Source organism: Streptococcus caecimuris (genome assembly GCF_943193075.1).
Lineage (GTDB): Bacteria > Bacillota > Bacilli > Lactobacillales > Streptococcaceae > Streptococcus > Streptococcus caecimuris.
In genome coordinates, this window is the sequence record NZ_CALPCT010000006.1 from 1 (window position 1) to 57671 (window position 57671).

At 38.2% G+C, this 57671-nt stretch carries 48 protein-coding genes and 2 pseudogenes (1 of these 50 running past the window's edge); 47 read left to right on the plus strand and 3 right to left on the minus strand.

Going from position 1 to position 57671, the window contains the following annotated elements; translation table 11 throughout:
- Positions 1-270 precede the first annotated feature (270 nt).
- The 6 genes from pezA (at position 271) to NFR56_RS03485 (ending at position 5742) form a co-directional block, all read left to right on the plus strand.
- The gene (gene pezA, locus NFR56_RS03460) at positions 271-747 is read left to right on the plus strand and encodes a type II toxin-antitoxin system antitoxin PezA (RefSeq protein WP_251457673.1); all 477 of its coding nucleotides are present in this window, start codon (positions 271-273) and stop codon (positions 745-747) included.
- On the plus strand, positions 747-1508 hold the full coding sequence (pezT, locus tag NFR56_RS03465; RefSeq protein WP_251457675.1) for a type II toxin-antitoxin system toxin PezT: 762 nt from the start codon (positions 747-749) through the stop codon (positions 1506-1508). Before pezA ends, pezT begins: the two co-directional genes overlap by 1 nt.
- A 132-nt stretch (positions 1509-1640) precedes the next feature.
- On the plus strand, positions 1641-2663 hold the full coding sequence (locus NFR56_RS03470; RefSeq protein WP_049496948.1) for a cyclic GMP-AMP synthase DncV-like nucleotidyltransferase: 1023 nt from the start codon (positions 1641-1643) through the stop codon (positions 2661-2663).
- Positions 2664-2671: 8 nt separating this feature from the next.
- Entirely contained in the window at positions 2672-4438 is a 1767-nt protein-coding gene (locus tag NFR56_RS03475; RefSeq protein WP_251457677.1) for a ThiF family adenylyltransferase, read from the plus strand.
- Positions 4416-4904 (plus strand): Mov34/MPN/PAD-1 family protein, encoded by a 489-nt coding sequence (locus tag NFR56_RS03480; RefSeq protein WP_251457679.1) that lies wholly within the window; start codon positions 4416-4418, stop codon positions 4902-4904. Before NFR56_RS03475 ends, NFR56_RS03480 begins: the two co-directional genes overlap by 23 nt.
- Entirely contained in the window at positions 4888-5742 is an 855-nt protein-coding gene (locus tag NFR56_RS03485) for an acyltransferase (RefSeq protein ID WP_251457681.1), read from the plus strand. Before NFR56_RS03480 ends, NFR56_RS03485 begins: the two co-directional genes overlap by 17 nt.
- A 196-nt stretch (positions 5743-5938) precedes the next feature.
- Here the strand turns inward: NFR56_RS03485 and NFR56_RS03490 are convergent, their stop codons facing one another.
- Positions 5939-7456 (minus strand): ATP-binding cassette domain-containing protein, encoded by a 1518-nt coding sequence (locus tag NFR56_RS03490; protein ID WP_251457690.1) that lies wholly within the window; start codon positions 7454-7456, stop codon positions 5939-5941.
- Positions 7457-7698: 242 nt separating this feature from the next.
- On the minus strand, positions 7699-8553 hold the full coding sequence (locus NFR56_RS03495) for a helix-turn-helix domain-containing protein (RefSeq protein WP_049498315.1): 855 nt from the start codon (positions 8551-8553) through the stop codon (positions 7699-7701).
- A 196-nt stretch (positions 8554-8749) separates the two neighbouring features.
- Here NFR56_RS03495 and NFR56_RS03500 point away from each other — a divergent pair, with 196 nt between their 5' ends.
- The 41 genes and pseudogenes from NFR56_RS03500 to NFR56_RS03700 all read left to right on the plus strand — a co-directional run bounded on the left by NFR56_RS03500 (position 8750) and on the right by NFR56_RS03700 (position 56935).
- The gene (locus NFR56_RS03500) at positions 8750-10327 is read left to right on the plus strand and encodes an ATP-binding cassette domain-containing protein (RefSeq protein ID WP_049495664.1); all 1578 of its coding nucleotides are present in this window, start codon (positions 8750-8752) and stop codon (positions 10325-10327) included.
- A gap of 135 nt (positions 10328-10462) precedes the next feature.
- On the plus strand, positions 10463-10735 hold the full coding sequence (locus NFR56_RS03505) for a hypothetical protein (protein WP_201036814.1): 273 nt from the start codon (positions 10463-10465) through the stop codon (positions 10733-10735).
- A gap of 607 nt (positions 10736-11342) precedes the next feature.
- Positions 11343-12266 (plus strand): hypothetical protein, encoded by a 924-nt coding sequence (locus NFR56_RS03510; protein ID WP_049492934.1) that lies wholly within the window; start codon positions 11343-11345, stop codon positions 12264-12266.
- Positions 12267-12556: 290 nt separating this feature from the next.
- Positions 12557-14488 (plus strand): DnaB-like helicase C-terminal domain-containing protein, encoded by a 1932-nt coding sequence (locus NFR56_RS03515; RefSeq protein WP_251457692.1) that lies wholly within the window; start codon positions 12557-12559, stop codon positions 14486-14488.
- A 96-nt stretch (positions 14489-14584) separates the two neighbouring features.
- Positions 14585-14833, plus strand: coding sequence for a DUF3173 family protein (locus tag NFR56_RS03520; RefSeq protein ID WP_049495670.1), 249 nt, complete (start codon positions 14585-14587; stop codon positions 14831-14833).
- The gene (locus tag NFR56_RS03525) at positions 14826-16037 is read left to right on the plus strand and encodes a tyrosine-type recombinase/integrase (RefSeq protein WP_049495673.1); all 1212 of its coding nucleotides are present in this window, start codon (positions 14826-14828) and stop codon (positions 16035-16037) included. The genes NFR56_RS03520 and NFR56_RS03525 overlap by 8 nt, the downstream gene beginning before the upstream one ends.
- Before the next feature lie 355 nt (positions 16038-16392).
- Positions 16393-18861 carry a dynamin family protein gene (locus NFR56_RS03530; RefSeq protein WP_251457694.1) on the plus strand — a complete coding sequence of 823 codons (2469 nt, stop codon included), beginning with the start codon at positions 16393-16395 and terminating at the stop codon, positions 18859-18861.
- A gap of 27 nt (positions 18862-18888) precedes the next feature.
- Positions 18889-22305, plus strand: a complete 3417-nt coding sequence (locus tag NFR56_RS03535; RefSeq protein WP_251457695.1) for an ATP-binding protein — start codon at positions 18889-18891, stop codon at positions 22303-22305.
- Complete coding sequence (locus tag NFR56_RS03540) at positions 22302-22877, plus strand: HNH/ENDO VII family nuclease (protein WP_251457697.1); 576 nt, start codon at positions 22302-22304, stop codon at positions 22875-22877. The genes NFR56_RS03535 and NFR56_RS03540 overlap by 4 nt, the downstream gene beginning before the upstream one ends.
- Positions 22877-23281, plus strand: a complete 405-nt coding sequence (locus NFR56_RS03545) for an SMI1/KNR4 family protein (RefSeq protein ID WP_251457698.1) — start codon at positions 22877-22879, stop codon at positions 23279-23281. The genes NFR56_RS03540 and NFR56_RS03545 overlap by 1 nt, the downstream gene beginning before the upstream one ends.
- 157 nt (positions 23282-23438) lie before the next feature.
- On the plus strand, positions 23439-24335 hold the full coding sequence (locus tag NFR56_RS03550) for a hypothetical protein (RefSeq protein ID WP_251457699.1): 897 nt from the start codon (positions 23439-23441) through the stop codon (positions 24333-24335).
- Between the two features lie 241 nt (positions 24336-24576).
- Positions 24577-25029, plus strand: a complete 453-nt coding sequence (locus NFR56_RS03555; RefSeq protein ID WP_003007432.1) for a hypothetical protein — start codon at positions 24577-24579, stop codon at positions 25027-25029.
- A 108-nt stretch (positions 25030-25137) separates the two neighbouring features.
- Entirely contained in the window at positions 25138-25587 is a 450-nt protein-coding gene (locus NFR56_RS03560; RefSeq protein ID WP_129824913.1) for a hypothetical protein, read from the plus strand.
- Positions 25588-25694: 107 nt separating this feature from the next.
- Entirely contained in the window at positions 25695-26117 is a 423-nt protein-coding gene (locus tag NFR56_RS03565; RefSeq protein WP_070594838.1) for a hypothetical protein, read from the plus strand.
- A 333-nt stretch (positions 26118-26450) separates the two neighbouring features.
- Entirely contained in the window at positions 26451-28187 is a 1737-nt protein-coding gene (locus tag NFR56_RS03570) for an ABC transporter ATP-binding protein (protein ID WP_251457701.1), read from the plus strand.
- A 13-nt stretch (positions 28188-28200) separates the two neighbouring features.
- Positions 28201-29979: an ABC transporter ATP-binding protein gene (locus NFR56_RS03575; protein WP_195327394.1), complete on the plus strand. Its 1779-nt coding sequence runs from the start codon at positions 28201-28203 to the stop codon at positions 29977-29979.
- A 388-nt stretch (positions 29980-30367) separates the two neighbouring features.
- Positions 30368-31816, plus strand: a pseudogene (locus tag NFR56_RS03580) (glycosyl hydrolase family 28-related protein); the annotation flags it as partial.
- A gap of 493 nt (positions 31817-32309) precedes the next feature.
- Complete coding sequence (locus NFR56_RS03585; protein WP_049483554.1) at positions 32310-32840, plus strand: GNAT family N-acetyltransferase; 531 nt, start codon at positions 32310-32312, stop codon at positions 32838-32840.
- Entirely contained in the window at positions 32830-33489 is a 660-nt protein-coding gene (locus tag NFR56_RS03590; protein ID WP_251457703.1) for a DNA alkylation repair protein, read from the plus strand. Before NFR56_RS03585 ends, NFR56_RS03590 begins: the two co-directional genes overlap by 11 nt.
- Positions 33490-33773: 284 nt before the next feature.
- Positions 33774-34775, plus strand: a complete 1002-nt coding sequence (locus NFR56_RS03595) for a DUF3137 domain-containing protein (RefSeq protein ID WP_070846332.1) — start codon at positions 33774-33776, stop codon at positions 34773-34775.
- Positions 34772-35323, plus strand: coding sequence for a LemA family protein (locus NFR56_RS03600; protein ID WP_003007420.1), 552 nt, complete (start codon positions 34772-34774; stop codon positions 35321-35323). The genes NFR56_RS03595 and NFR56_RS03600 overlap by 4 nt, the downstream gene beginning before the upstream one ends.
- 145 nt (positions 35324-35468) lie before the next feature.
- Positions 35469-36545 (plus strand): aspartate-semialdehyde dehydrogenase, encoded by a 1077-nt coding sequence (locus NFR56_RS03605; RefSeq protein ID WP_037607909.1) that lies wholly within the window; start codon positions 35469-35471, stop codon positions 36543-36545.
- A 252-nt stretch (positions 36546-36797) separates the two neighbouring features.
- Positions 36798-37733, plus strand: a complete 936-nt coding sequence (dapA, locus tag NFR56_RS03610; protein WP_037607907.1) for a 4-hydroxy-tetrahydrodipicolinate synthase — start codon at positions 36798-36800, stop codon at positions 37731-37733.
- Between the two features lie 71 nt (positions 37734-37804).
- Positions 37805-38143, plus strand: a complete 339-nt coding sequence (locus tag NFR56_RS03615; protein WP_006597242.1) for an ATP cone domain-containing protein — start codon at positions 37805-37807, stop codon at positions 38141-38143.
- A gap of 113 nt (positions 38144-38256) precedes the next feature.
- On the plus strand, positions 38257-39108 hold the full coding sequence (gene ylqF / locus NFR56_RS03620; protein ID WP_023918177.1) for a ribosome biogenesis GTPase YlqF: 852 nt from the start codon (positions 38257-38259) through the stop codon (positions 39106-39108).
- Complete coding sequence (locus tag NFR56_RS03625) at positions 39095-39862, plus strand: ribonuclease HII (RefSeq protein WP_251457705.1); 768 nt, start codon at positions 39095-39097, stop codon at positions 39860-39862. Before ylqF ends, NFR56_RS03625 begins: the two co-directional genes overlap by 14 nt.
- Positions 39863-39865: 3 nt before the next feature.
- Entirely contained in the window at positions 39866-40762 is an 897-nt protein-coding gene (locus NFR56_RS03630; protein WP_251457717.1) for an ROK family protein, read from the plus strand.
- 93 nt (positions 40763-40855) lie between these two features.
- Positions 40856-41704, plus strand: coding sequence for a DNA-processing protein DprA (dprA, locus tag NFR56_RS03635; protein WP_049473183.1), 849 nt, complete (start codon positions 40856-40858; stop codon positions 41702-41704).
- An 86-nt stretch (positions 41705-41790) separates the two neighbouring features.
- Positions 41791-43872 (plus strand): type I DNA topoisomerase, encoded by a 2082-nt coding sequence (gene topA, locus NFR56_RS03640; RefSeq protein WP_049473182.1) that lies wholly within the window; start codon positions 41791-41793, stop codon positions 43870-43872.
- Positions 43873-43978: 106 nt separating this feature from the next.
- On the plus strand, positions 43979-44656 hold the full coding sequence (locus NFR56_RS03645; RefSeq protein WP_251457720.1) for a SatD family protein: 678 nt from the start codon (positions 43979-43981) through the stop codon (positions 44654-44656).
- Complete coding sequence (locus NFR56_RS03650) at positions 44640-45344, plus strand: DUF3307 domain-containing protein (protein WP_251457723.1); 705 nt, start codon at positions 44640-44642, stop codon at positions 45342-45344. The genes NFR56_RS03645 and NFR56_RS03650 overlap by 17 nt, the downstream gene beginning before the upstream one ends.
- A gap of 154 nt (positions 45345-45498) precedes the next feature.
- Entirely contained in the window at positions 45499-46833 is a 1335-nt protein-coding gene (trmFO, locus tag NFR56_RS03655; protein WP_223345124.1) for a methylenetetrahydrofolate--tRNA-(uracil(54)-C(5))-methyltransferase (FADH(2)-oxidizing) TrmFO, read from the plus strand.
- 93 nt (positions 46834-46926) lie between these two features.
- Positions 46927-47754 (plus strand): alpha/beta hydrolase, encoded by an 828-nt coding sequence (locus NFR56_RS03660; RefSeq protein ID WP_251457726.1) that lies wholly within the window; start codon positions 46927-46929, stop codon positions 47752-47754.
- A gap of 39 nt (positions 47755-47793) precedes the next feature.
- Positions 47794-48534, plus strand: a complete 741-nt coding sequence (locus NFR56_RS03665; protein WP_251457744.1) for an esterase family protein — start codon at positions 47794-47796, stop codon at positions 48532-48534.
- A gap of 21 nt (positions 48535-48555) precedes the next feature.
- On the plus strand, positions 48556-49722 hold the full coding sequence (locus NFR56_RS03670; protein WP_251457748.1) for an ATP-grasp domain-containing protein: 1167 nt from the start codon (positions 48556-48558) through the stop codon (positions 49720-49722).
- Positions 49723-49942: 220 nt separating this feature from the next.
- Positions 49943-50911 (plus strand): thiamine pyrophosphate-dependent dehydrogenase E1 component subunit alpha, encoded by a 969-nt coding sequence (locus NFR56_RS03675; protein WP_049507842.1) that lies wholly within the window; start codon positions 49943-49945, stop codon positions 50909-50911.
- Between the two features lie 16 nt (positions 50912-50927).
- Entirely contained in the window at positions 50928-51920 is a 993-nt protein-coding gene (locus tag NFR56_RS03680) for an alpha-ketoacid dehydrogenase subunit beta (RefSeq protein ID WP_251457750.1), read from the plus strand.
- 254 nt (positions 51921-52174) lie between these two features.
- Positions 52175-53218, plus strand: a complete 1044-nt coding sequence (locus NFR56_RS03685) for a dihydrolipoamide acetyltransferase (RefSeq protein WP_201036803.1) — start codon at positions 52175-52177, stop codon at positions 53216-53218.
- 41 nt (positions 53219-53259) lie between these two features.
- Positions 53260-54966 carry a dihydrolipoyl dehydrogenase gene (lpdA, locus tag NFR56_RS03690; RefSeq protein ID WP_227197404.1) on the plus strand — a complete coding sequence of 569 codons (1707 nt, stop codon included), beginning with the start codon at positions 53260-53262 and terminating at the stop codon, positions 54964-54966.
- A 229-nt stretch (positions 54967-55195) separates the two neighbouring features.
- On the plus strand, positions 55196-56185 hold the full coding sequence (locus NFR56_RS03695) for a lipoate--protein ligase (RefSeq protein WP_251457767.1): 990 nt from the start codon (positions 55196-55198) through the stop codon (positions 56183-56185).
- A 109-nt stretch (positions 56186-56294) separates the two neighbouring features.
- Positions 56295-56935, plus strand: a pseudogene (locus tag NFR56_RS03700) (hypothetical protein).
- Between the two features lie 85 nt (positions 56936-57020).
- Here the strand turns inward: NFR56_RS03700 and xerS are convergent.
- A protein-coding gene (xerS, locus tag NFR56_RS03705) for a tyrosine recombinase XerS (RefSeq protein WP_251457782.1) crosses the window boundary here: on the minus strand, positions 57021-57671 show its 3' portion. 420 nt of this gene lie beyond the right edge of the window; only the last 651 of its 1071 coding nucleotides appear in the window; its start codon lies off the right edge, out of view; the stop codon is at positions 57021-57023.

Consider the following 57671-nt stretch of genomic DNA (forward strand, 5'->3'; position numbering starts at 1 on the left):
GCTGCACTAAAATCAGAAATAAATTGTTGTTTTAGTTTTTTCATCCTTCTCCTACCGATAACTATTTATTATCACTAGTATACCATAAATTCCTACCTCCAATATGTTTTCGATTGTAGTTTTCATTCTCAAAGACTTTTTGAACAGCCTCATAATACTCTTTCTTCAATAACTGAATATGTGGCATTCTATCTATCGGCATCAACGCACCAAAAATGGTGCGTTTCTCTATTTTGTGCTATAATAGAAATAAATAAAAGGAGGAGTTACATGATTGGAGAAAATATAAAAACGTTACGTAAAACACATAAATTAACGCAGCCTGAATTTGCAAAGATTGTTGGTATCTCTAGAAATACTCTGAGTCGTTATGAAAATGGGACAAGTCGAGTTTCGACAGAATTAATAGATCGTATCTGTAAGAAATTTAATATTTCTTATATCGATATCGTAGGAGAGGAAAAAATGCTCACACCAGTAGAAGATTATCAGTTAACTCTGAAAATTGAAGTGATTAAAGAACGAGGGGCGAATATCTTAGCGCAACTTTATCGTTTTCAAGATGAACAAGGAATTGCATTTGATGATACTTCGAATCCTTGGGTTCTAATGAGCGATGATTTGTCTGATTTGATTAATACGAGGATTTATCTTGTTTCAACTTTTGAGGATATAGAGCGATTTAATGGCTATTTGGATGGTATTGAACGTATGCTAGAACAAGCTACTCATCTGGTGGTGGCTTAATGAAACTAGAAGAATTTAGTCAAGATAATTTTGAACAAGCCTCCAAACGACTCGTTCGTTCTTTAACTCGTGGGAAAACAACCTCATCTCATCCTGAGGCTATTTTGCTCGGTGGACAGAGTGGTGCTGGGAAAACAACGATTCATCGTATTAAACAAAGGGAATTTCAAGGTAATATCATTATCATTGATGGAGATAGTTATCGCTCTCTTCATCCGAACTACCATGGCCTACAGGAAAAATATGGCAAAGATAGTGTGGATTATACCAAAGTATTCGCGGGACAAATGGTTGAATATCTCGTAGATGAATTGAGTAAACTAGGCTATCATTTGTTAATCGAGGGCACATTGAGAACGACAGAAGTTCCTCGAAAAACGGCCCAATTATTGGCAACTAGAGGTTACCAAGTCTCACTTGCACTGATTGCGACTAAGCCAGAATTGTCCTATCTCAGCACCTTGATACGCTATGAAGAGCTCCATGCTATAGACCCTATTCAAGCTAGAGCGACTCCCAAAGAGCACCATGATGGAATTGTAGAACATTTAGTTGATAACTTACGAGAGTTGGAAAATGATAAGATTTTTAATCAAATTCAAATTTATCAAAGAGATCAATCGTGTGTTTATGATTCGCAAGTAGACGAAACCTCAGCGACAGAAGTTTTACAAGAATGCCTCTTCGGAAAATGGAGTAAAGTGGAGGAAGAGATGTTGAAGTTGGGACAGGAACGGTTGAGGGAGTTGGGTGAGGAATAGTCATAATAGTTTAATTTAAAATCATACTCAACTATATACTTAATTAGTTTATAAATGGATATTCAACAAATACTACTACATAGAATGATATAATTAAGAGTAGATTTAATAAAATACTTTAAGGAGGAGCTTATGGATACTTTGCAGTCACAGTTTATTAAATTTCACGATACCATTAAGCTAGATGCTGACGATAAAAAGGTATTAATTGATAAACGTAAAGAAGTTGAAGAAGCAATAAATAAAGGTGTTTCAGAATTTGAAAAGAGTTTTTTTAATCAAGGGAGTTACTCAACTTTCACGGGGATTTTACCATTAGAGGATGGGGATTACGATTTAGATAGAGGTTTGAGATTTGAAATTGATAGAAATTCAAATACTCCAAAAGAGATAAAGAAAATTATTTTTAATACATTAGTTTCTAAATTTGGAGAAAATAATGTTAAAGTAAAAAATCCATGTGTCACGGTATCATTTCCTAAAGATAATGTTCATATCGATATTGCGGTGTATTGTATTGAAAATGATAATTATTTTTTGGCTAGAGGTAAGCTTAATAGTAAAGAAGAAAATATTAAGTGGGAGGAAGCAGACCCTGTAGAATTAACGGAAAAAATAAATAATGCTATGGAAAACTCAGAAGACCGAAACCAATTTCGGAGAGTAATTCGCTATTTAAAAAGATGGAAAGATATAAAATTTAAGAATCAGGATAACAAACCAACTGGTATTGGTATTTCAGTATTTGCTGTCAATAATTTTTCTGTAAGCAAAAAAGTAGACTATTTATCTGGGAACGCTACTTATGATGATATTTCAGCTTTAAGAAATTTAGTAAATACTATGATTAATTCGTTTTCGGATACATATGATGTTGATAGAAACTTATTTTATCCGAGATTAGAGGTTTCCTTACCTGTTAAGCCGTATACTGATGTATATGAAAGGGTATCAAATATACAAATGGAAGCCTTTAAGAATAAATTAGAAAAATTAAGAGACTCACTAGATGAGGCAATAGATTCTACTGATTTAAGTGACTCTACAAAAATATTGAGTAAACAGTTTGGTGATGATTTTCCTATTATTGAACAAAAAGAGACAGCAGAAAACTTTGGAACTCGGGCTATAATCAGTGATTATCCAAGTGCTTAGAGGCGCGTATGTTAGAAAAAGAAGAAATATTCCAGATGTACTTTGACGAAATACCTTCAGAGAGCTTGGAGTCCGAAGATAAGGAATGCTATTTTTATCAATACAAAAAATTTACCTTAAAAATTATCGTTTCTAATGACTTTCCCCATTCACTTCCGGAAATATACCTTTCAAATTATATGGATTTTAATAAATGGTATAGTCATGTCGGTTCCGAAGGGAAATTGTGTTATATTTCAGATGATAATTTAATTTGGGACTTTAACAATCCAAGTGGATTATTGAAAGATTGCTGTGAAAAAGTAAAGGAATTACTGGATAGTTGGGATACACCCAAAATGACCGAAGACCTCAGGAAAGAGTTTTTGTCATATTGGCATATCAGTTGTTTGAAGTCAAAAACAAAATATATAGATATTCAAAGTTATTTATCTAGGGTCAGTACATTTGAGAAACATGAATTAGTCCTGTCGAATCAGAAATACCATCTTTTTAATTATGGTTCACAACTTAAAGAGAGTGTTGCGCCACAATCTAAAAAAAGCAGAGATGTTTATATACTTCCACTTAAAGATTCGAATTCTGTGATTCCTCCTAATCCCCTGAATGAACTAACAGAAGCAACATTTAAGAAATTGATTACAGGAAATCTATCTTCGGGGGTTAGACGCCGCTTCCAAAAGTGGTGTAAAACGAAACGAAAGTCATTCATATTAATTTTATCACTTCCTATATCTGATAATGATTATGTTTTGTTTGGTGCGAGTTTTGAGTCTGGGACTTCCAAATATCCATTTAAAATTGATAATAAAGTACCACAAAAAAATAAAGATAGAAAAAGAATTGGTTCTAAGGCTAAGAAATCAAAAAATGGGAGTTTCAAGATTACTCCAGTATATGTTACAAGATTCGACAAGGAGTATAGAGTGAGTAGGACATCCCAAGAATATGATTTTCTGAATAAAAAAGTAGTCATTATTGGACTTGGATCTGTAGGATCATTTGTTGCAAACAATTTATCTAAAATGGGTATAGAGAAACTTCTTTTAATAGATCCTGATTTTTTAACGGTCGATAACATTTCAAGACACTACTTAGGTATGGATAGTATAATAGATAATATTCAAAAAGTAGACGCTTTAGAAGATAGATTGAAAAAAGAAAATCTTGATTTAGAAATTGAATGTGAGGGTATCCGATTTCAAGAAATAGTTCGGAAGAATCCAAATTTATTTTGTGAATATGATTTTGTTTTTTCTTGTGTCGGAGATACTAAAACTAATTTTGAAATTAATCATTTTTTCAGAAAGATTGGAAAAACGGTATTGTATTGCTGGTTAGATCCATATGGAGTTGGGTATCATAACCTACTAGTTTCTCCACAAAATATCGGATGCTATATGTGTATGAATTATGAAGATGGGCATCTTGTTAATAATAGAGCCTCTTTTGCAGAGAAAAATCAAATATTTGAAAAGCGTCTAGCTAGCTGTTATTCTTCATTTATTCCTTATAATGTTATTGCGCCTAGTTCTTTGGCAAATAAAGCTATAGAAGTATATTTACAGTACTTGTCTGGGGAATTTTCTTCTGAAAACAGATTAGTATCAGAAATTGGTTCAGATAAACAGTTTGGAAAAGAAGGGTTTACGTATAGTGTTCGATACTACAATTGTTTAAAAAATAGTGATTTATTAAATGTTGCTTTAAGAACAAATACATCTTGTCCAGAGTGTAACGGAGAGTATAAAGTTGATATATGTAAATCTGAATAATAAATATCAAATTGTAATACCATCTGATATTTTAAATTCATTACTAGAGTTTAGGCAACTGGGTTTTGAACCTGAAGCAGGTGGTATTTTTGTTGGTAAGAGACTTTTAAATAATTCGATAATTATTATAAATTTTTCAAGACCACAGGATAATGATGTAAGAAGTAGATATAAATTCTCAAAGACTTCTCCAAACCACCAGAAATTTGTAGATGATTATTTTGGTAAAAGTTCAGGTTTCATAAGTTTAATTGGAGAATGGCATACCCATCCTGAAGATATACCTACTGCATCTATTGTTGACATTCAATCATGGGAAAAAATTATCTCAGATAATGATGATAGATTATTCTTCTTGATAATTGGGCTTCAGGCTGGGAGATTCTACTTTAGGGAATCAAATGAGTGGCAATCCACTCTAATCTATTTTAAGGATGTATTGAATACGTATGAATTTAAAAAATAAATCATTTAAGAAATGCTTTTTTTGGTCTCAAAAATTTTATTTACCATTGGTATTAATTTTTCTATTTCCAATTCTTATTTGCTATTTGATTGGGAAGAGTTTGACACTAGTTGAAGTTGAAAAAATATCAAATACCAATTTTTTTACAAGAACTATTTTTGAAATAACTCCTGATAATTCTATCGCTACTTATATAGTTCTTTATTCATTAATATCTACTTCATTATTAATGATTTTTAGAAAAAACAATGCAGAGCGAACATTTAATGATGGTCATTCTGTATATCTTCATAACTGTTATAAAAGACTGTGGGTTGCTGCAAATATATTAGGCTATCGAAAGTTACAACTTATAGGTGTATCAATACCAATGCAGTTTGAACTTATTATTAATGGAGTTTTCTCAGAATTTATATCGGAATCATCTGTTATGCAATATGATGAATTTGAAGGAAAAATTACTGTTGAGTATCCAATTGAAAACAAAAAGAATAAAGTTGTCAATTTATTAGTATGTGATACATATGATATTCCTTTAGAAAAATTAGCAGCTAACTATTTGGAAAATACAACAGTAAAAATTTCATCGCAACAAAAGTATAGTGGTAACAGATATAACAATCCTCAATTAGTTAGTACAGTCCGAGAAGAAACGCAGAAAGTAATTAACGCCTATAAAGAGGTTAATCTTTTTATGACAACAAATCCTTTAAATACACAAAAAATAGTAGGGACTTCATTCTTAACATTAGATAGATCAAGTTTTGATAGAGTATCGGTTATACAGATGGATGAAAGAAAACTCTATAATGATTCGTTTATAATATACGAGAGATAGTTAGGTATTTTGTGCAATTTGTGACTTGTATTAGCATCATATCTTTAATAAGAACTGTTTGAAAAATAAAACGGCAAGCTAGAAATTACTAGCCTGCCGTTTTATTATAATATTAAGGTATTTAATTATGTAATGATAACAAATTGAAAATGCGGCTTAGATCAGTGTACATCCTATATTATGGTTAAATATAAATTTACTTACTTTTTTCAATGATTAGTTCTCCAGATCTAATTTCCCAGACCTGGTCAAAGTTCTTCAGTGCTTCATTCTGTCGGTGTAAAGTAATGATGACAGCACACGGTAAGTCTAGTACTTTTTTCAATTCTGCCTCGAACTGATGAGCATCCAAGGCTGAAAAAGGTTCATCCATAATAACTAATGGACTCTGGCGGTTTTTTTCTCGATTGAGGTACATGCGTTGTTGTTGACCACCTGACAGGGATTGAGGAGGTGTTGCTTCGAATTCCGCATCCTTAAACTCTGCGGGGAAAGTATTGAATAGCGTAACATTATTTTCATAACTAGAGATGAAGCTATGCTCTTGTTGCAAGATCAGGCCAAATCTCCCCCAAAGCTGATTTAGAGGAAGATCATTCAGCAAGATCTCGCCTTGGAAATCCTCATCCGTACCATTTAAAATATTGAGCAGGCTACTCTTACCTGATCCGTTCTCTCCTATGAGGGCAATCTTATCTCCTTTGTGAATGGTGGCAAAAGAAATCTTCAATGTTGATTCCCCAAGTTGTTTAGAAAGATTCTTCAATGTGATCGTTTCAAAGGAAGGCTGTGGTGACTGAATTGAAGATGGATGCTTAACAATAGTTTGAAAGCTTTTAATTACAGGTTTTACCGATTCCAACATTTGCAGATCGTAAAGGATTTCTTGAATTGGTTCTGAGAAGGCTGTAATATAACCAAAACTTGCAACCACCTCAGGGATACCAATTTGATGATGATATAGAGAGTAAGCTAGATAGGAAAAGAGAATAAGGCTAATGAATTCAAAAGAAATACCCGTCAAGAGAATACCTGTAATTTTAGTCAAACCATACCCAAGATACCTATCCTGCAAGTTTTTTAGAGAACTTCTTTGTTGCTCTATAAAATGAGGTAGAGTGAGTTTGTTAACTAGGTGATGTCCTCGGAATAGATCCTCCAAGGTCCGATAATAATCACCTTGCTTTTCAAGATAGGTTTGTCTACGCTTCGCAGTCAATTGTCCAACGATCTTTGGAATTTGAATACTGATGGCTGTTGAAATCAGTAGGATCAGTGCTACTATAGGATTGATCGTTCTGGTAATAATGATGGTATAAATGAAAATTCGTAGAATCTGCTTAAAAAAACTCATCAGTGGAGGTAGATAATCTTTTTCCAGTGAATCAAGATCATTAGATTGATAAGAAATGTATTCTGCGACTGTTTTCTGCTTGAAATCATGGTGGGCAAGTCCTAAAAGAGATTGAAACCAATCGTTCTTTAGATTTGTCGAAAAGAGAATGGCCTGTTTCCAGTCAAGTCGCATTTGGATGTAGTTGCAAGTCAAGTAACCTATAACTGCGATGCAATAACCTGACAAAGCTATTTGATAGTGGCCACGAATTAATTCTTGTGTAAAGTATGGAAGAAGAGCCGTACAAATATTGGACAGTCCACTAAAGAGAAAATTAAAGAAAAGATACCAGCGCAGAGGCTTAAGGTATTGAAGCATAGACGAAACTCCTTGCTAGTGCTGTTTTTTTTACATATTTCAGAGCAATTTCTGCTATTACCTGATTCAGATAAGGCAATTCCAGGACATTGGGTGCAATAATTGGCAATTGTACAAGTACTACAATTTTTGCTATCTTTTAAAGTATATGTTGGTAAAGTAGGTGAATAAATTTATTTCAAAGTCAAATACTTATCACGAAAAAAATCTAAGTGTTTTCTATTTGAAATAAAATTAGTTAGTTATGCTAGTTGAGATGTGTTTTTTCTAAAGTTATCATCCCATTCCTTCACTGCCTCAGGATTAAGAATAATATTAATTGTCTCTAGAATAGTTTGATGTATTTTTAAAGCATCCTCTTTGTCACCCCAAAGATAATCAAATATGGCTTTAAGTTCATGTAGATACAGTTTTTCAAAAGAAAAATAGGTTGGATAATTTTTGTTAAATAATAATGTCAGAAGTTTTCGGCTAGCGTTTCTTTCTTTTCGTTCTAAAAAAACAGATAGGCAGTTTAGGACGGTATCAATTTTAATACGATCTAGGTTATTTTTTAGCGACTGAGGAGTATCTTCGAGAATAGTATTAGTGAAGACTATAAGAGCATCCGATGTAAAATAAGGGACGAGATTACCAAGCAGACCGACATCAAGATTTGTCCAGTACTCTAATGAAATAAAGTAGTCAGTGAGTTGAAAAATGGTATCTTGAGGAACGGTTAATTGCTTTAGTTCGCAGATGATTACCTCTAAAACGCGAGCTATGATTTGGTAAAGGTATTGACCTTTCTGATCTGATAACTCATAGAGATATGATTTTAGTTCGGAAAGTATCTGAGTATCTTTGTTATTCAGTGCCTCTTCTAACTGCTCGGTTAGCTGGTAAAAATCTTTGTCTCGGAAATCTTTCCATTCAAAGAATTCATTAATTTCAACTAACATAAATCCTAGAAGTCGAAATAGAACATCATTAGAAAGGGTTGTATGACCATTTTCAAAATCTGAAATACTGGTGGCAGAACCAGCAATTTCTCCAAGTGCTTTTAAAGATAGTTTTCTTTGTTTGCGAATTGCCTTAAATTTTTCTCGATTAGTCATGTTCGGATTTCCGAAATTTCTCCTTTTCACATTTTTTATATTATACAATACTGATATTAAAAATGAAATTGTTGAACATGATTTTGATCAAGATTATGACGTCTTCAAAAATCTTGTCTGCGACAAAATATTTTACAAAATTTTGAACTTGAGATTTTATCAAATAAGGTCAACTATGAATTGAAGGTGGAATGAGATGGAAACTATTTTTAAGCATATTTCAAAAACTAAATTATTTTTTTATCTATTATTTTCGCTACTGTATTCCTTACAAGGCTTACTTACTTCATTTCTCATACAGGTAGCAGGAAAAATTGATGTAAATGACAATCGAATGATTCTAACATTTGGATTAAGTGGAGTGTTATTATTTGCATTTATCTACGCTTGTATGTATGTCAATAATCTCCTAGCACGAGCAATCATTGAAGAATTTAATGTGCTCATTTCTAAAAAAGCTATTGAGAAGTTCTATCAAAGAACATTGCAATACAGTCCATCAGAATTAAATTCCTTTTTAGCACAAGATATTCTAATGTTTTGGCAAGAGTATCTGGTCCCGCTCATTATTTATCCTATCTTTGGTCTATCTATTCTAGCATCTGTGTCCTATCTTTTGATACAACATATCCAACTAGGTCTGATGTTTACAGTTGGGGGATTCTTAATGATCATACCCCAGTTTGTCTTTCATAAGATGTTGAAGAAACGAGGGGAGGAATTAAGTAAAGCTAGAGAAAACAGTATGGCTTCTATCACGGATTTTACAAAAGGAATAGATACTATTCGTAGTAATCAAGCTAGCCAGCAGTTTTCGGCTCATGTGTTGGATGCTATCAAAAACACTGAAAGGAAGCAATACCATTATTTCACAAGTCATAATTTAGTCATGTTTTGGACAGGACCTCTCAAAGGTATAGGGCTAGTTATCCCTCTGATGGTAGGCTTATTTTTGATGAGAACAACCTCTTTAACTCTGACGACATTACTGGCCATGATGACGGCCTCGATGAATCTTATTTCTCCATTACAACAATTGCTAGAAGGCACTTCTAGTCTACAATCATCCACAGCTATTAGAGATAAGGTAGTTTCTATTTTACAGTTAAGTGATGGATTTACTGACGTAGAGGAAAAAAACGTTGAAGGAAGAAAATTATGTATTGATATTGATCATTTAAGTAAATCATTTGGAGAAAAAAAGCTATTTCAACAGTTATCTCTTAATATTCCTTTTGGAAAAAAGGTTTTACTGACGGGAGCAAGCGGTAGTGGAAAATCTACTCTGTTTAAACTTTTAAGCGACGAAGATACTGAATTTTCAGGAACTATTTCTTTTGAAAATGAGAATGGAATGTCTTTTGAGCCATCGTATGATTGTGTATCAGTCATTCATCAAAAGCCTTATATTTTTAACGGTAGTTTAAGAGATAATGTAACTCTCTTCCAAGATTTTTTAGACAGTAGTATAATAGATGTGTTACAGAAAGTTAATCTTCTTAAGGAAGTTGGCAATAATCTTGAACTACACCTTGATGGACAAAATCTATCAGGTGGTCAAATGATGAAATTGGAACTTGCCAGAGCTTTGCTTAGATTGAAGCCCATTCTACTTGTTGATGAGGTAACAGCTTCATTGGATGATACGAATGCCAAAGAGATTCGACAGCTTATTTACTCTCAAGATTGTACAATTATTGAAATTGCTCATAAATTCAATAAAGATAATTATGATGAGGTTATTAAGTTAGAAGATTATAGATTTCGTGATTAACACAGAGTTCAAATTGAAATACAATCCAATATATTGCATTTGATAATCAGTTGTATTGAAAATAAAATACAGATAGAATTCTGCAAGTGTCTGATACTATGCTATTTTAGACTAATTGAAAGCTACCTAATTTATATGAATTTAATAGCAAGTAACAGTGAATTTAAGATTCCATTTGCTATTGACTCTTTCGTAAAGAATGAAATTGATACAATATCACAAGAGAGAATGTTTAGAGCTATAGGTTCATATTTTTTGACATTAAAGACTCAGACTTTCTTTTCAGTAATCAGAGAAAATTTATATAGAATTGATGGAGATTATTGTAAGATTAGAGTTGAATCACCTCTTTTAAAAGAAGATAGATATGAAGAAATATCAAGAGAAATCATTGAATTTGGCGTTTAAGATGAAAGACTTTCTTAAATTTGTGGTATCTTATTGGTAGCTAAACAGTCAAATCGCACCATTTTGTTCAAAAATAACATAAAAAGAATGTTGATTTATCAGCATTCTTTTTCAGGTAAAATCAAATCTTGGAATTAGAAGAAAAATAGGCTTTGGATTGAAATAAATCATAAATAACTATACAAATTGTCTCTCCGTATAGGAATGATTTAGTGTTCTTCAGTTGAAACTATAATCCTAGGTATGAAATTAAAAAATTTTTTTAATTTGGTCATTAAAAATTTTTTCAAAAAAATTTTAATCCTATATGGAAGATCTTATAATGTGTATTAAAATCCTTAAAATATCACTATTTCCGCTATTTTAAAGGGCACTTTGTAAAGTGTCCTTTTTAAATTTTAGTAGAAAATTGAGCAATTTTTGGTAGAAAAAGCGACTTTTTTTGATTTTTCTTTTTTTTACTTTCATCAAAAAATGGCAGACTATTAGTATGGAAAGAAAAAAATTTATTGAGAGCAAGAGAGTTGTTAGCAAACAAGCCAAGCTAACAGCTCTTTTTTTGTGCCCTCAATAATCTTTTCAAATAAATAAAAAAAGAGGTTATATAATGCCTGTTGATAAAAACAAGAAAATCGAGAAGATTTTAAATACACCGACTTTGAATTTGCTACCTTCTGTTAATTTGAAAACAGATGACAAAGTAAGGGATCGAATCACTAATCGAACATCGATTCATTTAGGGCCTGGTACGATTCATATTGAAAATTTTGATGCTAACAAAGATTATTTCAAACTCCGAGTTTTGAAGATGTTAGATTTATTAATTTTGCTTGTAGGGAAGAAGAACCAATATAGACTAAGTGAAGAAGAGGCTGTTAATTGCTTGGTTGAATTTTCAATTAAACAGTATGCAGAACTGATGGGGAAAAATAATCTAAAAAGTACTTCAACGAAGAAAAATGTACGTCGTATCATTGAAGAGGCATTAAGTTTGCTAAACGATCTTTCTATTAGTACCGCAGAAAAGAGAAAATCGGAAATCAAAGAATTCAAAGATATGAAACTGATTGAGGAATTCAAATGCAAAAAAGGAGTTTATACAGTTCAATTGACTGAAAAATTCGTTAGATATTTAATTACTTCTTATGTGACAAATTTCCCTCTCAGACTTTTTAAAATTGATGAACGTAGTAAAAATGTTTATTCTATCGCAAAGAAACTAGTCTATCATCAAAGTCTCAATAATAATAGAAAGAAAAAAATTCATGAAGTCATATCAGTTGAAGCTCTGTTAAATGTATGTCCTAAAATTCCAGCAATAGAAGAAGTTAGATTGAAAAAAGGTGGTTGGCGTTCAAGAATTGAGGAGAGCTTAACTAATTCACTTGATAAACTAGCCGATGATAAAATCCTAGTTTGTTGGGAATACTGTAATCCAAATTGTGAACCTTTATCAAAAAAACAGATAAAGATGGATTCTTTTTTTGATTTTCAAAAATATAGGGTTCATTTTAAGGTTTCAGGGATTTAAATTCACTGATTTATTGATTTGCTTTGATTAAATCAGGATTTATGTATGGGGTATGTTGAATTAAAAATTGGGGTATTTTGAATTAGAATTTGGGGTATGTTGATTTTGTAAAAAATTTTTTCACCCTTGGTATAACTGATATTTTAGCATCTCTGATTTTCAATACTAATAATATTAATAAGCAGCATACGCCTTCAATTTTCGTATTGAAGGCAATGCTATAATTTTGCCTGTAAAGAAAAAAATCCGGATTTTATTTTTTTACTGGCAATGAAAAAAGGAGTACAAATATGTTTGAAGAAGAAAAATCTTATTTGAAAGTATACATTGACCAAATCTCTGAACCATGTCGTAAAGGTGGTAAGGGAGCATATATTTGCCCTCTTTGCCACAGTGGTGAAGGAAGAAACAGAACTGGTGCTTTTCACATTTACGATGAAACGCAATGGAAATGTTTCTCTTGCGATAGAGGTGGAGATATCTTTGATCTTATCGGCTATGTAGAAGGACTTGATAAATTTAAGGATCAATTGAAGCGTGTCAGAGAGTTGTTTAATCTATCAACTGAATGTGATGGATTCAATTACCAGAAGAGTGAATATTTGAATTACAATGCTGTTTTTCCTTTAAAGGGAGAAGAGAAAAAAGATAATTATTCAAGTTTTTATAATGAGGCAATAAAGCATCTTTGTGAAACTGACTATTTTCTTAAACGAGGGTTGAGTTTTTCAACAGTCCAACGGTTTAAAGTTGGTTACGTAAAAAAATGGAAGCATCCCCATGTGACTAATCCTAATGTTCCTGAAACACCTCGGTTAATTATTCCTTTAAGTGAAAGTTGTTATTTTGCTCGTGATACAAGAGATATTGTACCCGAACCTCAATTGAACTATATGAAACAGAAAGTGGGAGGGAGCGATCTTTTTAATAAAAGCGAACTCTTCAAAAAATCTACGGATCCAATTTTTATTGTAGAAGGCGAAATAGATGCCATGAGCATCGTTGAAGTTGGTGGAAAGGCAGTAGGACTTGGTAGTATTGGAAATATAAATAAATTAATTAATCTTGTTTCTGATCTAAAAATTGATCGTACATTCATTCTCTCATTGGACCAAGACGAAAAGGGGAGAGAGGCTGAACTAAAATTAGCAGAGCAATTTAGAAGTAAGAAAATAAAATTTATTTCTTTCAAATTAACTATTGATGACGTAAAAGATCCTAACGAAATGTTAGTGAAAAATAAAGGAGTATTTAACAAAATGGTAGAAAATGCAATCAATCAAACCAAAAGTGAAAAAGAGCGGTATCTTGAAAATTCAACAGCTATTCATCTTCCGAAGTTTTTTAATGATATTAAGAATGGTTCTAATAATTCATGTATTAAAACAAATTTTGAAGGTTTAGATGACCTATTAGAAGGTGGTCTTTACGAAGGCTTATATTGTGTTGGTGCAATTTCCTCTCTTGGTAAGACAACATTTGTAACTCAGATTGCTGATCAAATTGCAGCACAGGGAACTGATGTTTTGATTTTTAGTATTGAAATGTCTAGATGGGAAATAATTAGTAAAAGTATTAGTCGTCACACAGTTATCGAATCTATTGCCTCTAATAGTGATGTCAGAAATGCAAAAACAACACGAGGAATTACTGAGGGGAGTAGATATTCAGGTTACAGCAACCCAGAGATTGATTTGATTAAAAAAGCTGGAGAAAATTACTCGCAATACTGCAAAAATATTTACATTGTAGAAGGTACTGGACCTATTGGTGTGAATTGTATTCGAAATACTGTAAAAGACCATATCAAATATACTGGAAAAGTACCCGTTGTTATTATTGATTATTTACAGATTCTATACCCAGTGAATGAACGATTTACTGAAAAACAAAACACAGACAGATCGGTAATAGAATTGAAAAGGATTAGTCGAGACTTTAAAACTCCATTAATCGTGATCTCTTCTTTCAATAGAGAAAACTACAAATCTATTGTCAGTATGCAGTCCTTCAAGGAGAGCGGTGCAATCGAGTATTCTAGCGATGTTTTGATTGGACTTCAACTTAAGGGGACTGGTCGAGATAGCTTTGACGTTAATGAAGCGAAATCAAGAAATCCTAGAGAAATTGAGTTAGTAGTTTTAAAAAATCGTAATGGAAGAACCGGCATTAAAATGGAATTTGACTATTATGCGATGTACAATTATTTTAAAGAAAAGTAGTTTATGGCTATTGGTTAATGATTTAATTTGTTGAACTATTCTAAGCCTTATCAAAAGATGGAAATCTCTGTAATTAAGAATTAGAAGGAAGAGATAATGCTAACAATAAATCATACAGAATTAATGAAATTAGGTTTTCCTGAACATACGGCACGGGATATTATAAGACAAGCAAAGTTAATTGCTGTTCGACAATTTGAAGAATCTAGAGCTTTATCGAATAATGTGGTAGAATTAAGTAAATCACCATTTGATAATTCTCGTCTTAATTTAGCTCCTACGTATATTGTAGAAGAATTACTCGGCTTTAAGTTGCTTTCTGAAAGAAAGGAACAAAATGAGTAAAAAATATAAATGCGTAAGTCGAAATAAGAAAGGAAAAATTTACTATGAGGTTGAATTCAGTGTAGATCCGTCTACGGGTGACCGAAAGAGGTTTAGGGTTAAATCTTATAAAGATCAATTTGGAATTGATTTTAAAACAGAAAAGCAAGCCTTTGACGAAGTCTGTAGGATAAGAACTGAATACAATGCTAAAATAGCTAGTGCCAGTGCAAATAGGCCACAATTAGATATTCCATTTTCAAAATTTATGGAAGATGTTTATTTGCCTTATTATAAGAAAACTGTTCAGCCCGTAACCTATCAAACTGCTTATCCTCAGTATAAGACTTTTATTGAAGTTTTTGCTGACAAAAAATTGTCTGAAATCAATGTTAGGGAATGTGAAGATTTTAGATTATCTTTAGTGGAAGACTACTCTCCAAACTACGCAAAAGGACTTTGGTGTAAACTGAAGAAGTGCTTAAATTATGCAGAACGCTTGGAATACATCGAAAATAATCCTTGTCGAAAGTTAGACAATCCTAAAGGAGAAAAACCGAAAACTGAATTTTGGACTGTAGAGGAACTTGATAAGGTATTAAAAACTTTTGATCAGACAGTTTATGAAGAGAGGCAGTTTTATACGGCTATCTGGCTTTATTTTATGACGGGGATGCGAGTCTCTGAGGGTCTTAGTTTAAAGTGGTCTGATATAGATCTTAAAAATAAGGTTATTCATATTCAGTCTACCCTCGAATATCAAGGGAATGGGAAATACGTTCGAAAAGAGCAGACAAAAACAAGGGCAGGAATGCGTTTCTTAGAAATAGATGACGAAACTGTTAAAGTGTTGCAAAATTGGAGAACTGTACAAGTGTATAATAGAGAAGATAATTTTGTATTAGCACGGTTTAACACTCCCATGAACAAATCTACCTTAAGTAGAATGTTAAAAAGGCATGCACTAGTGGCTAAGGTTCCGGTTATTACTGGGAAAGGTCTACGTCATAGTCATGATTCATTTATGATAAACGTTCTAAAAAAAGATGTTTTGTATGTCTCGGCTCGTTCAGGAAGAACGGACAAAGCTACAACACTAAACACCTATTCTCATTTCTATGATAGACAGATTGTTACTGGCGGTGCTGAAATAACAGAGGTGTTAGGAGAGCTCGGACTAACTGCAAGTCCCGCCACAATCCCGCCAAGTAAAGAAACCAAGTAAAAAATAGCTGTGTGAGAACAACTAAAGCAACGACGCTTCAGTTACTCTTAAATAATAGAGTTTCCAATCAAAATGAAAACCGAGGTTTAGGCCTCGGTTTTTTTTGTACAAGTATAAGCACTAGTTTCAAGTTAAACTTAGAATTGTGATCAAATAATATAAAAACGATAGATATAATCATCTTTTTTTGTTTTGGCTCTATTGCCGTATTATAATTTAATAATCCTCCAATATAATTAGAAGACTAGTAGAATTTAGTTTTATTTGGCAAATAATATTTTTGAGAATCAATTCACAATTTTTATCATATTATGATATAATTTGGTCATAACGAAAAGTCTTAGGAGTTAATTTGATGAATAAAGTTAAAATAGTTAGTAACCCATACGAAAAGAAGGTTATCTTTGAACGTTGGAGTGATCAATTCAATTCTTGGGTAACGATTGATCAAGATACCAATGCAAACAGTAAACTGATTAGTAACGAATTTCAGTCTGGTTTTTTTCCGTTTAAAGTGTATGAAATTGTAAATCAAATTATTGCTGAATATTCGGTGCCTGATGAAAAACTTCTTATTAGTTTTTCGGGAAGTGATGATGAATTCCAAGAATTGGAGAATCTACTGTTTGATACTAAGTTTGAGAATATCGAACTAGAAAAGACAGAAAATTACTTGGAAAATGCTCGTGATGTCTTGCCTGAAATTAATAATATTTTTAAAAAATTAGATCCACTCATCACAAAGAACATTGAGGATGAGTGTGGAGAGATTCAACAGCAGCTCAAACGGTTCTCTGACGCTTCAAACGATATTGTTCCAATTTGTGTTTTAGGGACTTATAGTGCTGGTAAATCAACATTTATTAATTCTTTAATTGGTTGTGAGTTACTCCCTAGTGCTGAAACTCCTGTAACAGCAAAAGTTTATAAATTATCCTCCACTAATCAAAAAGATAGAGCTAGTGTTCGATTTACGTTTAAGGGTGAAGAAGTCAGAATTCAGGTTCGTGCTGATAAGTTAGTATTTGATGGTTTAGAAGTTGAAGATGAACTAATTGATTCTATTAACCTTGCTATCCATGAGGAAAAGGTATCTTCAATCATTGAAAAAGCCCATATCATATTGGAAGAATTAAATGATTATTCCGATAGTGAAATTGGAGACTTAATTGAAATTGAAATTCCTTTTGGCAGAAGTACTCTTGATGAGGTTAATTATCAAATAGCCATTTTTGATACTCCTGGGTCCAACTCTTCTACAAACCTCCAACATTCTGATGTACTGGATAAGTCTATGAAAGGAATGTCTAATGGACTACCAATCTTTGTAACAGATAGTAGTTCGATGGACAGTACTGATAATGACAATCTAAAAGATAAATTAAAGAAGGTTTCTGGGTTAGATAGCCGTTTCACTATGATTGTGGTGAACAAGGCAGAAAGTGCTGATATTAATTTAAGAAAATTTCAAAAAGAATCATTTAGAAATAAGATTATGAATCAGTCTATTCCGAGAGAGCTATATGCTCAAGGTATTTTCTATGTTTCTTCTATCCTTGGCTTGGGATCAAAATTAAATGGAGAGCTACAAGGGGAATTCTATTCGGAATTATATGATACATATAAAGCAAAATACTCTGATGCTAGTAATGATTATTATAAGAGATTATTCGATTTCAATATTGTGCCTCCTCAGATGAAACAGTCCATGATAAAATCAGCTGAAGTGAATCAAAATCGCATTTATGCGAACAGTGGACTGTTGACCATAGAAGATGCGATTAAGAATTTTGTTATTAAATATTCACATTATGATAAGTGTCAACAAGCCAGAGAGACTTTAAATCGATTGATTGTTATTACAGATAAAGAAATTGATGAGAAAAATGTTGATCTGAGCGGTAGAAAACTGGAGTTACAAAACAAACTAGATGATAAAAAAGCCAGCACCTTAGCTACTATTGATGAAAGAATTTCAAAAGAAAGAGGAGGACATACAACTAGGTACCCTGAAGAAATGGCAAGTTTTATTAAAAGCTTGACCCAGTCATTGAAAAAAGAAAACGTTGAATCCCTATACTCAAACTATTATGAAAAGTATTCTCAGGAGTATCCTGAAATAGTAGTAGAAGCTAGTCATGACGGAACTAATTTACTACGTAAATTAAAGGGACAATTTAATGAAGCGGTTCAACAGTTTAAATCATCTGAGGAAAGACGGAGAAAGATTGAGGAGAAAGCTTCTGTAGAAATTCTGGATGACGTTAAAAAACAATTTAGTGATCGGTTGATTAAAGCGAAAGAAAGTTTTAATCAATTTTCTAAAGAGTTTTGGCTAAATGCTACTAGTGATGTTCGCACAGAATTGGAAAAAGTAATTGCTGGAGATTTGGAACTCGAACCAGAGAAAATAAAAGAAATTTCAGATATGATTATTTCTTATGAAGATATTAATTTTGAAAGATTTGATTTAGGAAAATTTAATCGTGATGAACTAAGTTATATATTTAGAATAGGTGATTTTAAACTGAAGTCAAATAAAATTAATATTTCTGGTTTAACAAATACATATAATAAAGAATTTAAAGCGAAATTGACAGAATTTAGCGATACCATTCGTTCGGAACACGAATTAAAATTTTATAACTGGACACAGGATTTAGGTAGCCTAATTAAAAGTAATATTATTGAATTTAGTCCAGAATTAAAAGAACTGGACCGGAAAATTGAAAAGATAAGCAGAGAGATTTATAGTTTGGAGATTCAGCAAAAGCAAATCACAGCCTACGTCACTCAAATCAAACGGATGATATCTTGGAAATAAGTGAAGTGCTAATTTGAGGGAAAAGTTATGGGGATAAAAAATTTAATTAACAAAGCGGGAGCAAAAGCTGCGGACAAGGTGGCTAAATTGTCTGCTCTAAGTCCTGAACAATTAGAAGCAGTTGAAAAGCAAAAGGAAAAGTATCTTGCTGATCAACCAAATGTTAGCGATGAAGAATTAACCAATAGATTGTTGGCTTCTTGTGGTGTAGAAGTATTTAACTCTTACCTAGATCAAATAAAAGAGCTCTATGTACCGCTAGAAAGTACTACTGAATACGAAGATGAATTTCATCCTTCCTATAACATTCGTTACCTCAATATTACGAAGTGGGTGACGGATAAGAAAGAAAACTCTCTTGAGAAATTGGTCAATGTCTACGAAGTCCTTTCTAATGAGCGCTGTAATATTGCCTTGGTATTCCATCGTACAAGTACCAATACCAAAGTCTATCTTGCAGTCGTAAATACTGAAAATGCTAATGATAATGTCAATGTTGAAAATTATAGAAGACGTCTACTTGAAGCCATAAAAGGAAATTTCCCCGGGTCAACAGTCAGTGAGGAAGTTGGACGAGGTCGTATTCCTTGTTTGAATCATCAAAAACCTTACTCTGTGGCTACAGTTTCCAACCTTCCGACAACTAAGTCAGAGAAGTTTATCAGCCAAACGATCGAGAAACTAATCGACGGGATTGTTCCAGAAAATCCTAGTCAAGACTATACTTTGATCCTTTTGGCTAATCCTATTCAAAACATAGAAAATCACAAACTTCGTTTATCTGAATTGTATTCAGCTCTAGCTCCTTTTAAAAAATGGCAGACCAACTATACCTTTACAGAATCAGATGCGACAACCTCTATGGCGACCTTTGGCGTCAATATCGGCGCTAGCGCAGGCATCCAACAAGGTCAAAACCAGGCAACAAATCAGAATACCGGACAAACAGAAACTACGGGTGATTCCACTACCGATTCAACTGGAGAATCAGATGGAACCAATACGAGTCATACTAGTGGAATAAATAAAGGAAAATCACAAACTAATTCAAAAGCGGTCAATGGAGGTTTGACTACCCCAATTGCTAGTGTTGGAGGTAATATAAACAAGAGCGATTCCATAATAAGTGGAACTTCCGTCTCAGATTCAGTTGGCAAAACTATCACCAAGACAGTTGGAAAAGCACTGACCAAAACAGCTAGCAAGGCCATTTCTGAAACCTTGGGTAAAACGGTAGGGGCAACTAAAGGGATTAATTTAGGTACCAACATTGGAGCAAATTTTGCGCGTGCTTCTAACGTTACTGCCTCAGTTGGTAAGAATGAAGGAATTACTCAGTTCTTTATGAACCACAGTATCCAGCATGCTTTAACGGTTCTAGATGAACAAATGAAACGCTTTGAAAAAGGGACTGCATTAGGAATGTGGGATTTTGCAGCCTATGTCCTTAGTGAAGATCAGAACATTGCTAACAATGTGGCCCATACCTATCTCGCATTGACACAAGGCGAGGAGTCCTATATGAGTAAATCCTCCGTGAATCTTTGGCGGGGAGATATGGGGGAAAAAAGTGGAGATACAGAAGAAATTGTAACCTACATTAGGGATCTGCGTCACCCAATTTTTGGACTCAACCCTAATCTATTAGAAAAAGATGCAACATTTTATGTATATCCCTCAGTCATCACGCCGACCGTTCCTTTATCTGGCCAAGAGTTAGCCTATTCTTTGAACTTTCCTCAGAAATCTATTCCAGGTTTACCGATACTTGAATGCACAGAATTCGGTAGAAATATTGTTTCCTATGATTTGGAAGAAAATAAGGAACAAAAAATTCGATTAGGCAATATCTTCCATATGAATCGTGAGGAAACAGTTCCAGTTGAGTTGACTCAAGACTCCTTAAGTTCTCATGTATTTATAACAGGAAGTACAGGATCCGGTAAAAGTAACACAATTTATCAACTCTTAGCTGAAGCTAAAGAAAATCAGATTAAGTTTCTTGTTGTAGAGCCGGCTAAAGGAGAATACAAACATATCTTTGGGAAGGATGAAGATGTTGCTGTATATGGAACAAATCCACAATTAACCCCTTTGTTAAAATTGAATCCGTTTAGTTTTACAAAGGAAACGCATATCCTCGAACATTTAGATCGCCTAATTGAAATTTTCAATGTTTGTTGGCCTATGTATGCTGCAATGCCTGCCGTGTTAAAAAAGGCTGTTGAAAAATCTTACATAGACTGTGGTTGGGACTTAATGAAATCCGTAAATGAATTTGGTGCCATCTATCCGACATTTGCAGATGTTGCCGAAAACATTAAAGAGATTATTGATTCTAGTGAGTACGATAATGAAAATAAAGGAGCTTATAAGGGTTCTTTACTTACGCGCATTGAATCACTTACGAATGGAATAAATGGTTTGATTTTCTCGCAAGAGGAATTATCAAATCAGCAATTGTTCGATTCAAATGTCATCGTTGATCTCAGTCGGGTTGGCTCTAGTGAAACAAAATCATTGATCATGGGGATTCTTGTTTTGAAACTACAAGAATATAGAATGTCTCACGCAGATATGAATTCAAGCTTGCGCCACTTAACTGTGTTAGAAGAAGCGCATAATTTGCTAAAAAGAACTTCTACAGAGCAAGTTTCGGAATCTAGCAATCTTATCGGAAAAAGTGTTGAAATGCTAGCAAACTCGATTGCTGAAATGCGGACCTATGGAGAAGGATTTATCATTGCTGACCAAGCGCCTGGTCTATTAGATTTATCCGTCATACGAAATACCAATACAAAGATTATCATGCGACTTCCTGATTGGTCAGATAGAGAATTGGTCGGTAAATCTGCTAATCTAAACGATGATCAAATCCTTGAATTGGCAAGATTACCAAAAGGAGTAGCGGCTGTTTATCAAAATGAATGGATTCAGCCAGTCTTGTGTAAGGTTGATAAGTTTGACGATGGAGGCGAGGTTTACCAGTATAGACCAGAATATGAAATAGAGTTAAATTCATCTGCTGATCTTTACTTGACGATTAGTAAATATTTAACTGGAAATGGAACAATTGAACAGATGAACTTAGAAAAGTTGGAACAGGATTTATTCCAGGCATCTATAAGTGGGAAAACCATCTATCAGGTGTTGAAACTACTTCGTCAGCAAGTTTATGAAGTAGACATGGTAAGAATCGCCCCAATCATCTCAAACTTTTATCCAAGTCTTTTAAATAAGGCACGGGACGCAGAAATGAAGAATAGTGATAAAAAGTCTATTACATCAGATATAGTGAATGAGTTCAATAAAGTAGTAGAAGGACCGGTAACACAACAAGTAAGATTAAATATCATACAAGCCATTTTGACTCAGTTATACGTAAATGAATTAAAAAATAATGCAAGTCTCGAGGAATGGAGACAACAAGGAGGTTTATTGTGAGTATCGATAAAATGAGTCTTTCAGATTTGAAAGAAACAGTTCCTAAAAAGGATATTAGCTCATCTTCCTTCAATCCTAAACAAAGATTAGAAGTGAACAATGAAGCAAGTGCAAAATTAAACGATATTTCGCATTATGAAAAAACTCCACTAGGGCGAAGTGATAAGCAGGAGTTGATATCTGAGACGGGTTGGTCGAAAAATATTGTTGATAACATGAGATGGAAAGAGGAGGCAAGCGTTTATAAAGATTCCAATTTAGTTGAAAAGGATGTAAATGGCAGACCTTGTTTCCAGAGAACAGATATCGATTACAATGCAAAGGATGATTTAGGAAAAACGAACAAGGAGCGGATGCTTGATGGTAAGGCTCCTCTAGCAGATGGTAAACCAGTCGAATTACATCATATCGGTCAAAGACAGGACTCTCCATTGGCAGAATTAACTTTCAATGAACATAAGAGTAACTTTAGTAGTCTTCATGAAGTTCCACCTCAATTATCTCAAATTGATAGAGGAGAATTCAGAAAAGAAAAAGCAGAATATTGGAGAATGAGAGGAGAAGAACTATAATGAAAAATGTTACCAATGAATTGAAAAAAGTTTCAGACTTAGTTTTTACAAAAGGCGCAAATAATCAACAGATAGTGGAAGCACAAAATAAGTTATCACTAGAATTTCCAACTGACTTCATTGAATATTTAAAAGAGTTTGGGCTTATCACTTTTTATGGAGTTGAATGGCAGGGCTTAAATGGTCCAGATTATTTAAATGTTGTAACATCAACCCTTGAGGCTCGTGAAACCTATCCTGATTTTCCAGTAAATATGTTTATTCTTGAAAATTTAGGGTTTGACGGCCTTCTAATCTTAGTTGATACAAAAGGTTCTGTTTACGAATGGCAATATGGAAGCTGTAAAAAAATCTATCCAAGTATAGTAGAGTATCTTGAGGAATGTTTAGAAAGAGAGAAATAGTGAGGATTTTTATCTAAACTAGTTTTCACATACAGCAAATTGTTAAGATCGAAGATATTTGTTTAGCTATTATATCTCATCATAAACTTGCTATTTTATGTTAACTTGTCTTCTATTTTTTAAAAAATATTTTTAATAAGTTAAAAGGAGATTATTTATGAAATATTTAAAACGTTTGGTGTTTATTGCTTTGTTTGCTTTTAGCGCTTTCTTTCTAGCCTCTTGTGGTGGGGTTGGGTCTAGCGATAACGGTGTCTATGTATTTGAACCTACATCAGAAGAAATCCTAGAAATGGTGGAAAAAGAAACTGGGACTAATAGTGCAGCCAACCTTTTCGTTGATCAGTTAAAAATTAAATTGGTACTAGAAATTAAGGATAACACTGGAACAATTTCTGCCTCAGTTAGTATCTTTGGCAATGACCAAGAAAAAACAGTAGATTTAAAAGTAGATCAAAAGAATAAAATTATATGGTCAGAAGAGGATCCTGAGAAAAAGATAACATATAAGATCGAAGGGGATGTTTTAACGCTTGAAAATCCAAACCTTGATATTGGAGATGAAAATATGGCAACATTCCTCAAATCTGTAAAATTCAAACGATCAAGTTCCCATACATCTAAGGGAGGTACATCTAAGGATTCTAAATCTAAGAGTTCTACATCTCAGAGTTTTATAGCTAACGACAATGGAAAATACGTTTATAATGCAGATAAGGAGAAAATAGAAAGTATCCTAAAAGAACAAGGAGCTACTGATGACGAACTGAATCAATTTTCCGATCAACTCACACTGAGAATGACGATCGAAATTAAAGATACAAAAGCTAAGATGATTATCGAAATGAAAGCTCTTGAAGAAAGTAAAGAGAAAAAAATTGACCTGAAAGCTGATCAAAAGACTAAAACTCTTGAATCAGCAGAAGGTGGAATAGATAAAGTCAAGTATAAGATTAATGGTGACGTTTTGACGTTGGATTTGAGTAAATTTGAGTCAGATGATAGTGAAACATTTGCTTTATTCAAAGATGCAAAATTCAAACGTCAAAAATAACATATAAAAAGTAGATAGTATAGGGCTATCTGCTTTTTGCGTATCCAGAAAATAGGTATTGAACCGGTCAAAAGCCTGATTTTTATTGTATTTATCAAATTTATACCTTTTTTTTCGGATAGTGTTGCCTCCACCGAATATTCTTCTACTATTACTATCTAAGTCCTTACTAATCTATTATGTTGTTAGACTTCTATTTTTTTGATATAATAACTACTATCAACAAAATAGGAGATTTCTGATGAAAAACTTTAAACGTATTCTTTTGGCTGTAGTAGCTGTTTTTGCAGCAGTCCTCTTGGTGGCATGTGGTGCCAAAAGTGATAACGGGACTTATGTCTACAAACCATCAAAAACTGAAGTGAAGGAAATCCTTGAAGAACAAGGTGCTCCAAGTTCAAGTGTAGATGCATTGATCGACAATGTTAAATTGGAAGTTTCAGTGACCATTAAAGATAAAACAGGTAGCCTTAAAATTAAAGGTGAAATGATGGGACAAAAGACTGACCAATCATTTGATATGAAAGTTGACCAACAAAAGAAAACTCTTCAATCTAAAACAGGTGAAGGTGAAAAGGTTAAATACAAAGTTTCAGGCGATGTGTTCACTTTTGATTTATCTGGTGAGAAGAGTTCAGGTCATGAAGCCGCTTTGGAAATGTTCAAAAACGCTAAATTCAAACGTACAAAATAATACAAGAGAAGGGCAGAGGGGATCTGCTCTTTTTCTTCTTTAAAACATCTTGAATCGGTATTAAAATAGTGGTAAAATCTGATTATAAAATACATTAGGAGATTGATTATGAAAAATATTAAACGTATTCTTTTAGCTTTCGTTGCAGTTTTTGCAGCAGTCTTCTTGGTGGCTTGTGGTGCCAAAAGTGATAATGGGACTTATGTCTACAAACCATCAAAAACAGAACTCAAGAAAATTCTTGAGGAGCAGGGCTTATCAGGTAGTCAATTAGAGTCTATTGGGGATGTTATTAATTTTGAAGTTTCTATTAAGATCAAAGATTCTAAAGGAACCCTCAGCATCGCGGGTGAAGTCGCTGGTCAAAAGAATGAGCGATCTTATGATGTCAAAATCAATCAAAAAGAGAAAACAATCTCGTCAAATGATGGTAGAGGAGAAAAGATTACATACAAGGTCGATGGTGACTATTTGACATTTGATCTTTCTAAGTTAAGTAATAGCAACCAAGGGGATCTTATGATTCTTAAAAACGCTAAACTCAAACGCACGAAATAATGCAAGTGAAGAGCGGGGAAACCTGCTCTTTTCTTTTTTTAAAATATCTTGAATTAGTATTAAAATAATGGTAAAATCTGATTATAAAATACATTAGGAGATTGATTATGAAAAATGTTAAACGCCTTATGTTAGGTATTGTTGCTATTTTTGCAGTTGTTCTGTTAGTAGCTTGTGGTGCTAAAAGTGATAATGGGACCTACAAAATGGAGACGAATATAGATCAGTTAATGGGGCAAGATTCAGAATCTGAAGTGTTGAAAGATGCGAAAGTTACCATTGAATTGACTATTAAAGATTCAAAAGGGGAATTAAAAATTATTCAGAAGATGGCTGGTAATGAAGTACCATTAAAATTGGATTTAAAAGTTGATCAAAAGGAAAAATCATTAAAACGTTCTTATGGTGATATGGAGTTGAAATACAACATCAAAGGTGATGAATTGACATTTGATTTATCTAAATTAAGTTCTAGTGACCAAGCGAATCTTGTTATTCTTAAAAATGCTAAACTCAAACGCACGAAATAAAGCGACTGAGAGGCTGGGACAAAAGTCTTAGCCTCTCAATTATTTTTGAATTGTCGAGCAAGACGCAGTGGTTGAGTGGGCTCTACTACGCTGGTTCCATCAGCTTTTACAGCCCTACTCAACTGTGCGGAGGTGGGACGACGAAATCGAATTCTAACGAATTACCGATTTCTGTCCCACTCTCTTTTGCTTTACATTTATGACTGGTTTGATATAATAAATGAGACTACAGATGGGATTGGGGCAGGAATGATTTTCTTTGAAAATGATTTCGTCTCGCTCCCTCTTTTCTGTGTGATCAAGGTTATTATTTATGGAAAAGGAGAATCATCTATGCTTTATATTTGGTCTTACTTGAAAAAGTATCCCAAGTGGCTAGCTCTGAATCTATTTTCAGCGGTCCTGTTTGTTATTGTCAATTTGGGCTTGCCAACGATTCTAGCTCGCATGATTGATGAGGGGATTAACCCGCGTGATGTGGATCGGCTGTATTTCTGGGGCTGGGTCATGTTTGCGATCATTTTGCTTGGGATTGTGGGACGGATTATCTTGTCTTACGCGGTTGGTCAGCTAACGACCACCATGGTCCGCGATATGCGCAATGACCTCTATGCCAAGTTACAGGAGTACTCGCATCACGAGTATGAGCAAATTGGGGTATCGTCATTGGTCACTCGCTTGACTTCAGATGCCTTTGTTTTGATGCAGTTTGCGGATTCTATGTTGAAGATGGGGGTCATCACACCCTTGATGATGGTTTCCAGTGTTCTCTTGATTCTGACGACCAGTCCTTCTCTAGCGTGGATTGTAGCAGTATCTGTACCATTTCTTGCTGTCGTCGTTTGGTATGTAGCAGTTAAGACACGTCCTCTTTCTGAGAAGCAACAAAAGACCCTCGACCATCTTAATCAATTTGCCCGTGAAAATTTGACAGGACTTCGTGTGATTCGTGCCTTTGCCCGTGAAGAATTCCAAGAGGATAAATTTGCGGCTGAAAATGAAGTCTACGCGGAAAACTCGAATAAATTGTTCAAACTTACTGGTTTGACAGAACCCCTATTTGTGCAGATCATCATTGCTATGATTGTGGCGATTGTCTGGTTTGCTTTGGATCCTCTTCATGACGGTAGTTTGAAAATTGGGGATCTGGTTGCCTTTATTGAGTATAGCTTCCACGCGCTCTTATCTTTCCTCTTTTTAGCCAATCTCTTTACCATGTATCCTCGGACTGCGGTTTCTAGCCGGCGTCTCAAGGAAATCATGGATATGCCCATTTCGATTGATCCAAATGAGAATGGTGTAACAGAGACAGCATCTCGTGGCTATTTGGAATTTGACAATGTCACCTTTGCTTATCCAGGTGAGACGGAGAGTCCAGTTCTCCATAATATTTCCTTTCAAGCCAAACCTGGCGAAACCATTGCCTTTATTGGCTCAACCGGTTCTGGAAAATCTTCACTTGTGCAGTTGATTCCTCGATTCTATGATGTCACCCTAGGGAAGATTTTGGTCGATGGTGTGGATGTCCGTGACTACAATCTGAAAGCCCTTCGCCAAAAGATTGGTTTTATTCCACAAAAGGCCTTGCTCTTTACGGGAACCATTGCTGAGAACCTTCGTTATGGGAAAGAAGATGCCTCTGTACAAGAGCTAGAACAAGCGGCTGAAATTTCCCAAGCCAAGGAATTTATCGACAGCCGTGAGGAACGCTTTGATACGCATTTGGCAGAAGGTGGTAGCAACCTTTCAGGTGGTCAAAAACAACGCTTGTCTATCGCTCGTGCCGTTGTCAAAGATCCGGATATCTTTATTTTCGATGATTCCTTCTCTGCTTTGGACTACAAGACGGATGCCACTTTGCGGAAGCGTCTCAAAGAAGTTACAGGAGATGCGACCGTTTTGATCGTAGCGCAACGTGTGGGAACCATTATGGATGCGGATCAAATAATTGTCTTGGACCAAGGGGAAATTGTCGGTCGAGGAACCCACGATGAATTGATGGAAAGCAATGAGATCTATCGTGAAATTGCTAATTCGCAGCTCGATAGTCCATCATTGACAGAGGAATAGAAAGGAGAAGCAGATGAAACAAGAACAAAACAGTTTTAGTAGACTATGGACTTACTTGAGAGCCTATCGCTTGGAAGTTTGCTTGTCCATTTTCTTAAAAATCCTGAGTGTCGTCATGAGTGTTGTCGAACCCTTTGTTTTGGGGCTTGCGATTACTGAGTTGACAAAAAATCTCATGGATATGGCAAAAGGCCTTGCGGGAGCTGGTCTTAACACCTCCTATATCGCGATCATTATGACGCTCTATCTATTCCGTGGGGTCCTCTATGAGTTGGGATCTTATTATTCCAACTATTTCATGACTAATGCTGTTCAAAAGACCGTTCAGGACATGCGAAATGATTTGTCCCATAAAATCAATCACATTCCCGTTTCTTTTTTTGACCGGCATCAGTTCGGAGATTTGCTCGGACGTTTTACTAGCGATGTCGAAACTGTCTCGAATGCCTTGCAACAGTCCTTCTTACAAATCGTTAATGCTATCTTTACCTTGCTCTTTGTCATCAGCATGGTCTTGTACTTAAACATGCAGCTGGGGCTAGTGGTCATTTTGTCCATTCCGATCACTTATTTCAGTGCTCGATTTATCATGAAAAAATCGCAGCCTTACTTTAAAGAGCAGGCAGATGTTTTGGGAGCAATGAACGGCTTTGTGCAAGAAAATTTAACAGGCTTTAATGTCCTTAAGCTCTACGTCCGGGAAAAATCTTCTCAGGAAGAGTTTCATGATATTACCCATCATCTTCAAAAAGTAGGATTCAAGGCTAATTTCATTTCTGGCTTAATGATGCCGATATTAAATGGGATTTCAGATTTGACCTATCTCATTATCGCTTTGTTTGGTGGCTTACAAGTGTTAGCAGGTCGTTTGACTGTCGGGAACATGCAGGCCTTCGTTCAATATGTTTGGCAAATCAACCAACCGATTCAAAACTTGACCCAATTGGCAGGACAGCTACAAAGTGCTAAGTCGTCTCTAGATCGGATTTTCCAAGTCATGGATGAACCAGATGAAGTAGCAGATGTGACAGAAACCCTCTCTGGAGATTTGACAGGGCAAGTCAGCTTTAAAAACGTTGATTTCCAATATGTAGCGGACAAACCCTTGATTCGTGATTTCAACCTAGAAGTTAAACCAGGTGAAATGGTGGCCATTGTCGGACCAACTGGAGCGGGGAAAACAACTCTGATTAATCTGCTCATGCGCTTTTACGATGTGACTGCAGGATCGATTACGGTGGATGGTCATGATATTCGTCATCTATCTCGCCAAGATTACCGCAAGCAATTCGGAATGGTGCTTCAGGATGCTTGGTTATATGAAGGAACCATCAAAGAAAACCTTCGCTTTGGTAATCTCGAGGCAACGGATGAAGAAATTGTGGAAGCTGCAAAGGCAGCCAATGTCGATCACTTTATCCGGACACTCCCTGGTGGTTACAATATGGAAATGAACCAGGAGTCTAGCAATATTTCTCTAGGGCAAAAGCAACTTCTAACTATTGCGCGTGCGCTCCTAGCGGATCCTAAAATCTTGATTTTGGATGAAGCGACGTCTTCTGTCGATACGCGTTTAGAGCTCTTGATTCAAAAAGCCATGAAGAATTTGATGAAAGGGCGGACTAGTTTTGTCATTGCTCACCGCTTGTCTACCATTCAAGAAGCAGATAAAATCCTTGTCCTCAAAGATGGCCAAATCATCGAGCAAGGAAATCACCAATCCTTGTTAGCAGATAAAGGATTCTACTATGAGCTCTACAATAGCCAATTTTCAAATAAAAAAGCGGAATAAGCGCGTGTCATCAAAAGAGGTTTGAGAAAGCATTCTCAGCCTCTTTTTTCTTACTCACTTTTATTACTACATAAAAAGGTTAACATTTCTGCAACAAATTGATACAGAATATTCACACAATTCACCTTGTTTGTCATGATAATTTTTATTAGGATAGAATCGTTGTAAAAAATAAAAGGAGAAATGTGTGATGAATCATTTAAACAAAGATATCACTTTTGGCATTCGCAAATCTAAGCTTGGAGTCTTTTCTGTCGTGATTGCGATCATGGGGGCTTGTTTTTTGACTGGACAATCTGTGGCAGCTGATCAAGCTGGAGAGCAGGTACAAGTCCAAACACAAGGGCAAGAAGCGACAACCTCTGATCCCGCAAGCTCTCAAGTAGATACCAGCCAATATGGAGCATCTATGCCTTACACCCGTTATGAGGCAGACAAAGGGAACCTCCTTGGAAAGGCAGAGGTAGAGCAGTCTCGAGATAGTCACTCAACAGCTATTGAAGCTTCTGATCAGACTTATGTCGCTTTAAAAGAAAAAGGAGATGGTGTTTCCTTTAAGGTCAATGAACCAGCCAATGCCTTAACCGTACGCTACACAGTGCCAGATGGAGCAAGTGGACAACTCGATGTACAGGTGAATGGTCATAGTGTTCAACAATTGGATCTTTCGTCCTCATCTAACTGGCAGTATTTGAATGACAAAGGTGTACACGATAGTGCACAGGCTGATACACGTGCCCGCTTCCAATTTGATGAAGTACACAGCCTACTTCCAGGAGTTCAGCTTCAAAAAGGAGATGTGGTTTCACTGGTGAAAAACAAGTCAGACGACGTCCATTACGGCCTTGACTTTGTGGAATTCGAGCAAGCTCCTGACCCGATTGCTCAAGAGGACAATGCTATCAATATTGTTTCTAAAGGAGCTACGCCAAACGATGATACTGATGACAGCCAGGCCCTCTATGATGCGATTTATGAAGCTAAACAAAGCGGAAAGAATGTCTATATCCCAGCTGGGCGATTTAATCTCAATCGAAAAGTCGGTATCGATGCTTCTGATATGAAGATTTCAGGGGCTGGTATCTGGCATACCCAACTGCATTTTACAAGTGACCAAGCTGGTGGCGGTGGATTTGACTTCCTTCACCAAGACAACCATGTTGAATTTAGCGATGTCTATCTTTCTTCCAACCTTCGTTCACGCTATGGTGAAAATGCTCAGTACAAGGCCATTTCTGGAACGCCAGGGAAGAATTCTCATATTCACGATATTTGGGCCGAACATTTTGAAGTCGGCATGTGGATTGGCGATTATGCTGGAAAAAATGATATGAAGTACACAGATGGTCTAGTAGTAGAAAATGTCCGTTTGCGAAACAACCTGGCTGACGGAGTCAACTTTGCCCAAGGGACTAAGAATTCGATTGTCCGCAATTCTAGTATTCGTGGAAATGGAGATGACGGACTAGCCAGCTGGTCAAGTATTGCAGATGGAACAGAATCAGCAGTAGCAGAAAATAATAAATTCTTGCACAATACGATTGAACTTGGTTGGCGTGCTGGAGGTGTTGGGATCTTTGGTGGAAAAGGTCATGAAATTGCCTACAATCGGATTAAAGACAATATCGGTGATGCTGGAATTCGCTTGACGACTGTCTTTAAGGGCCATAACTTTGATTTGAATGAAGAAGGAATTCGGGTTCACCACAATCTCTTGGAGCGTACAGGGACGAAGAGCGATATCTACAACAAGCATCGTGGATCGATTGATGTTGAAACGCGCTATGGAGATATTAAAAATGTCACCATTGAGGACAATGTATTTGTAGCGCCATTTGATATAGGTGTGACTGATCACCTCAATCTAAATGGAGGTATCCTAAACCATGTCGAAGTCAGAAACAATCAAACCATGAGTCAACTCTCTCATTCAGCTCAAGCAGGACTATCTGCTCCTGCTTCACAACCAGTTGGACAAGCCTTGAAAGTCAAAGAACCCCCCCTTCAAGTAAGTGCCGTGAAAGTCCCCCATCAACCGTCGAAAGTTCAACCGTATAAAAAACAAACGGGTCTGAATCTTAAACAAGCAAAGACAGTCACCAAAACAGTCAAACCTAACTATGTGCTAAAATCAACAAATTCCAAGCAAAAGAGCTTTTTGAAAGCTCCGAGTGCTTTATTTCTTTACCGGATGATGGGATTACGTCAAACGGTTTAAGAAGAATGGAAATCCTGGATACAATTCCAGGATTTTTTGCTTGCTGCTAGTCCTTCATTGACAGTGAGAAGGCATATCGGTATACTAGGTATAATCTAATTAGGAGGCTTCCATGATGATTCGACCCGTTCAGCTTAGCGATGCAGCAGCTATCCGAGCGATTTACCAACCTTATGTAACAGAGACAGCCATTACCTTTGAGGTTGATGTGCCGACTGTCCAGGAATTTGAAAGCCGCATCACAAAAACGCTGACCCAATTTCCTTATTTGGTTGCAGAAGTGGATGGGAAAGTTGTGGGGTATGCCTATGCCTCGACCTATTATGCACGCGCTGCCTATGATTGGACCACTGAATTGTCTATTTATGTAGCAAAAGAAGCGCGTGGACAAGGGATCGGATCGGCTCTTTATACTGCCTTAGAAGAGAAGTTGCAAGCACGAGGCTACTTACGCTTTCTGGCTTGTATCGCAGTTCCGAACGAAGCGAGCATTGCCATGCATGAAAAGCGGGGCTATGTCCAAGTCGCACATTTCCCAAAGATTGGCTATAAGTTTAACAAATGGCATGATATAATCTGGATGCAAAAGACGATCGATGGGCCGGTAACACTCTTGAAATGTGAGGAAGAGGATGAAGATTGAAGACTTGATTCCCATTTTAGAAGCAGCAACAGTTCCTGAAAAGATCCCTGATATGGAAGCTTATATGAAAAATAAATTCAGCTTTCTTGGCGTTCAAAAACCAATTCTCAAAAAGATTGAAAGAGAGTTTTTTAAACCTTTCATAAAGAATCCAATTGATTGGGCTTTTGTGGAAGAGTGTTGGCAGCAACCTTACCGTGAGTTCCAATATATTGCTATGGATTATCTGGATAAAAAGAAGGAGGAGCTTAGACCTGAAGATTTTCCAAAGCTGAAACAGTTAGCTCAAACCAAGTCCTGGTGGGATAGTATTGATCAGTTGGACCTCATCATCGGAGAGATTACTTTCACCTATCCAGAAACCAAGCAGGTTATGCTGGAGTGGAGTAAGGATCAGGACTTTTGGTTGAGGCGGATTGCCATTGATCACCAGCTTATGAGGAAAGAAAAAACAGATACGGATTTGTTAGAAAAAGTGATCCTCAATAATCTAGGTCAAAGCGAGTTCTTTATAAATAAGGCAATTGGCTGGAGCTTACGCAACTATTCCAAGGTCAATCCGGATTGGGTAGGGGCCTTTATCGACCGCTATCGAGAGCAGTTATCTCCTTTGAGTATTCGAGAAGGAAGCAAGTACCTACCTTCTTGACAGTTTGTGGATGTTCATGGTAAACTAGATTTATGCGATGAGTCGATTGGCTCTTAGGAGCCTTTTGCGCTGAGGAGGTCTACATTCAATAGTAACGCAGGAGCGGACCTTGAACAGTTGTGTGAACCGGCTGTTCTCACTGAAAGGTGCCTCGAATCCTGGTCTTCGGATCAGGATTTTTTTGTACCTTTTAAGAAATGAAAACTATTATAATACAGTTGCTACAAAGTTATGTTGGTGTTATAATATAGTAAAGGGCCTAGGTCAGAAAGGAGTGGAGTTGATTGGGAGATTTCTATCATTCTAATGATTCAGCATCTACAGACTATTCGCATAAAATTGAGGAGCTTGAAAACTCTAAACAATTTCAGGATGCCATCGGATTGATCCGAGAACAGATGAAGAACAATCTTAAGTGGAATGTTTTGCGATCCTTTGGTATTATTTGCGCCATACTGTCTCTCATTTTATTGCGTTTTGCAGCTATTCCTTTGATCCTTTTAGTTGTTGGTTTGTATTATTGGCCACAATATAAAAAACGAAAAGCCTTGTTTGGGGATCGAATTCGTTCGAACGATGAGATCTATCTTGATGATATCCTTTCGCCTGTATTAAAGGAAGTTTTTCCTCGAGCTTCGATCAAAGAGGACGGTTCCATCCCTTCTGAAGCTCTCTCGCATTTATGTCCTCGGTCGACTGATTTTCTATGTTTCAAAGAACTATCGTTTCATGATGACAAAGAGCTAACGGTGTCAAATCTCTATGCCCATCATACGGAGACTCGTTACCGGACATCTAATGGACATACGAGGACGGAACATGTGGAAGTTACAGATTTCCTTGGACAAGTGTTCTCTTTATGTCTACCGATCAATTTCTCTGGTCATCTTCGGGTGGTTCCGACCAAGAAATCATTTCTTTTTAAGAGGGAGGTGAATGGGGTTTATCCTGGAGCCAGAGGAGATGAAGTTCAGATTGAAACCGAGGATATTCGCAATAACGAAAATTACAATATCTACTGCACGGATGAACTGTCTGCCCGTAAATTTCTCACCCCTAAGATGTTGGAATGGTTTGATCGACAAATTTCTCAAAATGCCATGTGTGTATTTTTGAAAGACAAGAAACTATTTATTTCTTTGTATACCGATCGCTATATCTTTCCGACGCCCCAAAAACCGGAAGATATTGATCAGCTATCTTTGGTATCTGAATATCATAAATTATGCAGAGAACTAGCTTTAATTAAAGAAATAACAGCAATTTTTGAAGGAGAAGCATCATGAATCTCATTATCGGCTTAATCATATTTGTTGCCCTATTGGCTATTTGGTTTATTAGTGTAGGAAATCGCCTCAATCGCTATCTAGTGACCATTGAAGAATCAAAGAGAACCGTTGATATCGTCCTCGTAAAACGCTATGATACCATTTCGGAAATGCTAAAAGTAGCTAAAGCCTATGCCAAACATGAGCAACAGATTTTCACTGATTTAGTTGCTTTACGCCAAGGAGCGACTATTCAAGAATCGAACCAAGTCATTACCAATCAAAACGATGTCTTGGCACAAATTCGTGCAGTGGGTGAAAACTATCCAGAGCTCTTGTCTTCTAACCAATTCTTGGCCTTGCAAAAGGAAATTGCTGATGAAAATGAAGATCTTGCTGCAGCGAAGCGAATTGTCAACAGTAATATTAGCCACATCAATCAAGAAATTGTTTCATTTCCGGCGTCTATCGTAGCAGGTGTAAAGGGGATCCATCAAGTTCCATTTCTTGCTGAAGAAACACAAGGTAAGAAAGATTTAAGTGACTTGAACTATGACCTGAACTAAAGAGCTATTTATTATAAATAACCATCAACAATCCTGGTCTTAGAATCAGGATTTTTTCCTACTGTTGGTACTTTTCATTTATGCCAAAAAATTGTATAATAGTACAAATACTCAATTTTTAGAAAATTTTGAAAGAGGATTTACTATGGGATATACAGTTGCTGTTGTCGGTGCTACAGGTGCCGTTGGTGCTCAAATGATCAAAATGTTGGAAGAATCAACTCTTCCAATCGATAAAATTCGCTACCTTGCCTCTGCACGTTCTGCAGGGAAGGTCTTGCAATTCAAGGGGCAAGATGTGACTATTGAAGAAACGACTGAAGATGCTTTCGAAGGCGTTGATATTGCCCTTTTCTCAGCTGGCGGTTCAACATCTGCTAAATATGCACCATACGCTGTGAAAGCAGGCGCAGTAGTGGTGGATAACACTTCTTATTTCCGTCAAAATCCAGACGTCCCATTGGTTGTTCCTGAAGTGAATGCACATGCGCTTGATGCTCATAACGGCATTATCTCTTGTCCAAACTGTTCAACGATCCAAATGATGGTCGCTCTTGAGCCAGTCCGTCAAAAATGGGGCTTGGAACGTATTATCGTGTCTACTTACCAAGCTGTTTCAGGTGCTGGTATGGGAGCTATTCTTGAAACTCAACGTGAGTTGAAAGAAGTATTAAATGATGGCGTTAATCCACGTGATGTCAAAGCTGAAATCTTGCCTTCAGGTGGAGATAAGAAACACTACCCAATTGCTTTTAACGCTCTTCCACAAATCGATGTCTTCACAGAAAACGACTATACTTACGAAGAAATGAAGATGACGAATGAAACCAAGAAAATCATGGAAGATGATAGCATTGCCGTTTCAGCAACTTGTGTGCGGATTCCAGTCTTGTCAGCTCACTCAGAGTCAGTCTACATTGAAACAAAAGAAGTGGCACCAATTGACGAAGTGAAAGCTGCTATTGCAGAATTCCCAGGTGCAGTCCTTGAAGACGATGTCGCTCACCAAATCTATCCTCAAGCAGTCAATGCTGTAGGTTCACGTGATACCTTCGTTGGACGGATTCGTAAAGACTTGGATGCTGAAAAAGGGATTCACATGTGGGTGGTTTCAGACAACCTCCTCAAAGGTGCTGCTTGGAACTCCGTTCAAATCGCAGAAACCCTTCATGAACGTGGGCTCGTACGTCCAACAGCTGAATTGAAGTTTGAATTGAAATAGGGAGAAAAACAGAAATCAGTAACTCGAAGAGTTTGATTTCGTAGTTTTTCCCCCGCACAGTTGATTAGGAAGTACGAATGTTGCAAACATGAGTAGTTCCAATCAACCACTGCGTCACGATTCAGAAATCAGTAACTCGAAGAGTTTGATTTCTTCATCAGCTACCTAGCAAATCAACTTGTTCAATGAACAGATCATGAGGCAAAGGCAAGCATGCCCCAGCCTCTTTCTTATATAGAGAAAGGTTTTTCTATGTCTTATAGTGATTTAAAAGATTGTAAAATCATCACTGCATTTATCACCCCCTTCCATGAAGATGGGACCATTAATTTTGACGCTCTTCCTGCCTTGATCGAGCACCTCTTGGCTCATCATACAGACGGGATTCTCTTAGCTGGTACGACTGCGGAAAGTCCAACCCTGACCCACGATGAGGAATTGGAGCTCTTTGCAGCTGTACAAAAGATTGTCAATGGTCGAGTTCCTTTGATCGCTGGTGTCGGAACCAATGAAACTCGCGATTCGATCGAGTTCGTTAAAGAAGTGGATGCTTTTGGTGGATTCGCAGCAGGATTGGCTATCGTTCCTTACTATAACAAACCATCCCAAGAAGGTATGTATCAACACTTTAAAGCCATTGCGGATGCATCCAATCTTCCGATTATTATCTACAATATTCCAGGGCGTGTGGTAGTGGAAATGACCCCTGAAACCATGCTTCGTTTGGCAGAACATCCAAACATTATCGGGGTTAAAGAGTGTACAACTCTTGCCAATATGGCCTACTTGATTGAACACAAGCCCGAAGAATTTCTCGTCTATACAGGGGAAGATGGAGATGCTTTCCATGCTATGAACCTTGGAGCTGATGGGGTGATCTCAGTAGCCTCTCATACAAATGGAGATGAGATGTATGAGATGTTCCAAGCCATTGAGCACAACGATATAAAAAAAGCTGCAGCCATCCAACGTCAATTTATCCCTAAAGTCAATGCTCTCTTTTCTTATCCGAGTCCAGCTCCTGTCAAAGCTGTTTTAAACTATATGGGCTTTGAAGCGGGGCCAACTCGTTTACCATTAGTGCCAGCTCCTGCTGAGGAAGCGAAGCGCATTATCAAGGTTGTAGTGGATGGGGATTACCACGCGACCAAAGAAATCATTACGGGAGTTCTTCGTCCGGATTATTGATGTCTTAGATTCTTGACAAATCCCCTATTTATTAAGATAATAGAAGTATATTGATGATCAAGGAGAATAAGATGGAAGTCATTAAACGTAGTGGTGAAGTTGTAGAATTTGACCCAGATAAAATCTATCAAGCTGTTTTGAAGGCAGCACAAACAGTTTATGTCTTGACGGATGATCTTCGCCAAAACTTGGCGCAAGTGACCAAGAAAGTTGTGATGGATTTGGAAGAAGCTAAAGTGGAACGTGCGACGATCAGCATGATCCAGTCAATGGTTGAGCACCGTTTACTTGGTGCTGGTTATATTACCATTGCTGAACACTATATTTCTTATCGCTTGCAACGTGATTTGGAACGGAGCGGCTATGGTGATCATATCGCCGTGCATTTGCATTTTGAGCAAATTCGCTAGAATATAAAATAGAAGTTACTTAGGTAGCTTCTTTTTTAGTATTTTTCTTAATCACAGTGATTTCAGAAAACATGGTATAATAGAAGAGATTGAACTGGAAAGGAATGGAGAACATGGCAACTATACAATGGTTTCCTGGACACATGTCCAAAGCTAGAAGACAAGTACAAGAAAATTTAAAATTTGTGGATTTTGTGACGGTTCTGGTAGATGCTCGTTTACCCCTATCAAGCCAAAATCCTATGTTAACGAAAATTGTTGGTGATAAGCCTAAATTAATGATTTTGAACAAGGTAGACTTGGCAGATCCTGTGGCAACAAAAGAATGGCAGGACTATTTTGAGTCTCAAGGCATCAAAACCTTGGCTATCAACTCCAAAGAGCAATCTACGGTTAAGAAGGTCACAGATGCTGCTAAGAGCTTGATGGCCGATAAAATTGCCCGTCAAAAGGAACGGGGAATTCAGATTGAAACCCTTCGGACCATGATCATCGGAATTCCTAATGCCGGGAAATCAACTTTGATGAACCGCTTAGCAGGGAAAAAGATTGCTGTTGTTGGGAATAAACCAGGGGTGACCAAGGGGCAACAGTGGTTGAAAACCAACAAAGACCTTGAAATCTTGGATACTCCTGGGATTCTCTGGCCCAAGTTTGAAGATGAAGAAGTGGCCTTAAAGCTCGCTTTAACAGGTGCCATCAAAGACCAGTTGCTTCCAATGGATGAAGTGACCATCTTTGGTCTTAACTATTTCAAAAAGCACTATCCAGCTGTTTTGCAGGAACGTTTTAAACAAATGGATCTGGAACAAGAAGCTCCTGAAATCATTATGGAAATGACCCAGAAATTAGGATTTCGAGAGGATTACGACCGTTTTTACAGTTTGTTTGTCAAGGATGTACGTGATGGTCGTTTGGGACGCTATTCCCTTGATCGTGTAGGTGAAATAGATGCCAACGATTAAAGAAATCAAAGAGCGTTTGGCAACGATTGACGATCTAGATCATCCCTTATTTGAAGAATTGATCCTTGATGGTCGAGCGGGGGTTCAAGCGGCTATCAGCAAACGAAAACGCGAACTCCAAAAACAAGTGGATGAAGACTTGCGTTTGGAAAAAATGCTAGCCTATGAGAAAGAACTTTATGCTCAAGGGATTGATCTTATTGCAGGTGTGGATGAAGTAGGGAGAGGTCCTCTGGCTGGCCCTGTCGTCGCAGCAGCCGTCATTCTGCCGAAAGCTTGTAAGATTCCCGGACTCAACGATAGTAAAAAGATTCCAAAATCCAAACACAAGGAAATCTATGAAGCTGTGCTCCAAAATGCCATTGCGATCGGCATTGGCGTCAAGGACAATCACGTGATTGACCAGGTCAATATCTATGAAGCTACGAAGCTAGCCATGATGGAGGCCATTGGTCAGCTAGATCCTCAACCCCAGCATCTTTTGATTGATGCCATGAAGTTGGATCTTCCTATTTCCCAAACTAGTATCATCAAAGGGGATGCTAACTCCTTATCCATTGCTGCAGCATCCATCGTAGCCAAGGTGACTCGGGATCAGATGATGGAAGAGTTTGATCGAGAATATCCGGGTTATGATTTTGCTCAGAACGCTGGCTATGGGACGTCGAACCATCTGGCTGGCCTCGACCAACTGGGAGTGACCCCTATCCATCGGCGTTCGTTTGAACCCGTCAAATCAATGTGTGAGGATTAGGTTATGCTATTTACTATCGATATCGGAGGGACCTTTATAAAGTACGGTCTGATGGACGCAGACTATCAATTGGTTCATACAGACAAGATCCCAACACCACCTACGATTGAGGAGTTTTGGCAAGGATTAGAAGAAATCGTTACACCCGTAAGGGAAGAAATCGAGGGAATCGCCATTTCATGCCCTGGTGAGATCCAAAAGAGCCTTGGCTTTGTCTTTCGAGGTGGTCTCATTCCATATTTACGAGGCATTCCTCTAGCAAGTAGACTCGAACAAACATTTCAAGTACCCGTCACTGTTCTCAATGATGGAGAAGCCGCAGGTTTAGCGGAAGCAAGGCTTGGCAATCTAAAAGATTGTCCTTGCGGTGCGACCTTGGTCTTAGGGACAGGAGTCGGCCTCGCTCTTCTTTCGAATGGTGACCTATTGAGAGGATGGCAACTGACAGAATACATTCGGTCTATTGATAAGGCAGAAAGAACACCAGAAAATCGCCGCTTTCATCGCGAACTCTTTTTGCAAGGCATTTCCAATCTTTTGGAAAACACCGGTTCTGCTGTTCAATTTGTTGAGAAAGCTAGTCACATCTTGAACCTAGAAAAGGCAGATGGTATAGCTGTTTTCAAAGCTCTTGATCTAGGGGGCTATGAGGAGCTGATATCCTTGTTTCAGGAATATTGTCATGATATTGCAATTTTGATTTTTAATCTTCAATCATTGCTCCTGATTGAAAAAGTGACGATTGGCGGGGGCATTAGTAGTCAACCACTATTGATCGATGAGATCAGTCGACAATACCATGAGCTGCTCTCTCAAAAAGGGCATAAACAATTTGAGGCCTTGCCGATCCAAGCGGCTCGCTTCCATAATGAAAGCAACTTGATTGGTGCCGCATCTTAGTTTTATTCTTCGACATATCAAAAAAAGTTCTAGAAATAGAGCTTTTTTCTTTTCTTTTTCGAATAAATAAGTGAGAGGAAGTAGAAGGTGACCATGGAGAAATTTGAAATCTTTAAATTAAAAGAAGCCGGTTTATCAAATGAGCAAGTCTTGAGAGTCTTGGACTACTGTAGGAAAGAGCAAGTCTTACCAAGCTTAGAAGAGATAGCGAGGATCGCTCGCTGTCGCAGTATCCTTCATTTTGTAGACAAATACCGGCAACTAGATGAAGACCATTTACACAAGGAGTTTGAACGGTTCCCATCTCTATCCATTTTTGATCCAGAATACCCTGAGGAATTGCTACAGATCTACAATCCTCCTGTACTCCTTTTTTACCAAGGGGATTTGCAACTGTTAAGCAAACCGAAGATTGCAGTTGTTGGAGCTCGAGAGACCACGCGAGAAGGGGTTCGTTCTGTAGAGAAGATAATTAAGGAACTTGGAAATGAACTGGTCATTGTTAGTGGACTTGCTAAGGGAATTGATGCGACAGCTCATTATGCCAGTATACGAAATGGTGGTAAGACCATCGGAGTGATTGGAACGGGACTGGATGTCTTTTATCCTAAAAGCAATCAGAGATTACAGTCCCATATGGGGGAACACCATCTGATCTTGAGCGAGTATGGTCCAGGGCAGGCACCACTTAAGTTTCATTTTCCTGAGAGAAATCGCATCATTGCTGGTCTCTGTCAGGCAGTGATTGTGGCAGAGGCGCGACTCCGTTCAGGCAGTTTGATTACTTGTGAGCGTGCTATGGAAGAAGGCCGAGACGTTTTCGCTATTCCAGGAAATATTTTAGATGGAAAATCTGCAGGCTGCCATCACCTAATTCAAGAAGGAGCAAAGCTTATCACATCAGGCCAGGACATTCTTGATGAATTGAAATACGAATTGTGATTTTCCTATAGGAGAAGTTCCTAGTTGACATCTTTCTTAAAATGTATTAAACTCAATGAGATTTATACAATACAGAGGGATAAAACGTGGTAACAAAAAAGAAAAGCAGTACAACCAAGAAAAATTTGGTGATTGTGGAGTCTCCTGCTAAGGCCAAAACAATCGAGAAATACCTTGGTCGTAACTACAAAGTCATGGCCAGTGTTGGCCATATTCGGGACCTGAAAAAATCTACGATGTCGATCGACTTCGACAATAACTATGAACCGGAGTATATCAATATTCGCGGAAAAGGTCCCTTGATCAATGATTTGAAAAAAGAAGCTAAAAAAGCCAAACAAGTCTTTCTCGCAAGTGACCCGGACCGAGAAGGAGAAGCTATTTCTTGGCATTTAGCGCATATTTTGAACTTGGATGCCAAAGAAAAAAACCGTGTGGTCTTTAACGAAATCACCAAGGATGCAGTTAAAAACGCCTTTAAAGAACCGCGCCAAATCGATATGGACTTGGTCGATGCCCAACAAGCACGTCGGGTCTTGGACCGGATTGTAGGGTATTCAATTTCGCCTATTCTTTGGAAAAAGGTTAAAAAAGGACTTTCTGCAGGGCGCGTGCAATCTGTTGCTCTCAAATTAATCATTGATCGCGAAAACGAAATTAATGATTTCAAACCGGAAGAATATTGGACCATTGATGGCGTCTTTAAAAAAGGGACCAAGCAATTCCAAGCCAGCTTCTATGGGATTGATGGCAAGAAGATGAAGCTCAACACCAATGAAGAGGTGAAAGCTGTTCTTGAACGCTTAGATGGCAAAGATTTTACCGTTGAAAAGGTGGAAAAGAAAGAACGTCGACGGAATGCGCCACTTCCATACACCACCTCTTCCATGCAGATGGATGCTGCCAATAAGATCAACTTCCGTACACGTAAGACCATGATGGTCGCCCAGCAGTTGTATGAAGGAATCAATATTGGCTCTGGTGTTCAAGGTTTGATTACCTATATGCGTACCGATTCTACACGGATCAGTCCAGTTGCGCAAAATGAGGCAGCTAACTTTATCGTAGATCGCTTTGGTGAGAAATATTCCAAGCATGGAAGCCGCGTGAAGAATGCTTCTGGTGCCCAAGATGCCCACGAAGCGATTCGTCCATCCAGTGTCTTCAATACACCTGAAAGCATTGCTAAATACTTGGACAAAGACCAACTCAAGCTCTACACCTTGATTTGGAACCGCTTTGTAGCTAGTCAAATGACTGTAGCTGTCTTTGATACCATGAATGTCCGTTTAGGTCAAAATGGGGTTCAGTATACGGCAAACGGAAGCCAAGTGAAGTTTGATGGTTATTTGGCGATTTATAACGACTCAGATAAGAACAAGATGTTGCCGGATATGGTAGAAGGCGATATCGTTAAGCAAGTCAATAGCAAGCCTGAGCAACACTTTACCCAACCACCTGCTCGATATTCTGAAGCGACCTTGATTAAGACCTTAGAAGAAAATGGGGTTGGTCGTCCTTCAACCTATGCTCCGACGATTGAGACCATTCAAAAACGCTATTATGTGAAGCTGGTAGCCAAACGCTTTGAACCAACAGAGTTAGGGGAAATCGTTAATAAACTGATCGTTGAATTCTTCCCAGATATTGTCAATGTAACCTTCACAGCAGAAATGGAAGGGAAACTCGATGATGTCGAACTCGGAAAAGAAGAGTGGCAAAAAGTCATCGATGCCTTCTACAAACCATTCTCTAAGGAAGTCGCAAAGGCTGAAGAAGAGATGGAAAAAATCCAAATTAAAGACGAACCAGCTGGTTTTGATTGTGAAGTTTGTGGAAGCCCGATGGTGATTAAATTAGGACGTTTTGGTAAGTTCTATGCTTGTAGTAATTTCCCAGATTGTCGTCATACCCAGGCCATTGTCAAAGAAATCGGCGTGGAGTGTCCTGACTGTCATCAGGGACAAATCATCGAACGGAAAACCAAGCGCAACCGTATCTTCTATGGATGCAATCGCTATCCAGAGTGTGAATTTACCTCTTGGGATAAGCCGATCGGTCGGGATTGTCCAAAATGTGGCCACTACTTAGTTGAGAAAAAAGTTCGTGGTGGCGGCAAACAAGTCGTATGTAGCAATGGCGACTACGAAGAAGAAAAAGTGAAATAAGCTTTCAAATAATTCAATGTCTATTATAACGGCAATTTTTATAAATGTCTGTTATAATAGACATTTTGTGTTTTTTTCGTTATAATAGACATAAGGAGGTGGGCTTATGTATCTTGCCTTGATTGCAGATGTGATTGATTCCAAAATCGTACAAGAACGTTTTGACCTGCAAAAACAGTTAGAAAAAACGCTTCAAAAGATCAATGAGCTTTTTAAAGACTGCCTAGCATCGGCTTTTACCTTAACTTTGGGCGATGAGTTTCAGGCGCTTTTGAAAGTAGAGGCTCCGGTTTTTCAAATCATCGATACCTTACGTTCAGAACTAACCCCTACTCAGCTTCGTTTTGGAATTGGCCTTGGGGAGATTGTAACAGCTATTGATCCCTTGCAAAGTGTTGGAGCAGATGGTCCAGCTTATTGGAATGCACGCGCAGCCATCAATTTTGTTCATCAGAAAAATGACTATGGCAATACACAGATTTATTTTTCAAGCGGGAAGGAAAACCAAGACTTTTTTGTGAACGCCCTCATCGCTTCTGGAGAAGCCATTCGTTCAGGTTGGCGGGATAGTCAGGAAGAGATCTTGCTCAATCTTCTAAAGAGATCCGTATATAGCGAGTCCTTTAGTCAGCAGGATTTGGCCCAATCACTAGCTATCAACCCAAGTGCCCTCTCTAAACGGTTGAAGAGTAGCAGTGTCCGTGTTTATTTACGGGGGAGAGCAGGTGCCCTGGCCAGTATACAAAGCATAGTGAAAGGAGAGGAAAATGAGCGGATTGTCTAGTATCGTAGTGAATCCATACTTGATCCTCTTGTTAATTTGTCATTTGTTATCGGATTATTATTTTCAAAGCCAAAAGATGGCAGATCGCAAGGATCAGGATAAGAAAGTGCTCGGGCTTCACATTCTATATGTTGCTCTGCCTCTGATCGTTGTTTCTCTCTGTCATCTAGACTTGTGGTGGATTTGCTTGGTCATTTTACTGAGCCATGCCGCAATAGATTTCTTAAAACCGATAGTGCAGAATGGTTTGAAATTACCAACCGCCTGGACCTTTGCCTTGGATCAAGTCTTGCATATCGCCATCATTAGCTGTCTAGTCCTTTTAGGAGCGAAGAATGGCACGACCTATCTATCCTTGGACACTTTAAATCTGATCTTTTATGTCCTCCTAGTTGGAAAACCAAGCAATATCGCCTTTAAAATTCTGTTTGCCAAGTATCAACCCACCAGCAAGAAGAAAATGGATACGATCACTGGGGCTGGTTCCATGATTGGCTTTTTAGAGCGTTTGGTGATTGGCGTATGTCTCGTCTATGGGCAATTTGCTTCTATCGGCCTAGTATTTACGGCCAAATCCATCGCCCGCTACAATAAAATTTCGGAAAATCCAGCCTTTGCGGAGTATTACTTGATCGGGTCCTTATTCAGTATCCTCTCTGCCCTCTTAGCAGCCTGGTTGTGTTTATAAGAAAATAATTAGTTAAAGTCTAGACAGGAAGGAAAAGCCTCCCTGTCTTTTTACTTGGCTTTTTGGTATAATGGACCAAGTAGAAAATTAGAAAGATTTGTGGGTGTCTGACATTCCAGTGGGGTGTTTTGATACCCAAAGAGGTATTAGTGTCATGTCTCAATCTTATATCAATGTGATCGGTGCGGGCCTTGCTGGCTCTGAAGCAGCTTACCAGATTGCCCAACAGGGGATTCCGGTCAAGCTTTATGAAATGCGGGGGGTCAAATCTACTCCGCAACACAAAACAGACAACTTTGCGGAGTTAGTTTGTTCCAACTCTCTCCGAGGAGATTCTCTCACCAATGCTGTCGGGCTCCTCAAAGAAGAAATGCGCCGTTTGGGTTCTGTCATCCTTGAAGCAGCTGAAGCGACTCGTGTACCAGCCGGTGGAGCACTGGCTGTGGACCGAGAAGGCTTTGCTAGCCGAGTGACGGAAAAGGTATCCCAACACCCGCTCATCGAAGTGATTCGCGATGAAATTACAGAATTGCCGACAGATGCCATCACAGTGGTCGCAACGGGGCCTCTAACCAGCGATGCCTTGGCGGAAAAGATCCATTCCCTTAATGGTGGCGATGGTTTCTATTTCTATGATGCAGCAGCTCCAATCATCGATGTCAATACTGTCGATATGGACAAGGTCTATCTCAAGTCACGCTATGACAAGGGAGAAGCAGCTTATCTCAACTGCCCAATGACCAAACAAGAATTTATGGATTTCCACGAGGCCTTGGTCAATGCAGAAGAAGCCCCGCTCAACTCTTTTGAAAAAGAAAAGTATTTCGAAGGTTGTATGCCAATTGAAGTCATGGCCAAACGAGGCATCAAAACCATGCTCTATGGCCCTATGAAGCCAGTTGGACTCGAGTATCCAGATGATTACAAAGGGCCACGTGATGGGGAGTTTAAGACACCCTACGCGGTCGTTCAGTTGCGCCAAGACAATGCGGCTGCCAGCCTCTACAATATCGTCGGCTTCCAAACTCACCTTAAATGGGGTGAACAAAAACGGGTCTTCCAAATGATTCCTGGTCTAGAAAATGCGGAGTTTGTGAGATACGGTGTCATGCACCGCAATTCCTACATGGATTCTCCAAATCTGCTGGAACAAACCTACCGCTCGAAGAAACAACCAAATCTCTTCTTTGCAGGTCAAATGACAGGTGTAGAAGGCTATGTTGAGTCAGCGGCCTCAGGTTTGGTAGCTGGAATCAATGCCGCTCGCCTTTTCAAAGGAGAAGAAGCAGCGATTTTCCCTGAAACGACAGCTATCGGAAGCCTGGCTCACTATATCACCCATGCAGATAGCAAGCATTTCCAACCCATGAATGTCAACTTCGGGATTATCAAAGAGCTAGAAGGACAACGCATTCGGGATAAAAAGGAACGTTATGAGAAAATTGCCGAACGTTCTTTACAAGATTTGGCTCAGTTTATGGAAAAATAACCCAAGAAAGGAAAAAGTTTGGAGAAAATCCAGACTTTTTCTTCTAAAAATGGTATAATGAATAAAATTTAGAATATAGAGAGTTTTCTGACAATGAACAAATCCTATTTTTATTTAGATATGAAGACACACGAGTTGAAAGTGCCTTATACCGGAAAACTCCGTCGTGTGCGAGTCTTATTACCTAAGAATTATGAAACGGATACAGATAGACGTTACCCTGTGGTTTATTTCCACGATGGGCAAAACGTTTTGTACAGCAAGGAAGCTTATGCGGGTCATTCCTGGAAGGTGATTCCAGCCATTAAGCGGAATCCCGATATTAGTCGCATGATTGTTGTTGCGATCGATAATGATGGTTTCCAACGCATGAATGAATACTCTGCCTGGAAGTACAAGGAATCCAATATTCCTGGCATGCAATTTGGTGGCAAGGGAGTTGAGTACGGCGAATTTGTTATGGAGGTAGTGAAACCTTTTATCGATCAAGAATACCGGACCTTTGCTGACAGAGAACATACGGCCATGATTGGTTCTTCCTTGGGGGGAAATATTACCCAATTCTTGGGCTTAGAGTACCAAGATCAAATTGGTTGTTTAGGGGTCTTTTCATCTGCTAACTGGCTACACCAAGATGCCTTCAATCATTATATCGAACGCAAAAAATTATATGTAGATCAACGGATCTACATCTATGTAGGGACTGAAGAGGCGGATGATACAGATAAAACGCTGATGGCGGGAAATATCAAGCAAGCCTATATTGATTCATCCCTTCGTTATTATCACGACGTTATCCAACAAGGAGTTGCTTTAGAAAATATTGCCATTCGGATTCAATCCGGTGCGATTCACCATGAAGAAGCTTGGGCTGAACATTTACCTGAATGCCTTCGCTTTTTGGCTGAAAATTGGGATTAATGGATTCAGAACAAATCAATAGAGAGAAAGAGGAAACTTATGAATATTGAACATTTAAGCCACTGGAGTGGCCAACTCAACCGTGAAATGTATTTGAACCGCTATGGACACGCAGGTATTCCTGTTGTGGTCTTTGCTTCATCAGGTGGAAGCCATAACGAGTACTATGACTTTGGTATGATTGATGCTTGTGCTCAGTTTATCGAAGAAGGACGGGTTCAATTCTTTACCCTTTCTAGTGTGGATAGTGATAGCTGGCTTTGTAATTGGAAGAATCCTCACGATCGTGCCGAAATGCATCGAGCTTATGAACGCTATGTGATTGAAGAAGCCATTCCTTTTATCAAACACAAAACAGGCTGGTTTGACCCGATGATGACAACTGGCTGTTCTATGGGAGCTTACCACGCACTCAATTTCTTCTTGCAACATCCAGATGTCTTCAACAAAGTGATCGCCTTAAGTGGTGTCTATGACGCTCGTTTCTTTGTTGGTGAGTTTGGAGGCGATGAAGCCGTTTACCAAAACTCTCCATCTGATTATATCTGGAACCAAAATGATGGCTGGTTTATCGATCGTTACCGTCAGGCGGAAATCGTTGTTTGTACTGGTTTAGGGGCTTGGGAACAAGATGGCCTACCATCTTTCTACAAACTAAAAGAAGCCTTTGACCACAAAAATATTCCTGCATGGTTTGCTGAATGGGGCCATGATGTAGCCCACGATTGGGAATGGTGGCGCAAGCAAATGCCCTATTTCCTAGGACAAATGTATCTATAAGTCAAAAGGGAGGAGACCTCTATGAATTATCTTGTTATTTCACCTTATTATCCACAAAATTTCCAACAATTTACTATTGAACTAGCTAACAAGGGAATCACTGTCTTGGGGATTGGTCAAGAGCCGTACGAACAGTTAGATGAGCCTTTGCGCAATAGTTTGACAGAGTATTTCCGTGTAGAAAATATGGAAGACTTAGATGAAGTGAAGCGTGCAGCAGCCTTTCTGTTCTATAAACACGGACCAATTGATCGTATTGAGTCCCATAATGAGTACTGGTTGGAATTGGATGCGGCGCTTCGGGAGCAATTCAATGTCTTCGGAGCTAAGCCAAAAGATCTGAAGAAAACTAAGTTCAAATCCGAAATGAAGAAACTCTTCAAGAAGGCTGGAGTCCCAGTCGTTCCTGGTGCCGTGGTTAAAACAGAAAAAGACATTGATAAGGCCGTGAAGAAGATTGGGTTGCCATTGATTGCCAAGCCTGATAATGGAGTAGGTGCAGCAGCGACCTTTAAACTTGAAACACCAGAAGATGTCGACCATTTTAAAGCAGATTGGGATGGACATACGGAGTACTTCTTTGAGAAATTCGTCACTTCTAGCGAGATTTGTACCTTTGATGGTCTGGTCGATCGTGATGGCAATATTGTCTTCTCAACGACTTTTGACTATGCTTATACGCCACTCGATTTGATGCTCTACAAGATGGATAACTCTTATTATGTCCTCGAAGAGATGGATCCAAAATTGCGTCAATACGGGGAAGCGATTGTCAAAGCCTTTGGCATGAAAGAACGTTTCTTCCATATCGAGTTCTTCCGCGATGGGGATGACTATATTGCAATCGAGTACAATAATCGTCCAGCAGGTGGCTTTACCATCGATGTCTACAATTATGCTCACTCCATTGATTTGTACCGTGGTTATGCTGCCATTGTAGCAGGAGAACCTTTCCCAGCTTCTGAGTTTGAGCCTCTTTATTGCTTGGCAACCTCTCGTCGTGCCAATGCAGCTTATGCTCTGTCAGAGGAAGAAGTTTTGGCTAAATACCATGATCAATTCCGTGTCAAGAAAGACATGCCTGCAGCCTTTGCGGAACTTCAGGGAGATTACCTCTATATGCTTACAACACCTAGTCGTGAAGAATTGGAACAAATGATTCATGACTTTGGTAAACGCCAATCATAAGATAACGACCGGTAGGATAGGATCCTATCGGTTTTTTTATATTTTAATGCAATCCCATGAAAGAAAAGTTTGTGAAATATTTTATTTGAAGTTGATAATGCTTATAAAACCTCCCCCCAAGGTATATAGTTTGTGAAATCATTTGAGCATTATTTTTGACAGTGCTTTCATTTTTGGCTAGAATGAAAGAGAATGAATAAATGCTAAGAAAGGCGAAATGATGGCAACATTAGATAAAAGTCTCTTATTGGAAATGTTCCGTAAAATGGAAGAAATCCGTCGCATGGACTTAAAAATTGCACAGTTAGTAAAAAAAGGGAAAGTGCCAGGAATGACGCACTTTTCTGTTGGGGAAGAAGCAGCTAACGTTGGCGCTATGTTGGCTTTAAACGACGACGATTTGCTGACATCTAACCACCGTGGTCACGGACAAGCCATTGCTAAAGGAATCGATTTAAATGGCATGATGGCTGAGATCCTTGGTAAGTATACGGGTACTTGTAAGGGGAAAGGCGGCTCCATGCATATTGCTGACCTCGATGCTGGTAACCTTGGTGCTAATGGGATCGTTGGTGGTGGTATGGGAATTGCAGTAGGTGCTGCCCTTACTCAACAAATGAAAAAAACTGGTAAGATTGTTGTCTGCTTCTTTGGGGACGGCGCAACCAACGAAGGTGTCTTCCACGAAGCAGTCAATATGGCTTCCATCTGGAACCTCCCAGTTATTTTCTACTGTATCAATAACGGTTACGGAATCTCTGCTGACATCAAGAAAATGACCAATATCCAGCATATCCACGAACGTAGTGCTGCTTATGGCATTCCTGGTATGTTTATTCCTGATGGGAACAACGTTATCGATGTCTATGAAGGATTTAAGAAAGCAGTCGATCACGTCCGCTCTGGTAAAGGACCTGTCTTGATTGAAAGTGTCACCTATCGTTGGCTTGGTCACTCATCTTCTGACCCTGGTAAATACCGGACCCGTGAAGAAGTAGAAGAGTGGAAGAAGAAAGATCCAATCGAAAACCTTCGCAAGTATCTCCTTGAAAATGAGATTGCGAGCGCAGAAGAATTGGATCAGATCCAAGAAGAAGTAAAAGAAGCAGTTGAAGCTTCAGTGAAATTTGCGGAAGAAAGCCCATTCCCTCCACTCGAATCAGCTTTCGAAGATATTTACGCAGACTAAGGGGGAGTAGAGAATTATGGAAACTAAATTAATGTCTTTCCGCGATACCATTATCCTTGCTATGTCTGAGGAAATGCGTCGCGACGAAAATGTATTGTTGATGGGGGAAGATGTCGGAGTTTTCGGTGGAGACTTTGGTACATCTGTAGGGATGCTTGAAGAATTTGGACCAGAACGTGTACGTGACTGTCCTATTTCAGAAGCGGCTATTTCTGGTGCAGCAGCTGGTGCTGCTATGACAGGGCTACGTCCAATCGTTGATATGACCTTCATGGATTTCTCTGTTATTGCCATGGATGCTATCGTCAACCAAGCCGCTAAAACTCGCTACATGTTTGGTGGTAAAGGGCAAGTCCCAATGACGATCCGCTGTGCAGCTGGTAACGGAGTAGGTTCTGCGGCTCAACACTCCCAATCATTGGAATCATGGTTTACTCATATTCCTGGTTTGAAAGTTGTTGTTCCTGGTACGCCAGCGGATATGAAGGGACTGCTCAAGTCATCTATCCGTGATAACAACCCAGTAATCATTCTCGAATACAAATCAGAATTCAACCAAAAAGGGGAAGTGCCAGTTGATCCAGACTACACGATTCCACTTGGTGTCGGAGAAATCAAACGTGAAGGAACTGACGTCACTGTCGTAACCTACGGGAAAATGCTTCGTCGCGTGATGCAAGCTGCTGAAGAATTAGCAGAAGAAGGTATCTCAGTAGAAGTAGTAGACCCACGTACCTTGGTTCCACTTGATAAAGAGATCATCATTAATTCTGTTAAGAAGACAGGAAAAGTTGTCCTTGTCAATGATGCCCACAAAACAAGTGGCTATATTGGTGAAATTTCAGCTATTATTTCTGAATCAGAAGCATTTGATTACTTGGATGCACCAATCCGCCGTTGTGCGGGGGAAGATGTGCCAATGCCTTACGCACAAAATCTAGAAAATGCAATGATCCCAACAGTTGAAAGCATCAAAGATGCCATTCGTAAAACATACAACAAAGAATAACACATAACATAAATTATGTAATGTTTATTAAATTAGACGAGGAAACTTTGTATCTAGTGATGCAAAGTTCTCTACGTCCTTGATATCTTAGATTAGAGCACGGGCTAAAAGCTCTTGCATCATTGTAACTGAATCCGGACGGAGGACCGTGAAAAAAAGATAGATTTCCTTGTGTTCATCGAACACAGCGTCAATCTCCTATTTTTTCTTTGTCCTCTACGTCCTTAATATCTTATAATAGAATAGGAGAGGTCATGGCTGATGATAAGCTAAGAGCGACTCCTGCGGCTAGAAAATTAGCGGATGATCTTGGGATCAACCTCTATGATGTTTCTGGTTCAGGCGCAAACGGTCGTGTCCACAAAGAAGACGTGGAAACATATAAAGACACAAATGTGGTTCGCATTTCACCACTTGCAAAACGAATTGCTTTAGAACACAATATTGCTTGGCAAGAAATCCAAGGAACTGGTCATCGTGGCAAGATCATGAAGAAGGACGTCCTTGCTTTTCTTCCTGAAAATATTGAGAATGAGACTATTAAGTCACCTGCTCAAATCGAGAAGGTGGAGGAAGCTCCAGATAATGTGACACCTTATGGTGAGATCGAGCGGATTCCGATGACACCAATGCGTAAGGTAATCGCTCAACGAATGGTGGAATCTTACTTAACAGCACCAACCTTTACATTGAACTACGACGTCGATATGTCTCAAATGTTGGCTCTTCGTAAGAAGGTATTGGATCCAATCATGGAAGCAACTGGTAAGAAAGTGACTGTAACAGATTTGCTTTCTCTAGCAGTGGTTAAGACCTTGATGAAACACCCATATATCAATGCGTCATTGACAGAAGATGGCAAAACCATCATCACTCACAACTATGTCAACTTGGCGATGGCAGTTGGGATGGACAATGGATTGATGACTCCAGTTGTCTACAATGCTGAAAAGATGACCTTGTCAGAGTTGGTCGTAGCCTTCAAGGATGTTATCGGACGTACCTTGGATGGTAAGCTTGCTCCAAGTGAATTGCAAAACTCAACCTTTACTATCAGTAACTTGGGGATGTTTGGCGTTCAATCATTTGGACCGATTATCAACCAACCAAACTCTGCCATCCTTGGCGTTAGTGCAACGGTTGAAAAACCAGTGGTTGTGAATGGTGAAATTGTCATTCGTCCAATCATGAGCTTGGGCTTGACCATTGACCACCGCGTTGTCGATGGAATGGCTGGTGCCAAATTCATGAAAGACTTGAAAGCCTTGATTGAAGACCCGATTTCAATGTTGGTCTAATCAACGAGAGAGAATAGAAACAAGAAAAAGAGGGAAATAAAATGGCCTTAGAAGTAATTATGCCAAAAGCCGGCGTAGATATGACCGAAGGACAAATCGTTCAGTGGAATAAAAAAGTCGGCGAATTTGTAAAAGAAGGAGAAATTCTCCTTGAAATCATGACAGATAAAGTCAGCATGGAATTGGAAGCTGAAGAAGATGGCTACTTGATTGCTATCTTAAAAGGGGACGGCGAGACTGTTCCTGTAACAGAAGTGATTGGTTATCTTGGTGAGGAAGGGGAAAACATCCCAACAGCTGGAGCAGCAACACCAGAAGCGAGTCCAGCGCCAGCTGCAGCAAGTGCTTCAAATGATGACAATAAGAGCGATGATGCTTATGATATCGTAGTGATCGGTGGTGGTCCTGCTGGTTACGTATCTGCTATCAAGGCAGCTCAATTGGGTGGTAAGGTTGCCCTTGTTGAGAAATCTGAACTTGGTGGAACTTGCTTGAACCGCGGATGTATCCCAACTAAGACTTACCTACACAACGCTGAAATCATTGAAAATATCGGTCATGCGGCAAACCGTGGGATCATCATTGACAATCCTAGCTTCACAGTGGATATGGACAAGGTTCTTGAAACTAAGAACAAGGTCGTAAATACTCTTGTTGGTGGTGTTGCAGGACTTCTTCGAAGCTACGGAGTTGATGTCTATAAGGGTATCGGTACCATTACGAAAGATAAGAATGTTTTGGTCAATGGTTCTGAGTTACTTGAAACTAAGAAGATTATCCTTGCTGGTGGTTCAAAAGTCAGCAAGATTAACGTTCCTGGTATGGAGTCTTCCCTTGTCATGACCAGTGATGACATCTTGGATATGAATGAAGTCCCAGAAAGCCTTGTGATCATTGGTGGTGGGGTTGTCGGTATCGAACTTGGTCAAGCCTTCATGACCTTTGGATCTAAGGTTACGGTCATCGAAATGATGGACCGCATCGTGCCAGCCATGGATGCGGAAGTTTCTAAGAACCTTCGTTTGATCCTTGAGCGCAAGGGAATGACTATCTTGACAGATACTAAACTGCAAGAAATCATTGAAGAAGATGGTAAACTCCGTATCAAGGTTGAAGGAAAAGACGATATCATTGCAAACAAAGCTCTTCTTTCAATCGGTCGTGTTCCAGATCTTGATGGAATTGGAGAAGTTGAATTTGAATTAGACCGTGGTCGTATCAAGGTCAATGAATACATGGAAACGTCTGTTCCAGGTATCTATGCGCCAGGTGATATCAACGGTACGAAGATGTTGGCTCACGCTGCCTTCCGTATGGGGGAAGTAGCGGCTGAAAATGCCCTTAAAGGAAACCACGCTGTTGCCAAATTGAACTTGACTCCTGCAGCTATCTACACACTTCCAGAAGTAGCAGCAGTTGGTTTGACAGAAGAACAAGCTCGTGAGAAATATGATGTCCAAATCGGTAAATTCAATTTTGCCGCAAACGGACGTGCCATTGCATCAGATGCGGCTCAAGGATTTGTTAAAGTCATTGCAGACAAGAAATACGGTGAAGTTCTTGGGGTTCACATCATTGGTCCAGCAGCTGCTGAATTGATCAACGAAGCTTCTACCATCATTGAGATGGAAATCACTGTAGAAGAAATGCTCAAGACCATCCATGGGCACCCAACCTTCTCAGAAGTGATGTACGAAGCCTTTGCGGATGTACTTGGCTTGGCAGTTCACTCACCTAAGAAGAAATAATATTATTCTTTCAATTAGATTTTCTTAAAGTAGTACGGACGGCAGCGACCTCTATTAGAGTTCCATGCCTAAAAATTGAGCCACTTGTCTCAATTTTTCCGAGAAATGTAACGATAACTCGTTACATTTCTTTTTACTACTTCAGAAAATTAAGTGAAATTCAACTATTTCTGTCTAATGCTCATCCTGCTAAGAGTAGGATTTATAAAACGAATTTTTTGGAATTACTATGAAATACATTATCAATCATTCAAACGACACTGCTTTTAATATCGCCTTGGAAGAATATGCCTTTAAACACCTTTTAGATGAGGATCAAATCTTCCTTCTCTGGATTAACAAACCATCGATTATCGTTGGTCGCCACCAAAATACTATCGAAGAAATCAACCGCGACTACGTTCGGGAGCATGGGATTGAAGTGGTTCGCCGGATCAGTGGTGGTGGGGCTGTTTATCACGATTTGAACAACCTCAACTACACCATTATTTCAAAAGAAGACGAAAATAAGGCCTTTGACTTCAAGAGCTTCTCAACTCCTGTGATCAACACCTTGGCTCAGCTTGGAGTGAAGGCTGAATTCACTGGTCGTAACGATTTGGAAATTGATGGTAAGAAATTCTGTGGAAATGCCCAAGCTTACATCAATGGTCGGATAATGCACCATGGTTGCCTTCTCTTTGACGTGGATTTGTCAGTCCTTGCTAATGCACTCAAGGTGTCTAAAGACAAGTTTGAGTCTAAAGGGGTTAAATCGGTTCGTGCACGTGTGACCAATATCATCGATGAATTGCCAGAAAAAATCACGGTGGAAGAGTTCCGTGACCTACTTTTGGACTACATGAAGAAAGAATACCCTGAGATGACAGAATATGTCTTCTCGGATGAAGAATTGGCTGAAATTAATCGTATCAAGGAAACCAAGTTTGGTACCTGGGATTGGAACTATGGAAAGTCTCCTGAATACAATGTCCGTCGTGGCACTAAATTCCCTAGCGGTAAGGTTGAAATCTTCGCAAACGTCATTGAATCAAAAATCCAAGACATCAAGATTTATGGTGACTTCTTTGGTATCGAAGATGTTGCAGCAGTAGAAGATGTTCTTCGTGGCGTTAAATACGAACGTGAAGACGTCCTCAAAGCCCTTCAAACCATTAATCTAGGTCGTTACTTTGCAGGTATAACTGCAGAAGAAATTGCTGAAGCAGTGGTGGAATAAAGTAAAAGATATCCATTTAACATGGATATCTTTTATCTTAAACTTGATATTCGAAAACTATGAGTGTACAATATAGAGGAAATCTGAACACAAAAGGGGATTATATTCGATGATGAGAGTTCCAGTGAAAAATCTTGGTCTATTTGAACAGTTAGATCGTATAGTCGTGGCTTTTTTAGAAAGCAACAATCTTCAAGTCCTTATGATTTGAATGTCAGTATTACACAAGAACACCTTGACCAGAAAAAGCAAGAGCTCGAACCATTAGGCTATCAAGCTGTCCAACTACCATTAGGAATGGCTTTAGATAACGTCATCCAGCAACCTCATTATAAAAACTTAATCATTGGCGGACTTGCTCCCGACGAAATTATAGTCAGCAAAGAAGAATTAATGCCTTTGAAAGATATTGTGGACAGTTTTTGTATTATGTACGCTGCAGCGAATAACAGACTGGAAAATAGTAAGGCTTATGAATTAATGAAAGATAAGACGGTTTATTTTATTGGTAAACTATTTACAGATATTCCAAAAGCCGGTGATGAAATTGCTTATTTAGGAATTGATCGAATAGCGAGCGATGGTACTCCATATGAAGCAGTTAAATGCTTTCTAACGGAAGAGAGTGCAGAGAAGTACAATGGTGAAAAAAGACCGGTCACCCCTGCAAACTTGGCCTATCTAAAATCATTCTGGGGAAAACCAGTCATTATTGAGCCACACCGTAATTATTGGATCGAATTTTTATAGAAAAAATAAAAGAGCGTAAGATAACATAAAAAATCCTACGCTCTTTTTATAACGCTAAAATACTACATAATTTATATTATGTATCTTATAAACTATCCAAGGCATTTTTCTGTTCATCATTAACAATATGGGTATACAAGTCGGTAACTTGGGTGCTAGCATGTCCCAGCTGGTGGCTGACCAAAACTTGCGATTTGGTAGCATCATAGAGACGCGTTGCTAATGTATGGCGTAGTTTATGGGGCGTCACTCGGACTTTGAAGTCTTCAGAATACTTGGCGACCATCTTTTCAACACTAGAAGCATCAATCCGGTTTGGAACACCTCGATACAAGGTCAGAAAGAGAGCTGTATCAGTCTTTTCTGTCTTGTATCGTTTGTCTCGAATAGCAAGATATTGCTCCAGATAAGGCTTAGCAAAGGCAGCAACGTTAACCGAGTCACGTTTTCCACCTTTTCGAGTGACATCAATCACCATCATCTTAAGATTAAGGTCACGAAGGTCCAAGTTGACTGCCTCAGATAAACGGACACCAGAGGCAAGAAGGAGTGCTATAATGGCTAAATCTCGCTCTTTATTCTTATTAAAGGAGGATAAGGCGCGATTTGAGAGTGTTTGAGGATACTCCCGGTCGATATAGTTAAGAAAGCCTTCTGTTTCATCCCCTAAAAATAGTTTTTGCTTGATATTTTCAGCCCGTGCCGCCAAGGTTTCTTTCTTTTTCTTAGTAGCAAC

Bases quoted from the DNA above. Each gene is read 5' to 3' on its own strand.
- lpdA (WP_227197404.1), top strand. From the start codon at position 53,260: ATGGCCTTAGAAGTAATTATGCCAAAAGCCGGCGTAGATATGACCGAA.
- trmFO (WP_223345124.1), top strand. From the start codon at position 45,499: ATGTCTCAATCTTATATCAATGTGATCGGTGCGGGCCTTGCTGGCTCT.
- NFR56_RS03510 (WP_049492934.1), top strand. From the start codon at position 11,343: ATGCCTGTTGATAAAAACAAGAAAATCGAGAAGATTTTAAATACACCG.
- NFR56_RS03630 (WP_251457717.1), top strand. From the start codon at position 39,866: ATGCTATTTACTATCGATATCGGAGGGACCTTTATAAAGTACGGTCTG.
- NFR56_RS03515 (WP_251457692.1), top strand. From the start codon at position 12,557: ATGTTTGAAGAAGAAAAATCTTATTTGAAAGTATACATTGACCAAATC.
- NFR56_RS03505 (WP_201036814.1), top strand. From the start codon at position 10,463: ATGAATTTAATAGCAAGTAACAGTGAATTTAAGATTCCATTTGCTATT.
- NFR56_RS03675 (WP_049507842.1), top strand. From the start codon at position 49,943: ATGGCAACATTAGATAAAAGTCTCTTATTGGAAATGTTCCGTAAAATG.
- NFR56_RS03495 (WP_049498315.1), bottom strand. From the start codon at position 8,553: ATGACTAATCGAGAAAAATTTAAGGCAATTCGCAAACAAAGAAAACTA.
- pezT (WP_251457675.1), top strand. From the start codon at position 747: ATGAAACTAGAAGAATTTAGTCAAGATAATTTTGAACAAGCCTCCAAA.
- NFR56_RS03695 (WP_251457767.1), top strand. From the start codon at position 55,196: ATGAAATACATTATCAATCATTCAAACGACACTGCTTTTAATATCGCC.
- NFR56_RS03490 (WP_251457690.1), bottom strand. From the start codon at position 7,456: ATGCTTCAATACCTTAAGCCTCTGCGCTGGTATCTTTTCTTTAATTTT.
- NFR56_RS03475 (WP_251457677.1), top strand. From the start codon at position 2,672: ATGTTAGAAAAAGAAGAAATATTCCAGATGTACTTTGACGAAATACCT.
- NFR56_RS03670 (WP_251457748.1), top strand. From the start codon at position 48,556: ATGAATTATCTTGTTATTTCACCTTATTATCCACAAAATTTCCAACAA.
- dprA (WP_049473183.1), top strand. From the start codon at position 40,856: ATGGAGAAATTTGAAATCTTTAAATTAAAAGAAGCCGGTTTATCAAAT.
- NFR56_RS03645 (WP_251457720.1), top strand. From the start codon at position 43,979: ATGTATCTTGCCTTGATTGCAGATGTGATTGATTCCAAAATCGTACAA.
- NFR56_RS03545 (WP_251457698.1), top strand. From the start codon at position 22,877: ATGAAAAATGTTACCAATGAATTGAAAAAAGTTTCAGACTTAGTTTTT.
- NFR56_RS03565 (WP_070594838.1), top strand. From the start codon at position 25,695: ATGAAAAATGTTAAACGCCTTATGTTAGGTATTGTTGCTATTTTTGCA.
- NFR56_RS03555 (WP_003007432.1), top strand. From the start codon at position 24,577: ATGAAAAACTTTAAACGTATTCTTTTGGCTGTAGTAGCTGTTTTTGCA.
- NFR56_RS03575 (WP_195327394.1), top strand. From the start codon at position 28,201: ATGAAACAAGAACAAAACAGTTTTAGTAGACTATGGACTTACTTGAGA.
- NFR56_RS03560 (WP_129824913.1), top strand. From the start codon at position 25,138: ATGAAAAATATTAAACGTATTCTTTTAGCTTTCGTTGCAGTTTTTGCA.
- NFR56_RS03615 (WP_006597242.1), top strand. From the start codon at position 37,805: ATGGAAGTCATTAAACGTAGTGGTGAAGTTGTAGAATTTGACCCAGAT.
- NFR56_RS03660 (WP_251457726.1), top strand. From the start codon at position 46,927: ATGAACAAATCCTATTTTTATTTAGATATGAAGACACACGAGTTGAAA.
- dapA (WP_037607907.1), top strand. From the start codon at position 36,798: ATGTCTTATAGTGATTTAAAAGATTGTAAAATCATCACTGCATTTATC.
- NFR56_RS03665 (WP_251457744.1), top strand. From the start codon at position 47,794: ATGAATATTGAACATTTAAGCCACTGGAGTGGCCAACTCAACCGTGAA.
- NFR56_RS03680 (WP_251457750.1), top strand. From the start codon at position 50,928: ATGGAAACTAAATTAATGTCTTTCCGCGATACCATTATCCTTGCTATG.
- NFR56_RS03590 (WP_251457703.1), top strand. From the start codon at position 32,830: ATGAAGATTGAAGACTTGATTCCCATTTTAGAAGCAGCAACAGTTCCT.
- NFR56_RS03625 (WP_251457705.1), top strand. From the start codon at position 39,095: ATGCCAACGATTAAAGAAATCAAAGAGCGTTTGGCAACGATTGACGAT.
- NFR56_RS03525 (WP_049495673.1), top strand. From the start codon at position 14,826: ATGAGTAAAAAATATAAATGCGTAAGTCGAAATAAGAAAGGAAAAATT.
- NFR56_RS03500 (WP_049495664.1), top strand. From the start codon at position 8,750: ATGGAAACTATTTTTAAGCATATTTCAAAAACTAAATTATTTTTTTAT.
- pezA (WP_251457673.1), top strand. From the start codon at position 271: ATGATTGGAGAAAATATAAAAACGTTACGTAAAACACATAAATTAACG.
- NFR56_RS03550 (WP_251457699.1), top strand. From the start codon at position 23,439: ATGAAATATTTAAAACGTTTGGTGTTTATTGCTTTGTTTGCTTTTAGC.
- NFR56_RS03600 (WP_003007420.1), top strand. From the start codon at position 34,772: ATGAATCTCATTATCGGCTTAATCATATTTGTTGCCCTATTGGCTATT.
- NFR56_RS03585 (WP_049483554.1), top strand. From the start codon at position 32,310: ATGATGATTCGACCCGTTCAGCTTAGCGATGCAGCAGCTATCCGAGCG.
- NFR56_RS03650 (WP_251457723.1), top strand. From the start codon at position 44,640: ATGAGCGGATTGTCTAGTATCGTAGTGAATCCATACTTGATCCTCTTG.
- NFR56_RS03685 (WP_201036803.1), top strand. From the start codon at position 52,175: ATGGCTGATGATAAGCTAAGAGCGACTCCTGCGGCTAGAAAATTAGCG.
- ylqF (WP_023918177.1), top strand. From the start codon at position 38,257: ATGGCAACTATACAATGGTTTCCTGGACACATGTCCAAAGCTAGAAGA.
- NFR56_RS03470 (WP_049496948.1), top strand. From the start codon at position 1,641: ATGGATACTTTGCAGTCACAGTTTATTAAATTTCACGATACCATTAAG.
- NFR56_RS03485 (WP_251457681.1), top strand. From the start codon at position 4,888: ATGAATTTAAAAAATAAATCATTTAAGAAATGCTTTTTTTGGTCTCAA.
- NFR56_RS03520 (WP_049495670.1), top strand. From the start codon at position 14,585: ATGCTAACAATAAATCATACAGAATTAATGAAATTAGGTTTTCCTGAA.
- NFR56_RS03605 (WP_037607909.1), top strand. From the start codon at position 35,469: ATGGGATATACAGTTGCTGTTGTCGGTGCTACAGGTGCCGTTGGTGCT.
- NFR56_RS03535 (WP_251457695.1), top strand. From the start codon at position 18,889: ATGGGGATAAAAAATTTAATTAACAAAGCGGGAGCAAAAGCTGCGGAC.
- NFR56_RS03530 (WP_251457694.1), top strand. From the start codon at position 16,393: ATGAATAAAGTTAAAATAGTTAGTAACCCATACGAAAAGAAGGTTATC.
- NFR56_RS03570 (WP_251457701.1), top strand. From the start codon at position 26,451: ATGCTTTATATTTGGTCTTACTTGAAAAAGTATCCCAAGTGGCTAGCT.